General features: G+C 39.7%; 43 protein-coding genes and 3 pseudogenes. 2 read left to right on the forward strand and 44 right to left on the reverse strand.

Features of this window, described 5'->3' with window-relative positions; translation table 11 throughout:
• Positions 1 to 123: IS3 family transposase (locus NON16_RS21505; protein ID WP_257348545.1), on the forward strand; the 123-nt coding region annotated here is incomplete at its 5' end.
• A gap of 36 nt (positions 124 to 159) precedes the next feature.
• Here NON16_RS21505 and NON16_RS21510 read toward each other — a convergent pair.
• On the reverse strand, positions 160 to 729 hold the full coding sequence (locus NON16_RS21510; protein ID WP_257351455.1) for a YhcN/YlaJ family sporulation lipoprotein: 570 nt from the start codon (positions 727 to 729) through the stop codon (positions 160 to 162).
• Between the two features lie 115 nt (positions 730 to 844).
• Between NON16_RS21510 and NON16_RS21515 the strand changes: the two genes are divergently transcribed.
• A complete protein-coding gene (locus tag NON16_RS21515; protein ID WP_257351456.1) occupies positions 845 to 1,822 on the forward strand; it encodes a tyrosine-type recombinase/integrase in 978 nt (325 codons plus the stop codon).
• 225 nt (positions 1,823 to 2,047) lie between these two features.
• Here NON16_RS21515 and hfq read toward each other — a convergent pair whose 3' ends face one another.
• The 43 genes and pseudogenes from hfq to NON16_RS21730 all read right to left on the reverse strand — a co-directional run bounded on the left by hfq (position 2,048) and on the right by NON16_RS21730 (position 49,642).
• Positions 2,048 to 2,284, reverse strand: a complete 237-nt coding sequence (hfq, locus tag NON16_RS21520; RefSeq protein ID WP_257351457.1) for an RNA chaperone Hfq — start codon at positions 2,282 to 2,284, stop codon at positions 2,048 to 2,050.
• A 33-nt stretch (positions 2,285 to 2,317) separates the two neighbouring features.
• Positions 2,318 to 3,274, reverse strand: coding sequence for a tRNA (adenosine(37)-N6)-dimethylallyltransferase MiaA (gene miaA, locus NON16_RS21525; RefSeq protein WP_308216645.1), 957 nt, complete (start codon positions 3,272 to 3,274; stop codon positions 2,318 to 2,320).
• Entirely contained in the window at positions 3,274 to 5,145 is a 1,872-nt protein-coding gene (gene mutL, locus NON16_RS21530; protein ID WP_257351459.1) for a DNA mismatch repair endonuclease MutL, read from the reverse strand. The genes miaA and mutL overlap by 1 nt, the downstream gene beginning before the upstream one ends.
• The gene (mutS, locus tag NON16_RS21535) at positions 5,124 to 7,757 is read right to left on the reverse strand and encodes a DNA mismatch repair protein MutS (RefSeq protein WP_257351460.1); all 2,634 of its coding nucleotides are present in this window, start codon (positions 7,755 to 7,757) and stop codon (positions 5,124 to 5,126) included. Before mutS ends, mutL begins: the two co-directional genes overlap by 22 nt.
• Positions 7,758 to 7,955: 198 nt before the next feature.
• On the reverse strand, positions 7,956 to 8,522 hold the full coding sequence (locus tag NON16_RS21540; RefSeq protein ID WP_257351461.1) for an outer spore coat protein CotE: 567 nt from the start codon (positions 8,520 to 8,522) through the stop codon (positions 7,956 to 7,958).
• Positions 8,523 to 8,720: 198 nt separating this feature from the next.
• Positions 8,721 to 9,137 (reverse strand): YlbF/YmcA family competence regulator, encoded by a 417-nt coding sequence (locus tag NON16_RS21545; protein ID WP_372508860.1) that lies wholly within the window; start codon positions 9,135 to 9,137, stop codon positions 8,721 to 8,723.
• Entirely contained in the window at positions 9,137 to 10,657 is a 1,521-nt protein-coding gene (miaB, locus tag NON16_RS21550) for a tRNA (N6-isopentenyl adenosine(37)-C2)-methylthiotransferase MiaB (RefSeq protein ID WP_257351462.1), read from the reverse strand. Before miaB ends, NON16_RS21545 begins: the two co-directional genes overlap by 1 nt.
• Positions 10,658 to 10,952: 295 nt before the next feature.
• Positions 10,953 to 12,128 carry a glycine C-acetyltransferase gene (locus NON16_RS21555; RefSeq protein ID WP_257351463.1) on the reverse strand — a complete coding sequence of 392 codons (1,176 nt, stop codon included), beginning with the start codon at positions 12,126 to 12,128 and terminating at the stop codon, positions 10,953 to 10,955.
• A gap of 110 nt (positions 12,129 to 12,238) precedes the next feature.
• Positions 12,239 to 13,279, reverse strand: a complete 1,041-nt coding sequence (gene tdh / locus NON16_RS21560) for an L-threonine 3-dehydrogenase (protein ID WP_257351464.1) — start codon at positions 13,277 to 13,279, stop codon at positions 12,239 to 12,241.
• A gap of 585 nt (positions 13,280 to 13,864) precedes the next feature.
• Positions 13,865 to 14,731: a 2-oxoacid:ferredoxin oxidoreductase subunit beta gene (locus tag NON16_RS21565; protein WP_257351465.1), complete on the reverse strand. Its 867-nt coding sequence runs from the start codon at positions 14,729 to 14,731 to the stop codon at positions 13,865 to 13,867.
• A gap of 1 nt (position 14,732) precedes the next feature.
• Entirely contained in the window at positions 14,733 to 16,469 is a 1,737-nt protein-coding gene (locus tag NON16_RS21570; protein ID WP_257351466.1) for a 2-oxoacid:acceptor oxidoreductase subunit alpha, read from the reverse strand.
• A gap of 194 nt (positions 16,470 to 16,663) precedes the next feature.
• Positions 16,664 to 17,587 (reverse strand): dipeptidase, encoded by a 924-nt coding sequence (locus NON16_RS21575; protein ID WP_257351467.1) that lies wholly within the window; start codon positions 17,585 to 17,587, stop codon positions 16,664 to 16,666.
• 249 nt (positions 17,588 to 17,836) lie between these two features.
• The gene (gene spoVS, locus NON16_RS21580) at positions 17,837 to 18,097 is read right to left on the reverse strand and encodes a stage V sporulation protein SpoVS (RefSeq protein WP_257351468.1); all 261 of its coding nucleotides are present in this window, start codon (positions 18,095 to 18,097) and stop codon (positions 17,837 to 17,839) included.
• 100 nt (positions 18,098 to 18,197) lie between these two features.
• On the reverse strand, positions 18,198 to 18,992 hold the full coding sequence (locus NON16_RS21585; RefSeq protein ID WP_257351469.1) for a TIGR00282 family metallophosphoesterase: 795 nt from the start codon (positions 18,990 to 18,992) through the stop codon (positions 18,198 to 18,200).
• Positions 18,993 to 19,054: 62 nt separating this feature from the next.
• A complete protein-coding gene (gene rny, locus NON16_RS21590) occupies positions 19,055 to 20,623 on the reverse strand; it encodes a ribonuclease Y (RefSeq protein WP_257351470.1) in 1,569 nt (522 codons plus the stop codon).
• Positions 20,624 to 20,931: 308 nt separating this feature from the next.
• Positions 20,932 to 21,357, reverse strand: a pseudogene (locus NON16_RS21595) (recombinase RecA family protein); the annotation flags it as partial.
• 252 nt (positions 21,358 to 21,609) lie between these two features.
• Positions 21,610 to 22,698 carry an endonuclease domain-containing protein gene (locus NON16_RS21600; protein WP_257351471.1) on the reverse strand — a complete coding sequence of 363 codons (1,089 nt, stop codon included), beginning with the start codon at positions 22,696 to 22,698 and terminating at the stop codon, positions 21,610 to 21,612.
• A gap of 53 nt (positions 22,699 to 22,751) precedes the next feature.
• Positions 22,752 to 23,165, reverse strand: a pseudogene (locus tag NON16_RS21605) (recombinase RecA family protein); the annotation flags it as partial.
• Between the two features lie 435 nt (positions 23,166 to 23,600).
• Positions 23,601 to 23,804 (reverse strand): annotated as a pseudogene (locus tag NON16_RS21610) (recombinase RecA); the annotation flags it as partial.
• Between the two features lie 76 nt (positions 23,805 to 23,880).
• The gene (locus NON16_RS21615; protein WP_257351472.1) at positions 23,881 to 25,125 is read right to left on the reverse strand and encodes a competence/damage-inducible protein A; all 1,245 of its coding nucleotides are present in this window, start codon (positions 25,123 to 25,125) and stop codon (positions 23,881 to 23,883) included.
• 116 nt (positions 25,126 to 25,241) lie between these two features.
• The gene (pgsA, locus tag NON16_RS21620) at positions 25,242 to 25,820 is read right to left on the reverse strand and encodes a CDP-diacylglycerol--glycerol-3-phosphate 3-phosphatidyltransferase (RefSeq protein WP_257351473.1); all 579 of its coding nucleotides are present in this window, start codon (positions 25,818 to 25,820) and stop codon (positions 25,242 to 25,244) included.
• 184 nt (positions 25,821 to 26,004) lie between these two features.
• On the reverse strand, positions 26,005 to 26,919 hold the full coding sequence (locus NON16_RS21625; RefSeq protein WP_257351474.1) for a helix-turn-helix domain-containing protein: 915 nt from the start codon (positions 26,917 to 26,919) through the stop codon (positions 26,005 to 26,007).
• Between the two features lie 14 nt (positions 26,920 to 26,933).
• The gene (locus NON16_RS21630) at positions 26,934 to 27,710 is read right to left on the reverse strand and encodes a DUF3388 domain-containing protein (RefSeq protein WP_257351475.1); all 777 of its coding nucleotides are present in this window, start codon (positions 27,708 to 27,710) and stop codon (positions 26,934 to 26,936) included.
• Between the two features lie 241 nt (positions 27,711 to 27,951).
• A complete protein-coding gene (locus tag NON16_RS21635) occupies positions 27,952 to 28,206 on the reverse strand; it encodes a DUF3243 domain-containing protein (RefSeq protein WP_257351476.1) in 255 nt (84 codons plus the stop codon).
• Between the two features lie 78 nt (positions 28,207 to 28,284).
• Positions 28,285 to 29,007: an elongation factor P 5-aminopentanone reductase gene (ymfI, locus tag NON16_RS21640; protein ID WP_257351477.1), complete on the reverse strand. Its 723-nt coding sequence runs from the start codon at positions 29,005 to 29,007 to the stop codon at positions 28,285 to 28,287.
• Positions 29,008 to 29,035: 28 nt separating this feature from the next.
• Positions 29,036 to 30,325 carry an EF-P 5-aminopentanol modification-associated protein YfmH gene (gene yfmH, locus NON16_RS21645; RefSeq protein WP_257351478.1) on the reverse strand — a complete coding sequence of 430 codons (1,290 nt, stop codon included), beginning with the start codon at positions 30,323 to 30,325 and terminating at the stop codon, positions 29,036 to 29,038.
• A complete protein-coding gene (gene yfmF, locus NON16_RS21650) occupies positions 30,318 to 31,607 on the reverse strand; it encodes an EF-P 5-aminopentanol modification-associated protein YfmF (protein ID WP_257351479.1) in 1,290 nt (429 codons plus the stop codon). Before yfmF ends, yfmH begins: the two co-directional genes overlap by 8 nt.
• A 139-nt stretch (positions 31,608 to 31,746) precedes the next feature.
• Positions 31,747 to 32,709: an ABC transporter permease gene (locus tag NON16_RS21655; RefSeq protein ID WP_257351480.1), complete on the reverse strand. Its 963-nt coding sequence runs from the start codon at positions 32,707 to 32,709 to the stop codon at positions 31,747 to 31,749.
• On the reverse strand, positions 32,710 to 33,714 hold the full coding sequence (locus NON16_RS21660) for an ABC transporter permease (protein WP_257351496.1): 1,005 nt from the start codon (positions 33,712 to 33,714) through the stop codon (positions 32,710 to 32,712). It lies immediately after the preceding gene.
• A gap of 51 nt (positions 33,715 to 33,765) precedes the next feature.
• Positions 33,766 to 35,292, reverse strand: a complete 1,527-nt coding sequence (locus NON16_RS21665; protein WP_257351481.1) for an ABC transporter ATP-binding protein — start codon at positions 35,290 to 35,292, stop codon at positions 33,766 to 33,768.
• Positions 35,293 to 35,940: 648 nt separating this feature from the next.
• The gene (locus NON16_RS21670) at positions 35,941 to 37,044 is read right to left on the reverse strand and encodes a BMP family lipoprotein (RefSeq protein ID WP_257351482.1); all 1,104 of its coding nucleotides are present in this window, start codon (positions 37,042 to 37,044) and stop codon (positions 35,941 to 35,943) included.
• 115 nt (positions 37,045 to 37,159) lie between these two features.
• Complete coding sequence (locus tag NON16_RS21675) at positions 37,160 to 37,885, reverse strand: GntR family transcriptional regulator (protein ID WP_257351483.1); 726 nt, start codon at positions 37,883 to 37,885, stop codon at positions 37,160 to 37,162.
• A gap of 167 nt (positions 37,886 to 38,052) precedes the next feature.
• A complete protein-coding gene (locus tag NON16_RS21680) occupies positions 38,053 to 40,407 on the reverse strand; it encodes an FtsK/SpoIIIE family DNA translocase (protein ID WP_257351484.1) in 2,355 nt (784 codons plus the stop codon).
• Positions 40,408 to 40,678: 271 nt separating this feature from the next.
• The gene (locus NON16_RS21685; protein WP_257351485.1) at positions 40,679 to 40,903 is read right to left on the reverse strand and encodes a YlzJ-like family protein; all 225 of its coding nucleotides are present in this window, start codon (positions 40,901 to 40,903) and stop codon (positions 40,679 to 40,681) included.
• On the reverse strand, positions 40,900 to 41,682 hold the full coding sequence (locus tag NON16_RS21690; protein ID WP_257351486.1) for a ClpP family protease: 783 nt from the start codon (positions 41,680 to 41,682) through the stop codon (positions 40,900 to 40,902). Before NON16_RS21690 ends, NON16_RS21685 begins: the two co-directional genes overlap by 4 nt.
• Before the next feature lie 95 nt (positions 41,683 to 41,777).
• Positions 41,778 to 42,647 carry a 4-hydroxy-tetrahydrodipicolinate synthase gene (dapA, locus tag NON16_RS21695; protein WP_257351487.1) on the reverse strand — a complete coding sequence of 290 codons (870 nt, stop codon included), beginning with the start codon at positions 42,645 to 42,647 and terminating at the stop codon, positions 41,778 to 41,780.
• 45 nt (positions 42,648 to 42,692) lie between these two features.
• Positions 42,693 to 43,913 (reverse strand): aspartate kinase, encoded by a 1,221-nt coding sequence (gene dapG / locus NON16_RS21700; RefSeq protein ID WP_257351488.1) that lies wholly within the window; start codon positions 43,911 to 43,913, stop codon positions 42,693 to 42,695.
• A gap of 18 nt (positions 43,914 to 43,931) precedes the next feature.
• Positions 43,932 to 44,981 carry an aspartate-semialdehyde dehydrogenase gene (asd, locus tag NON16_RS21705; protein ID WP_257351489.1) on the reverse strand — a complete coding sequence of 350 codons (1,050 nt, stop codon included), beginning with the start codon at positions 44,979 to 44,981 and terminating at the stop codon, positions 43,932 to 43,934.
• A 220-nt stretch (positions 44,982 to 45,201) separates the two neighbouring features.
• Positions 45,202 to 45,786 (reverse strand): dipicolinate synthase subunit B, encoded by a 585-nt coding sequence (gene dpaB, locus NON16_RS21710; protein WP_257351490.1) that lies wholly within the window; start codon positions 45,784 to 45,786, stop codon positions 45,202 to 45,204.
• On the reverse strand, positions 45,783 to 46,682 hold the full coding sequence (gene dpaA / locus NON16_RS21715) for a dipicolinic acid synthetase subunit A (RefSeq protein ID WP_257351491.1): 900 nt from the start codon (positions 46,680 to 46,682) through the stop codon (positions 45,783 to 45,785). The genes dpaB and dpaA overlap by 4 nt, the downstream gene beginning before the upstream one ends.
• 98 nt (positions 46,683 to 46,780) lie before the next feature.
• A complete protein-coding gene (locus tag NON16_RS21720) occupies positions 46,781 to 47,041 on the reverse strand; it encodes a YlmC/YmxH family sporulation protein (protein ID WP_257351492.1) in 261 nt (86 codons plus the stop codon).
• 270 nt (positions 47,042 to 47,311) lie between these two features.
• The gene (locus NON16_RS21725) at positions 47,312 to 48,553 is read right to left on the reverse strand and encodes a M16 family metallopeptidase (RefSeq protein WP_257351493.1); all 1,242 of its coding nucleotides are present in this window, start codon (positions 48,551 to 48,553) and stop codon (positions 47,312 to 47,314) included.
• 111 nt (positions 48,554 to 48,664) lie between these two features.
• Complete coding sequence (locus NON16_RS21730) at positions 48,665 to 49,642, reverse strand: polysaccharide deacetylase family protein (RefSeq protein ID WP_257351494.1); 978 nt, start codon at positions 49,640 to 49,642, stop codon at positions 48,665 to 48,667.
• Between the last annotated feature and the right edge of the window lie 327 nt (positions 49,643 to 49,969).

The raw sequence follows: 49,969 nt of genomic DNA on the forward strand, positions 1-49,969 counted from the left end.
ACTGTAGAGGAATTACGTAAGAAAGTAGACGATTACATGGATTACTACAATTCCTCCAGGTATCAATGGGGATTAGAAAAGATGACCCCGGAACAATTCCGAGGTCACCTCTTAGCTGCTTAGGACTTTTATTAAACTGTCTTTTTTTAAGGGTACAGTTCATTTTTTATTTGGCTCTGACGTTTCATTTATTCGATCTTGTTTAAGTTCATCTTCAGATGGAATTGAATGTTCACTAGGATAGTTTTCATTTGGTTTAATATTACTAATCATTCGTCCGAGGCCATTGTAAATTTCAGACTTAAGACTTCCTTCATTTATCTCTTTTCCCCACTGTTGTAGTTTCTTTAGATGCTTCGGGTCTGTTGTGACAACAGCATTCGCTCCATGAGTATGACTGTTCACTTTTTGATAAATTATATCAACCACTTCATCCTTGTTCATGTCCTTTTGAATCTTCGCGCCCACGACGGTGTACATACCAGATACAATAACCCTTGCATATTCTACACCTTCCACTTGCTCTGTTAATTGAACAAGTTCTTTTGCTCTCTCGGTATCTCCCGATGTTTTATGGACAATTGGTGTTTCATGCGTACCATTTTTATTTGTTTTCAAATTTTGCTCCGTTGGGTTTGTATAATTCTCCTGACCAGGGTCTGCCTGATCCCAATTACAGGCGGAAATCAAACTTAATACAAGCAAGTTTATCGCAATTTTCTTGAACATTAAGCCCACCTCATCACTATTTTCTTATATCGTTTGATGAATGGTGTTTTGTTATTCATTAAGAAATAAAAAACAGCATGGATATGCTATAATCATAGTACAAGGTGGTGTTCAAATGGAAACAAAGGACAAACCACGGTTAGCATTCGATTTTATTTATTTTTTAGAAAAGAAGGGAAAACGTCCATCAACAATTAAACGGTATCGTTATGATCTTGAAGACTTTCTCGCATGGATACGTGTAAATGAACTTTCATATGAGGATGATACTGTATTTCGCTATACATTTATCCAATCCTATTTTGATTTCCTTTCATATGAACGGAACTATTCCTTTCGCACTCTTAAACGTGTATACAGTGTACTAAACCAGTATCATGGCTACCTCAAAAATCATCGCGTTATTTCTGAAAATCCACTGGTCCAAATAACAATTGATGCCTTTAATAAGGATTCCTTTTCAGAAGACATGTTTATAACTGAGAATGAGCAAAACCAATTGATTGAAACTATTCAGTCTGAAAAGGATTTAACGGAAAACCAGCTAAAAGCTCACTCCTACCTAACAAATAGAAATGTGGCAATCATACACCTCATGCTAAAATATGGACTTACTCTACAAGATATTGTTTCGATTAATATGAGGAATGTTTCATTTATACAAAAAAAAATCATAGTTCGAAGCTCAGATGGAGACTTAAACCGAAGCATCACATTGACTGAAGATGTCCTTAGTGAACTGTTGTCCTATTATAGTTTAATTCCACAAGCAGTCCGTCCAACCCAAGATGATACAGACCCATTTTTTGTTGCTTTTGATTTTCAACGATTAACGTATCGCTGGAGTTATGAGGAAGATCAGCCAAAGCGTTTAACGAATATTGCTATACAGAAAATGATTAGGCAAGAGGTTAGTAGAGCTGGATTGCGTAAAGGTATCTCATCTCAACATTTCAGAAGAACGGCGGTCCTTAACGCTGTTCAATCAGGAAAGGATTCTGAAACGATTCAGTATCAATTCGGAATGAAAACACCTTTGACTCTAAATCGGTATTATGATTACGTTCACCAACTATCTTTAGAAACAACTTAGAAAATAGAAACAGCAAAAGGCTGACTAAAATTTCTTTACCCCTCTCTTTAATTGAGGAGGATAAGATTTTAAAGTCAGCCTTGTTTTTGTTCAAAGGTAAGAAAGTTTAACTTTTTTGACCTTTAGGGATACCCAGGGGGGGCATGTTCTTTACTTAATTCTTTTTTACGAACCGTCATCAATCTTACTTCAAACATCATAAAGAGTATTCAATGAATACTCAAATTATCCATTTGGGTTCTCAGAATTAAACTCTACTGCTCGTTGCGGTGTAAATGTTGAAATGGCGTGCTTGTAAATCAATTGTTGTTTTCCATCTGATTCTAATACAACGGTGAAATTATCAAACCCTTTTACAAGACCCTTAAGTTGGAATCCGTTCAAAAGGTATACCGTTACGAATACATTTTCCTTGCGAAGAGTGTTCAAAAATTGATCTTGGATATTAATGGATTGCTTCATGTGTATAGGCCTCCTAAATAAACGTTCATAAAATTAATTCGATTTAAGATCGAGCTTTCCTGCTACAAATCGTAAAATTGATGGAATTTTTTCATCTAGCTTACCATTTGTCATGTCAAACCACTCGACATCCATCTGATGCTTGAACCAAGTTAACTGTCTTTTAGCGTACCTTCTAGAGTTTCTCTTCAGTTGCTCGATTGCAGTTTCACTTGAATACTCGCCATCGAAATACCGGTAAATTTCTTTATATCCGATCGCTTGTATTGATTGAGTATCCCGAACGTTGGACTCATACAGCTTCTTAACTTCATCAAAGAGTCCTTCTTGAACCATCATTTCCACTCTAAGATTAATTCGCTCATAAAGGCGTTCGCGATCCATTGTTAATCCAATCACAGCTAGATTATACGGAGATTCCTCCGCGTAACGATCTGAAACGGTACTCCCGGTCGCCCGAAATACCTCCAGAGCGCGAAACACTCTGCGGACATTATTCGGATGAATTTGACGAGCACGTTCAGGATCAATTTCTTGAAGTCGGCTGTGCAGTGCATCCACTCCGTAATTATTCACAAATTCTTCGAGCTCTTGGCGATAGCTAGGATCACTTATCGCATCATTAAAGTTATAGTTGTGTGTAACAGACCGTACATATAATCCTGTTCCACCAACCATGACAGGCAATTTATTTCGGTTGTGAAGGTCATCGATCACTTGCTGTGCATCCTTTTGGTAGTCCGCTACAGAATAATCCTCTTCTGGTGAACAAATATCCAATAAATGATGCGGAACACCTTCCATTTCCTCAGGTTTAACCTTAGCAGTACCAATGTCCATCCTTTGATAAATTTGCATAGAATCACTGTTAATTACTTCTCCATGAAACGCCTTTGCTACTTCAATGCTTGTTTTTGTTTTCCCTACTGCCGTTGGGCCAACAATCACAACAAGAGCTGGCTTAGTCATCTTATTCCTCCAACTGTCCATTACATTACTCGTTTAAACATCTTCTCCATATCATACGTAGTAAATTGGACGATTATGGGTCTTCCATGCGGACAAGTGAATGGATCGCTTGCTTTTCTTAACGTTTCAATCAAATGAACCATTTCATCATGACGCAAATGACGGTTTGCCTTAATAGATCCTTTACATGACATCATAATTGCCGCTTCTTCTCTTAAATGCTTCAGATCTGTTTTCTGATCATCCAAAACTTGATCAATGATCTCCCGAATTGTTTCTCGCTCTTCCCCCTGCGGAAACCATTGTGGGTGTGAACGAACAATGTAGGCATTGGTTCCAAAGGATTCTAAAAAGATCCCAACAGCAGCTAATTCTTCGATGTGTAATCGGATAACGCCTGATTCACTATGAGTAAACTCAAACGTCAACGGTACAAGTAATTCCTGTACTTCATGTTCAACCTGAGCAACCTTAGTCCGATAATATTCATATTTAATCCGCTCTTGAGCTGCATGTTGATCGATGATGTACATTCCTTGATCATTTTGTGCAACTATATACGTTCCATGGACCTGACCAACAGGATACATCTGCGGAACCCTTTTGGGAAGTGCATCACGCTGAAGACTATTTTCGGATTTGGATGATTGCTGTTCTTCGGTAAAAGTTGTATTTGGTTCTGACCTTTTTGTTTTCTCATCAATCTGATCAAATTTCGGTTCTTCTAAACTAGATTTAGAATCAGTAAATTTATCAAAAAGTTGTGCCCTTTCTCTTACAAGATCATTCTGCCTGTGATCATCTTGTTCATTTTGTTGTGAGGAATGTTCTAAATCAAGTGTATGTTGTTCTGATCTTTGGTTTGTTTTCTTTCCATTAGAAGGATCGGTTCCATTCGGAATCAATTCAGTTGCCCGTAATGCCTCATAAACCCCTACCTCTATTGCCTTTGCTAATTCCTTTTCCTTACTAAACCTTGCTTCAAGCTTTGCAGGGTGTACATTTACATCCACCAGAATTGGATCCAGTTGAATGGAAAGCACGACAATAGGATGTCTTCCTATTGGTAATAATGTATGATATGCCTGTTCAATAGCCTTAAAAGCGGTATAATTTTTAATAAATCGACCATTTATAAATAGTGATACGTATTGCCTTGAAGATCGAGTAATTTCAGGTTTTACAGCATAGCCTGATATCGTATAATCAAGAGTTTTATTTTTGACAGGTAGCATTTTTTTCGCTACAGATATACCGTAAATGGCAGCAATTACTTGCTGAACATCCCCGTTCCCAGGTGTCTTTAATACACTTTTCCCATTATGCTTTAAATGAAATGCCACGTTGGGATGTCCCATTGCCAACCTATTGATAACATCAGTAATATTCCCTAGCTCAGTATGGACAGTTTTTAGATGCTTTAACCGTGCAGGCGTGTTATGGAACAGTTGAGTAACGGTAATATCCGTCCCCTTACGGCTATCTGATTTTGATTTCGCTATTACTTTCCCATATTGAATTTCAAGGGAATTCCCGGCACCTAATCCTGTACTTGTCTTAATCTCGACCTTCGCAACCGAACCGATACTCGGAAGGGCTTCACCGCGAAAACCGAGCGTTCGTATGTGGAATAGATCATTCTCCTGCTGAATTTTGCTGGTGGCATGGCGTTGAAAGGCAATCTTCAGATCATCCGCTTCAATACCTTCCCCGTTATCGGTGATTCGGATCCTTGATAAACCACCCTCATCCACTTCAATATCAATGCGTGAACTTTTTGCATCCAATGAATTTTCTACGAGTTCTTTCACAACAGAAGCAGGTCTTTCCACGACTTCTCCGGCAGCAATTTTATTGGATAAAAGATCGTCTAGCTGTTTGATCTTACCCATTTCGATTCCTCCCGCTCATTTTTTTTGAGAGCTGTTTGCAATTCATGGATTGCATTCATTGCTTGTAAAGGCGTCATCGCCATCAACTCAAGCTCTTTGAGTTGTGAGATTACTGGATGCTCCTTTTCCTTTTGTTGACGTGGCTTTTTTTGAGAGTCAGATGGATCAAAAAAGGATAGTTGATTCGTTGTTTCGTTTACAGTTTGGCTATTTTCTAAATCACTTGTACCATTCGTTTGTTTTGTTTCATAAACTCCAAGAAGTTCATTCGCTCTTTTGATTAAATCTTCCGGGAGCTTCGCTAGTTCCGCAACATGAATACCATAGCTCTTATCCGCTTTTCCGTCTTCAACCCGATGGAGGAAAACAACTTTTCCATTTTCCTCCATGGCTTTTACGTGTACATTTTTTAAGCGATCTAAACTGTTTTCCAATACCGTTAATTCATGGTAATGGGTCGAAAATAACGTCTTAGCACCGATCTGTTCATGTATATACTCTACGATGGACTGCGCAAGTGACATCCCATCATATGTGGAAGTCCCTCGTCCAATCTCATCAAGCAAAAGTAAACTCCTTTCAGTAGCATGTGATAACGCATATTCTGCTTCCATCATTTCAACCATAAATGTACTTTGTCCACCTGCAAGGTCATCAGCAGCTCCTATTCTAGTGAAAATTTGATCGAATATCGGAAGAATCGCTTGATCTGCGGGAACATAACAACCCACCTGCAGCAATACGGAGGAGAGAGCTACTTGCCGCATATAGGTACTTTTACCGGCCATATTAGGTCCTGTTATAAGTAAGACTTCCCGCTCAGTATCCATGTATACATCATTGGAAACATAATCTTGACGATCCATCATCTTCTCTACTACAGGATGACGACCAGAGGAAATTTGCAGTGTCCCGTCGTCAGATACCAGAGGTTTACAGAATTGTCCTTCCTCACTAACAACGGCAAAGCTCTGAAGGACATCAATCTCGCTTAACTGCTTTGCAAGCAGTTGCAGTTTAGGGATGTATGCTTTAACCTTCTCACGGATCGTTAGGAATAATTCATATTCCAGCTCAATCGATTTTTCCTCTGCCTCAAGTATAATTGCTTCCTTTTCCTTCAACTCAGGTGTGATAAATCGTTCTGCATTGGCTAATGTTTGTTTTCGTTCATACCTTTGTTCATCGATTAAATGCAAATTACTTCTTGTACATTCAATGTAATAGCCAAAAATACGGTTATATCCGATTTTTAATGAACGAATACCTGTTCTTTCTTTTTCCTTCTGTTCTAAAGAAGCAATCCAAGACTTTCCGTTCACACTTGCATCTCGATAGGCATCAAGTCCTTCATGATAACCATCTTTAATAATCGTTCCTTCTTTAATGGTTAACGGTGCATCTTCGTGGATCGCTTGTTCAAGTAAATCTGAGAGCTCTGAGCACGGGTCCATCTTATTAGACCGCTCTAGCAAACCGGAATGATCCATATCAAGAAGGACATCCTTAACGTTTGGAACCTTTTGTAAGGATTGTTTAAGCTGATACAAATCACGTGCATTCACGTTTCCATAGGACACCTTTCCTGCTAAACGCTCTAAATCATAGACTTCAAGCAAATGTTCACGAATCTCTTCACGCTTGAAAAATTGTTGCATGAACGATTCAACGATTACAAGTCTTTCCTCAATTGCGCTTTTTTCAACTAACGGTCGTTCTATCCACTGTTTTAATAAACGCCCTCCCATAGCGGTAACAGTCTTGTCCAATAGCCATAGCAGCGAGCCTTTCTTTTGCTTTTGCCGTAAAGTCTCAACCAATTCAAGATTCCGCTTCGAATTCGGATCAATCTTCATATGTCCTGATCGATCTACATACTGAAACTTCTGTAGATGATCAAGCGACCGCTTTTGTGTTTTCACTAAATACGTAATAAGGCGTTCTGCACTTTCTTTACTTTCCGGTGAATGAAGATGTTCACAAATTGTATGTAAGGGGGCAGGTACTTCAATCTTGTCTTCAATCGATACGGTCAAATGAAACTGATCCTTTAACAAAGTCTGCGATCCTGTATCCAAGTGACCGGGAACAATCACCTCTTTGGCCCCAACTGATTGGATTTGAAGACAAACGCCTTTCCAATCTTCCTCTAAAAACGTGACAGAACATTCTCCTGTCGATAAGTCACACGTCGCAAACCCATATCCACCCTCAAAAGGGGATACAGAAGCAATAAAATTGTTTGCTTTCTCATCAAGCATACTGCCTTCCATTACTGTACCAGGTGTAATAATCTGTACAACGTCACGCTTGACGACTCCCTTAGCCGTTTTCGGATCTTCCACCTGTTCACAAATGGCAACTTTATATCCTTTTTCAATCAGTTGTGAAATATAATTTTTCGATGAATGGTGGGGGACACCACACATCGGAATTCGGTTTCCTTTGCCACCATCTCTACTTGTTAATGTAATTTCTAACTCCTTTGACGCTTTTGAGGCATCATCAAAAAAGAGCTCATAAAAGTCTCCTAAACGAAAAAATAAAAAGGCATCCTGATAATCTGCCTTAATCGTTAAATATTGCTGGATCATTGGAGTGTATTCAGCCATGTTACCCCTCCATCATATGTAATCTACACCCCATTATAGCATATTTCCAATGAACGCCTTTACTAAAAAATTCATGAGATCTTTGGAGTTTTAGTGAGAGTATAACATGTTAAGAAAGTAAAAAGGATTGACTCAAAATTCAGGTGTCAGGCACCTCCGGCAAGCGGAGAGCCGAACCCTAATGAGTCAACCCCTTCGTTACTCTTCCAAATCTCCAAGTAGGAAATTGGGATCTAAATCTTCAAACTCTTCGTCATCTACTTCATCTTCCCAATCTTCTTCTTCAATCTCATCCTCTACACCTTCTGGGTTTACATAAACCCAAACTTTCGTTTCCCCTATTACCTCAGCAACAAATTCCCGTTCAACCTGCACAAGGACTTTGTTTCCGTTCGGTGAGATTGTCGCTTCTAATGTATTTGGTTCCTGCAATGCTCTTGCATTCACTTCTTGATGACTTCCAATCGAATTTGCATCCTTTTTGGATAGGTTACAGCAATCTGTGTATTTGACTGTTTCTGTTACGACTTCTGTCTTCGTATTGTTATTGTAGGAATACCAAACATTAATATCATAGCTACCTTCTACGTCTACGGAATCCTTGTTCTCTAAAGCATTATACTTGTGATTGATAATCCAGCAACCTAAAATGCTGGAAGGTTTATGAGCAGGAGTAATTGTATGCGTTGCTTGTGAGAACTTTCGGCCCTTGCCGCAAACTGCTTTAGTTATAATCTCTCTGTAACTGAAATCGTTTTTGGCCATGAAACTAAATCCCTCCTCTTCCAATCTTCAATTCATCCTATGCAGGGCGAATGACTAGTGTGCTAAAAATATTTTATAAACTCGTTCACAAATGTCCCGTTAATTAAGTGTATGAGTTTCAAATAAAAATATTGAATGTTTTTTGTGCGAATACACAAAAAAAGAGTGACGCATTTGCATCACTCACTCTAAGAACTATTAAATACGATTATGTTTCACAGCAGATCCGGTTAAGCCTTTTAGCTGATCTCCACTAGTCGATTCAATAATTTCGTCGGTTACTTTGTTTGAAATTGTGCTCGTTACGAGCTGCAATAAGTCGTTCACATCTGTTTGTGATTGTTTGAACTCCTGAACAATTGGAATTGAATCTACTTCAGCATGAAAGGTTTCAAGCTTTTCTTCAACTTTCTTAAGGGCTTCATGCTTTTGATAATGTTGTAAATTAACAGCTTCCTGCTGATAAATTTTGATCTTGCTTATTAACTTTTGAACTTTATCATTTTCATTAATCTTTGCTTCTGCTCTTTTGAAGAAATCAACTTCTTCAGTTGAAGCGATCATCTTAGCAAGTTCTTCTGCCTTTTCGATTACTTCTTTTCTAGTATTTGCCATTATCGACTCACCTCAGCGGTTTCGACGAGTTCGCCACCCATGCTCCACGTTTTTGGATCCGTGATTTGAACGTTGACGAGTTCACCGATTAATGATTTTGCTCCATGGAAATGAACAACTTTATTTGTACGAGTATGTCCGGTAAGAACATCCGGATTTTTCCTGCTTTCTCCTTCAACGAGAACCTCTACAATTTCACCTTTAAGTTCAAGATTCTTCTTTAGGAAGATCTCATTCATCACATCATTTAAACGATGTAACCGTTCTTTCTTAACTTCCATCGGTACGTTATCCTCCATCTTTGCAGCTGGTGTACCGTCACGCGGAGAATAAATGAATGTAAAGGCCATGTCATACTCCACTTCTTTAACGAGTGAAAGTGTTTCTTCAAACTGTTCTTCTGTTTCGTTCGGGAATCCTACAATTATATCTGTTGTAAACACTGCATTCGGTATTTGTTTCTTAATCTTGTCAACAAGCTCTAGGTAATGTTCCCTTGTGTATTTACGGGCCATCAACTTTAACACATCTGAACTACCATGTTGTACAGGTAAATGAATGTGCTCGACTAAATTTCCACCTTTAGCGAGTACTTCGATTAAGTGATCATCAAAATCGCGGGGGTGACTGGTTGTAAAACGGACACGCGGAATATCAATTTTACGGATTTCATCCATTAGATTACCCAGGCCATATTCCATTCCATCAAGATCTTTACCGTAAGCATTTACGTTTTGACCGAGCAACGTAATTTCTTTATATCCATTTCTTGCTAAATGTCGTACTTCTTCAATGATATCCTCAGGATGGCGACTCCGTTCTTTACCTCTTGTATAAGGAACGATACAATACGTACAGAATTTATCACATCCGTACATGATGTTGACCCAGCCCTTAATATTCCCCTTTCGAACACGTGGGAGATTTTCAACAATATCCCCTTCCTTGGACCATACCTCGATGACCATCTCTTTACCGAAAATCGCATTTTTAATGAGGTGTGGCAGTCGATGGATATTATGAGTTCCAAAGATTAAATCAATGTGCTGGTGCTTTTGTAAGATTTTATTAACGACAGACTCTTCCTGAGACATACATCCACATACACCCAAAATTAATCCTGGCTTTTCAAGTTTGAGTGGTTTGAGATGCCCTATTTCGCCAAACACTTTGTTTTCAGCATTTTCACGAATGGCACACGTGTTCAATAGGATAATGTCTGCTTCTTCAGTCTCGTTTGTAGATTCAAATCCCATATCAACAAGTAATCCAGCCATTACTTCTGTATCATGCTCATTCATCTGACAGCCGTATGTGCGAATCATAAATTTCTTGCCTTTTCCTAATCCATTTAAATCATCTGGAATCGAAAAGTCTTTATGGAATTGAACCTTCTCTTTACCACGGCGCTTAGCGTCCTTTAAAGAAGGCGGTTGATAGGTTGTTTGAAAATATTTAGAGTAATCTTTTTCCTTAGTTTTCTGTTTCGGAGTTTCGATTACAGGTAATTCTTTCTTCATCGTGTTCACTCCTTACTGCCCATTTACATCTATACAATCAACGATGTCTTTCAATGGATTATAACTCTAATAGTATAACAAATTCATACAGGGTTGACCACAATGAGCAATATGTTAAAACCATGAACATAGATAAGGAGAAGGCTGTTAACCTTCTCCAAAGTTTTAATTACTTAATGTACGTGTTCAAAAAGGAGGAGAAAAAGAGCCAAGAAGTTCGATTAAACCCACCACGTGCTGTGGTAACATCGAACTGACTAACATCCTGTTAGCCTCCGGACTTTTTGAACAACCTCTAAATGATGTTTAATTCTTTTCCAGCTTTTCCGAATGCATCTAAAGCCTCTTGTAGATCCTCTTTCGTGTGTTGAGCTGTTACGATCGTACGAACACGTGCCGACCCTTTAGCAACAGTTGGGAAAGCGATTCCTTGTGCAAAAACACCGTATTCGAACAGTTTATCTGACAACTTATGTGCGAGTGCTCCATCGCCCACAACAACCGGGGTTATCGGCGTTTCACTTTTTCCTGTGTCAAATCCAAGCTTCGTAAGTCCATCTTTAAAGAATTTAGCATTATCCCAAAGCTTCTCAATTAATTCTGGTTCTTCTAGAAGAACATCGATGGCTGCGGAACATGCTGCAGTAACAGCTGGCGGGTGGGATGTGCTGAATAGGAATGGACGACCTTTATGTACAAGATAGTCTCTCAGCGTTTGTGTACTTGCTACGTATCCTCCTAACACACCAATCGCTTTACTTAACGTACCAACCTGTATATGAACCCGGCCATTCAAATCAAAATGGTCGATCGAACCACGGCCGTTTCTTCCTAATACACCGCTGGAATGTGCATCATCTACCATCAAAATAGCATCATACTTTTCACAAAGTTCAACGATTTCAGGCAATGGTGCAATATTACCATCCATTGAGAAAACGCCGTCTGTTACAACAAGACGTACTCGATATTCCGAAGATTCCTTTAAAGCGCGTTCCAGATCTGCTACATCCACGTGTTTATATATTTTTCGAGATGCTTTCGTTAATCGGATTCCATCAATAATGGAAGCGTGGTTAAGCTCGTCTGAGATAACAACATCCTCTTTCGTTAAAATAGAAGATAAGACGCCTTGGTTGGTCGTAAAACCGGATTGAAACACGAGAGATGCCTCTGTATGTTTGAATTCCGCTAATTTCTTCTCATATTCTTCATGCATGGATAATGTCCCAGCAATCGTCCGGACTGAACCGGTTCCTACCCCGTACTGTTCAACTGCTTCAAGTGCAGCCTTTTTCATACGTGGGTGGTCCGTTAATCCAAGGTAATTATTTGAAGACAACTGAATGACTTCTTTACCTCTAATGACTACTCTAGACCCTTGTTTAGACTCTAGTGGCACTAATTGTCTAAACACACCTTCTTCTTTCATCTCATCTAATTCATTCTGAAGATATTCGAAACCCTTCATTACATATTCCTCCTATCATATTTGCACTTTATGTAAAGGGACAATTACTCCCCTTATTCCTTCCATAGTAGCTTCAAAAGTAGCTTCAAAAAGCTGGCGAATTAAAAACGTTATGGTCTAAGTACTACCTTACCACACTTACCTTCAAGCATTAGTTCAAAACCTTTTTCAAATTCCTCAAGCGGAAATTCGTGTGTGATCATCTTCTTTACATCTACTTGTTCTGATTTCAAGAGACCGGAAACTTGTCTCCAGGTTTCATACATTTTCCGACCGGTAATCCCTTGAACTGTAATTCCTTTAAAGACGATATCATTTGTAATATCAACCTCTACAGGTTTAACAGGTAGGCTTAATATCGACATTCTACCACCGTTGGTCAACATTTTAAATCCTTGATCGATCGCGATTGGGTGTCCAGACATTTCACAAACAACTTCTACACCATTACCATCGGTTAAATTCATAGCGACTTCAATAGGGCCTTGTTCACGTGAATTCACAACCGTAGTAGCGCCCATTTCCTTTGCTAATTCAAGACGATACTCATTTAAATCGTATGCAATAACCTGTGAGGCTCCAGCAGCCTTTGCAACGCCAACTGCCATTAATCCGATTGGACCACAGCCAATGATCGCCACACTTTTCCCTGTAACGTCACCGGCGAGTACAGTATGAACCGCATTTCCCATCGGCTCTTGAACAGATGCGACAGATGTTGCTACTTCCGGGTCATTTTTCCATAAGTTCTGTGATGGTAGTGCCACGTATTCTGCAAAGCAACCATTGGTATCAACACCAATGATTTTTGTGTTTCTGCATATGTGAGCATTACCGGTTAGGCATTGCGGGCATTCCCCACAAACGATGTGCGTTTCAGCAGAGACCTGATCACCGACTTTTACATTGGTAACATTCTTTCCGATTTCAACCACTTCACCAGCAAACTCATGCCCGAATACATAAGGAGGATTTACTCGGCTTGCAGACCAGTCATCCCATGCATATATGTGTACATCTGTGCCACAGATTGATGTCGCTTTCACATTAATCAATACTTCATGATCGTTTATTTTAGGAATATCCACCATCTGCAGTTCTGCACCTTTACCACGATGGTGTTTTACAATCGCTTTCATTTTTCCTTCCAAGATGAACACTCCTTTTAACAAAACTATTAATACCATTAAGAATTGTATCATGTCAGGCTTCTTCAGTAAAGTAGTGTCCTTTTAGAGAAGACATTTGCGCATTTGATGCAGAATTCCAGTCGATTACAATCTTTCTTTATCATTGTTCAGCAACACCATCTAAACTATACCCATTATATTCATAAGAAAAGCGCAAGCGACCCTAATCTATACAACAAAATTTCATACTTTCTCACCTATAATCACCTAAGAAAGAACGGATCGGCCATTATTTATGGAGATCCGTTCGTTTTCTTGTACATTAGATTAGGAGTTGAAATTTTTTCATTAAGGTGAATTTAGGACCATTTTACTACGCGTGGTCGATATATCAGATTCCGTGGTTGATATATTTCATCCGTGATCGATATAACAGATTCCGTGGTTGATTTAATGTTTGGAGTGAAGGTTAAAGCTTATTACATCCCCCTTAATGTGTAAAAAAAACCACAGTATCAGCTACTGTGGTTGTCCAAAATACTATACTTTCTTACTTTAAAGAAAGAGATGACCCAAGTTGAGTCATCCCTGTGTAACTTACCCCCATTACATAAATTCTGAGATAAGTTCTTCGAATTGTTTATTGTCAAGACTAAGATCAGCTTTTGAAAGTGCTGTTTCACTATATCCGTGTGCAAGATCTTGGTAAGATTTCTTTTCTTTATTCTGGTAGATTAACCCCTTCACAAGGCCATTGTTTTCCATCAATGTTTGCATCGCTATCATACGATTATGCGCATCGTAACCCTCAATATCTGAGAGGCTAACTAAATGTTCTTTAAACCAATCGTACGTGTTGACTTTGTTATAAGTCACACAAGGGCTAAATACGTTAATTAAAGAAAAACCTTCATGCTGAAGCCCCTGTTCAATCAAGGAAGTCAATTCTTTAAGGTCGCTTGAAAAGCTTTGAGCTACAAAAGTTGCACCCGCTGTCAATGCTGTTTCCATAATAGAAATAGAAGATTCTACAGATCCTTCAGGTGTACTCTTCGTTTTGAAACCTAATTCAGAACGTGGAGATGTTTGGCCTTTCGTTAGTCCATAAATCTGATTATCCATTACGATGTAAGTGATATCAATGTTTCTGCGAATTGCATGGATCGTATGTCCCATCCCAATTGCAAATCCGTCACCGTCACCACCAGATGCGATGACTTTTAAATCACGGTTTGCCATTTTCACACCTTGAGCAATCGGCAGTGAACGACCGTGAATTCCATGCAAACCGTATGAATTGATATAACCTGAAATACGACCGGAGCACCCAATCCCAGAAACAACCGCAAGATCTTCCGGCTCAAGTTCAATATTTGCAGCTGCACGCTGTATAGCAGCCTGAACTGAAAAGTCCCCACAACCTGGACACCAATTTGGTTTTACTGAGTTTCGAAAGTCTTTAAATGTTGCCATCTTATAACAACTCCTTGCATTTTGTGTAAATTTCTGTAGGCAAGAATGGGTTGCCGTTGTATTTCAATAAGTTTTTGATCTTATCCAGGTTACCAAGATTCATTTTCATGATATTTGCAAGTTGTCCTGTTGAGTTATTTTCAACAACAATCACTGTTTTCGCCGCATCAACCAGTTCTTCCATTTCCTTAGTCGGGAACGGATGAATTAAACGGATTTGAGCATGATTTACTTTAATTCCGTCCGCTTCAAGACGTGGTATCATTTCTTCAATCGCCCCGCGGGTTGAGTTAAATCCGACAACGAGAACATCTGCTTCAGCATGTCTTACATTCTTGTAAACTGGTGTCTTAAAGTTCAAGTTGTTTAATTTGCGATGACGCTTATCCATTTGTGTCTGACGGTTACCGGCTACCTCTGAAGGTTTACCTGTTTCATCATGCTCGACACCTGTCACATGATGAATACCGTTTTTCATACCTGGGAAAACGCGTGGTGATACACCATCTTCAGTATCTTCATAGCGTTTGAAGTATTCCTTTGCTTCAAGTTCAGGAAGGTCTCCAGTCGGTACCTTTCCGCGACGTATTTCAGTCTTACTATAGTCAAGCGGTGATACGGACTGCTTTCCAAGAGATAGTTGAAGATCCGAAAGCACAATTACAGGACACTGAAATTCCTCAGCAATATTTAATGCTTCTGCTGCGTCATAAAACGCCTCTTCAGCAGTACTTGGTGCGATAACTACCTTTGGAATCTCACCGTGAGTTCCATAGATCATCGCCATTAAATCAGACTGTTCTTGTTTTGTTGGAAGCCCTGTTGATGGACCACCACGTTGTGTATCTACTATTACAAGTGGAGTTTCAGTAATACCAGATAGACCGATTGCTTCCATCATTAACGAAAGACCAGGTCCTGCAGAAGCTGTAATTGTACGCACACCTGCATAGTTAGCACCAATTGCCATTGTTGCAGCTGCAATTTCATCTTCAGTCTGAATCACTGTTCCACCATGTTTAGGTAAATGTTTAATCATGTATTCCATAATTTCAGATGCAGGGGTAATTGGGTACGCAGACATAAAACGTACTCCACCTACGAGGAAGCCGAGGGAAATCGCATCGTTACCGATCATAAACATTCGCTTCTGTCCATCAGCCTTTTCAAGCTGTAAACGCTCGATCGGTCCGCCTGCTTGTTCATTGAAGTATTCAGCACCACGTTTGAGTGCATCCATATTTTTTTCTACGACTTTTTCGCCTTTTCGCCCATATACACCTTGGACGACTTCACGATAATCTTCAGTCGGTTGCCCGAGAATGGCGCTTGTTGCACCAATTGCAACCATGTTTTTCATTAAAGAAGTGCCGAGCTCATTCGCAATTTCTGAGAATGGAACCGCATACAACTTCGCTTTACAATCTTCTGGAGCTGTCGGGTTAAACTTGGAGTCTGCGATAATTATTCCTTGATCATGCAGCTCGTGATAATTGACATCAATCGTTTCTTGATCAAATGCAACAAGTATATCTAAATCATCTGAAACCGCACCAATTTCCTTCGTGGATACGCGAATCTTATTATTCGTGTGACCACCTTTAATACGTGAAGAAAAGTGACGGTACGTGTATAAATAATAACCGAATCGGTTTTGAGCAAGTGAAAAAACCTCACCAGTACTGTCGATTCCTTCACCTTGTTGTCCGCCAACTTTCCATGAAAGTTGATCTACCATTTAGAACTCCACCCCTTCTAATGTTCCAATCCATATTCAATAGTTGTAGTAGCATCTTTCGACCAAACCTTTATGTAAATCCTTTCATTTGGAAGAAAAATGATTTATAACGTCTACAATAATAGACCTATCACTTTAAAAATGCAAGTATTCTTCTTAAAATTCTTACATCAATTCGACAATTTTTCAATATTCTAAAATGGAACCCTTTGATTAAAATTCTCATAGCAAAATCCCCGTACAAGTTCTTCAGGGAAGTGCTTCAATAATTCATTGATGAGGCGTTCATATCCGAAATAAGAATCTAACCCTTTGACCGTTTTTGAGATGCCATCAAAGTCTGACCCAAATCCAATATTATGAACACCTCCAAGTGCAGCAATATAATCAATATGCCTGAGAACCGAGGAGATTGTTACTGAATGTTGTTCACTCAAGAAATAAGGTACAAACGTTATTCCAATAGCAGCATCCTTTTGAATTAGTGCGCGCAACTGATTGTCATTCAAATTTCTTGGATGCTCACAAAGTGCTTTTACATTCGAATGTGAGGCAATCACAAAATCTGTTCTCTCCAAGACGTCCCAGAATCCACATTCCGTTAAATGAGAAACATCTGTCCAAATTCTTTCCTCATGTAAATACCGGACTGCCTCCCTACCTAAATTGGACAAACCAGCACTACGTTCCTCTAATACACCATCTGCAAGATCGTTCGCATAGTTCCAAGTCAAACCAACTGACCTTATCCCGAGGTTGACTAGTGTTTGTAATCGAACGAGGTCGTTCGCAATGGGGCCACACCCTTCTAACGTTAATATCGCCCCAATTTCATGATCCTTAAGATCATCTATCTCTTCTCGACTTGTCACCTTTTTTATATCGGGGTATGGCTTAATTATTTTAGAATGGAAAAGCTCAATCATTTCTAATGCAGCTTGGAACCGAGCGTCACCAATTAAATCATCGGGAACAAATACTGCAAAGCACTGCACCTTTGCCCCTACCTGTTTCAGTGCTGGATAGGATACCTGCAGGTGATTCGTATTGTTAAAAGTCAATGATGAACCTCTCCATAGTTTCAATAAGACATCGCAATGTGCATCAAATATTTTCATTTTTTCCTCCTTAATCACATTTACAATATGTATGTAACTCAAGGCATGAAGAGCATGACTCTGAAAAACGGCATAAAAAAAAGAGACTGACCTCCAAAAGCCAGGCTCTCCGGGTAATAAGAGAAAACTCAACAGGGGTCATATTCCTCTGGAATTAAACCAAATTAAGAATTAGAGGCTTTCCTGTATCGTTTTTTGGAGGTGTCACTTTAGGACTAGCTCTAGAACTAAGTCAGCCTCTCATTATTCTTATCTTGGTTCTACAATCAGCTTGATTGCAGTTCGTTCTTCTCCCTCAATCAAAATATCTGTAAATGCAGGGATACAAATGAGGTCAACTCCACTAGGTGCTACAAATCCTCGTGCTATTGCTACAGCTTTAACAGCCTGATTCAACGCACCCGCGCCGATTGCCTGTATTTCGGCATTTCCTCGTTCTCGGAGGACTCCAGCTAGGGCACCAGCTACAGAATTAGGATTGGACTTTGCTGAAACCTTTAATATTTCCATGATTTGTACCTCCTTAATCTATCCTACCACTCTTACTATATTCACGAATGAGGCTTGTATTCCTTCTAATTTTCTAATAATTCTAAAAACAAAATCGAAGCTAGTCGAAGAAAGGTCGATCCTCGTTTATTTGTATTCGGCTAATTTTAGTAGCATGGCCAGTATTGCGTTCCAGATCAATAACGACCCCACTTAACTGTTCCCTTCCTTTTTCTACTTCAAACCTCACTGGAAGGCTAGTGAGAAATTTTTTCAGAACAGCTTCTTTACTCATACCTAGGATTCCGTCATAAGGTCCGGTCATTCCTACATCTGAAAGGAAAGCCGTTCCATCCGGTAAAATCCGTTCATCTGCTGTTTGTACATGTGTATGAGTTCCAATGACTGCAGATACTCTTCCGTCCAAATACCAACCCATCGCTTGTTTTTCACTTGTCGCTTCAGCATGAAAATCTACAAATATGTATGGGGTACGCTTCTTAAGTTGTGTAATAATTTCATCTGCCTTTCTAAATGGGCAGTCTAGCGGGGGCATAAAGGTACGGCCCTGCATATTCACAATACCGAATTCCACGTCATTCACTTTTATCAGTGTATACCCTTGCCCCGGCGTATTCTCAGGAAAGTTTGCCGGCCGAACCATCTGTGGTACATCATCAATAAAATCAAAAATCTCCTTGTTATCCCACGTGTGGTTCCCCATTGTGATAGCTTGTGCACCCCATTGCTTTAGATTACGGGTGATCTTCTCATTAATTCCTTTTCCATGAGAAGCATTCTCTCCATTTACGATAGTGAGTGTTGGCTGATACTTTGAACGTAGCTTTGGAAGATAGGTTTCTACCATTTTTCTTCCAGGTGCACCCACCACATCACCAATAAATAAAATTCTCATTTATAATTCTCCTTTTATGTTATATATTCGTGTGAAAAAAAATAAAGTGGCGTATAGCCACTTTATTTCGCATACTCGACAGCTCTCGTTTCACGGATAACCGTGACCTTAATATGACCTGGGTAATCAAGCTGATCTTCAATTTTCTTCGTAATATCCCTTGCCAATCGATGTGATTCGATGTCATCAACCATATCCGGACGTACCATGATTCTAATTTCTCGTCCTGCTTGGATCGCAAATGATTTTTCAACACCATCAAAGGATTCCGAAATTTCTTCAAGCTTTTCAAGCCTTTTAATATATGTTTCAAGTGTTTCTCTTCTTGCACCTGGTCTTGCAGCGGATAACGCATCTGCGGCAGCAACCAGAACTGCAACAATGGAAGTTGGTTCTGTATCTCCATGGTGTGAAGCAATACTATTAATAACAACAGGGTGTTCTTTATACTTCTCAGCTAATTCCACACCAATTTCAACATGACTACCTTCCACCTCATGGTCGATTGCTTTACCGATATCATGTAGCAACCCTGCTCTGCGTGCAACATTCACATCTTCACCAAGTTCAGCTGCCATCAGCCCTGCTAAGTAAGCAACTTCCATCGAGTGTTTCAATACATTCTGACCGTAGCTCGTTCGATACTTCAAACGTCCGAGTACTTTGATAAGGTCTGGATGCAATCCATGAACTCCGATTTCAAAGGTCGTTTGTTCCCCGACCTCACGGATATACTCATCAACTTCTCTTCTAGACTTATCAACCATTTCCTCGATCCGGGCAGGATGTATACGCCCATCAGATACGAGCTTATCGAGAGCGATTCTTGCAATCTCTCTACGAATTGGATCAAAACCAGAAAGAATTACAGCCTCAGGAGTATCATCAATGATAAGATCAATCCCCGTTAACGTTTCAAGTGTACGAATATTACGACCTTCTCGACCGATAATACGACCTTTCATTTCATCATTCGGCAGATTGACAACAGAAACTGTTGTTTCCGCCACGTGGTCAGCAGCACAACGCTGGATGGCAAGAGATAATATCTCTTTAGCTTTCTTATCTGCTTCTTCCTTGGCGCGATTTTCACGTTCCTTCACCATACTGGCAAGCTCATGATCAATCTCTTGTTGTGCTTGCTGCATGATTATCTGCTTCGCTTCTTCGCGGGAAATGCCAGATACTCGTTCAAGCTCCTTTTGCTGTTGCTGTAGTACCAGCTCCACTTTGCTTTCCATCTCTTCAATTTGTTGTTGTTTTTTGGTGAGAGAATCCTCCCTCTTTTCTAATGATTCCTCTTTTTTGTCCAAGGTTTCACTTTTGCGGTCAAGGACCTCTTCTTTTTGAACCAATCGATGTTCTTGTTTTTGAAGCTCAGTTCTGCGTTCACGAATTTCTCGTTCAGCTTCTACTCTTTGTTTATGGTTCTCGTCCTTAGCCTCGAGTAGTGCTTCTTTCTTGCTAGCTTCAGCTTCTCGCTTTCCGTCTTCAATAATTTGCTTTGCTGCATGCTCCGCACTGGAAATTTTCGCTTCAGCAATCGATTTACGAACAAGATATCCAACAACTGCACCGACTACTGCAGAGACAAGCAAAATGGAGATGATGACTAGTATATTAATATCCATACCTTTCACCTCCTCTTGCTATCTACTTGTTGGTTGTAATTTTGAATAGTTTGTCATACAGCTAGCTATTCACATACAGCTCATTTCATTTCATTGTTCAATCTAATAATTGTTAAAGTAATCAAACAATATACATTAATTGTATAGATGTCTATTTTCAATGTCAAGAGCTTACAGAGCGACTGTGCAAGTGAGTGCCTTCGTTTATAGAATAAAAATAAAGACAAGCCTTTAAAAAACTTACAGGCTTGTCTTTATACATATAAAGATTCCACTCGGTACCCAAGATAGAAGCAGAGCCTGACTCTTTAGACGAGTGAGTCTTTCTCCTCTTCTTCAGCTGCAGCAGTTTCCACATTTAGCTGATAGTAGGACCTGAGCTGTTGATAGATTTCAGATTCGATCGCACCATTTTCCTTTAAGTACTGCTTGGCGTTTTCACGTCCTTGACCTAAACGTTCTCCGTTGAAGGAATACCATGCACCACTCTTTTGAACGATATCAATTTCTGATCCGATATCAAGAATCTCACCTTGTCGTGAAATTCCTTCACCGTACATAATGTCGACTTCGGCTACTTTAAACGGAGGTGCGACTTTGTTCTTCACGACTTTGATTCGCGTTTTATTACCAACCATCTCATTACCTTGCTTTAACGTCTCGGCACGACGTACTTCTAGACGTACTGAAGAATAGAACTTAAGTGCTCTTCCTCCAGGCGTTGTTTCTGGGTTCAGACTTGTTATCGTAAGGTTTTTTACCCTTACTTCTGTATGTTTCCATACAGCTCAGCATACCTTTTCACCCTCACCATATGTGCTAGGGTGGAGCGGCCTCGTGGATGGATTATATTCTCAAAAAGAGATTCACCATCTATGCGTTGCCCCTGACCAATGTATTATCACAGGCCTTCGGTTCGGGTTACCTTATCCAATGAGACTTAGGCTTTCCCGCTTCATTCCGCTCTCATATTCCATTAGATTTCTCTATTGGACGGCAAACTGCTTTATGTTATTCACAACTTGGTTATATTTCTGATTTAAATCTAGCTCCCAAATATAAAGTATCTTGTAACCCAATTCGTTAAAACATCCACGTTTCATTTTATCTTGTTTAATTTTGTTACGTTGAATTTCATCCTTAGGTCCATCATAAATACAAGGATTGCAATGCCAATAATCACCCTGTACTTCAATGATTTTGTTATTAAATAATACAAAATCCGCAATAAATCCTCGAATGTTTACTTGCATCTTATATTCAATGTAGTAACGTTTAAGAATTTCCTCAACCTCACGTTCAATGTAAGTAGAAACATCCCTGTTAAGCTTAAGTTCATTAGCTTTAGTATGAATCGATTTAAACGTTCGATTTAAATGTTGTGACATTTGAATCATCAATCCATGTTTATAATGAATCTCTAAATAAGAAATTTCAGAGTTGGACCAAACAGGTTTTTTAGTGTATTTCTTCAATCCCTCGTAAAACATCTTTTTTTGAATAGATTGTTTTGTTCTATTTAAAGAATCTGCGAGTTGTTGTTGATTAAACTTCATAAAATGTTCTTGTAAAAAAGAAATTTCCTCTTCGTTCCACACTTTACTAGAATGGGCATGATAGATAGTACTGTTTGTTTTTTCTCTTAACCCATAATATTCCGCCATTCTATACAAGGTCCCTAGGTTTATCTCAAGCTTTGAACAAATTTCATTTGGGGGTACCTTCTTGTAGTTATCCTTAAGAAATTGAATTTTTTCCAATGTCCATTTTCGTTTAATACTATTAATTTTCTCTTTTGACTTTTTCAAGTTTAGCATCCTGGCTTTTCTTTCAATAGATCCAACAGTCCTACCTAATTTATCAGCCAACTCTGGGTTAGACATTAAATTATAGTTAACTGTAAGAAGAGTGAGGTCCTCAGTAGTCCATCTCTTTGTTTTTCTAATACCTAATCTACTTGCCTTTTGTTCAATTGAACGTGGAGTCTTTCTTAAAATCATTGCAATCTGGGATAATTGCAAAGTTTTATAGTGTTTTTCGAGAAACTTTATCTCAGAATTTGACCAAGCAGCCATCATATCACTTCCTATATTTAGGCTGAATGTAAACTATTTCAAGCAGCTAATTTACCGAACATAACGCCGACTTTCTCACGAATCTGGTTGATGAAGATCGCAATCGTTTTCGATTTACTTATTGCACCAGATAATTTTCTTAATGCTTGGGACATTAGTCGAGCTTGAAGACCGACATGTGAATCTCCCATTTCTCCTTCGATTTCCGCTTTTGGTACGAGTGCCGCAACGGAGTCGATGATGAGAATATCAACAGCACCACTTCGAACGAGTGCCTCTGCAATTTCAAGTGCTTGCTCACCCGTGTCTGGTTGAGATAGTAATAGTTCATTAATATCAACGCCTAGCTTCTCAGCATATACCGGATCGAGTGCGTGCTCGGCATCGATGAAAGCTGCTTGTCCGCCGTTTCGCTGTACTTCAGCAATGGCATGTAGAGCTACCGTTGTTTTACCAGAGGATTCGGGCAGGAATGTTATACACAAGGCTTTTTATCCTTGCTTCTGGAGGTCACCCTCATCATCATACACCCTGGTAAGCATATGACTACAGCTGGTCTATTCCAGCTCAGCTCAGCGTACATATTATCCCTCAGCACAATCTGTTAGGGAAGGGACACTCTTGGGCTTTGTCATAACTAGAGACAAAGTTGAGAAACACTGAGCCTTCTCAAGGTTTTATATTCTCACAAAGCTATTTTTTCAACTACTCGTCAAATATAATTTGTAAGTGTCAACCCCTACGCGTTACGGTACTTAAGGCTCTTTACTTCCTTAAGTTACCTCGGAATCGTCTCTTAAGAGATGTTCTCCGATTTTGCCCCTTTCAACTTATTCGTTTCCCAATAAGCGGGCGATTCGCTTAATCTTATAAAGTTATCATTGCCTTACTTTATTTTATTAAGCTGATAGTTCACCATATACCTCAATTACTCTTCCTCTCGGATAACCGCCTACACCTAGCGCAATATCGAGTGCAAGAGATCCGCTGGATGAAGTGGAGACACGGCTTTCCGTTTGCTCTCCTAATTTCATCACAGATCCTTTACCGAATTGCTTTTCGATCTGTCGTAATGCCATATCTAGTGCTGCCTTACGATCACTCATTTAATCACTCCTTTATTTTTAACCTAATCCCATCATACCTTTTTTCATCCTATTTGCCAATACTTTTTACGAACATTCATTCGCCTGTGGATTCTAGCAACTTTTTCAGGTAAAACAAACCATAATTAATCGTTCTTGTCCGTACTGCATTACGGTCTCCGGCTAAACGAAGTGGATAAACGAACGTCCCTTTTGGCGTTGCAATTCCTATAAATACAGTTCCAGATGGTTTGCCTTCCATTTCATTTGGTCCTGCAACTCCTGTAAATCCGATCCCATAATCACTATTGAATAATTCACGGACGTTCTCGGCCATCAACTTCGCACAAGCCTCACTAACAGCACCGTCTTGGTCGAGGACTTGCTTTGGTATTTTCAATTGCTGTTCTTTAATTTCGTTTTGGTAACAAATGATCCCCCCCTGCAAGACTTGTCCTGCCCCGGAGATCTTCGTTATTTCATGACCGAAAAAACCTCCTGTTAAACTTTCTGCACATGAAATGGTTTCATTTCTCACTTTTAATGTTTTCAGGACCTCATCTACGAGGGTCGTTTCATCGTATCCATAGAAATAGTCACCTACTCTATCGAAAATCTCCTGTTCAACCTTTTCAATCATTTCAATTCCTTTTGCGGTCGATTCACATTTCGCAGTTAACCTTAAAGTTACTTCAAAATTACCGGCTAAAGGAGCGATCGTCGGGTTCGTTTGTTCATCAATCAGATCCATCAATTTTGTTTCAAGTGCAGACTCACCAATTCCATAAAACCTGAGAACACGGGAGTAAATTAATGAATTATCCTCTCGAAAGCCCTGTAAAAAAGGCAGCCCATAGTTCATAAACATAGGCTGAAGTTCCTTTGGTGGTCCAGGAAACAGCATGTATAACTTGTTTTCAAGCTCTAGTCCAATCCCAGGAGCCATACCATTTTTATTCGGTAAAACTTCTGCTCCATCAAACACTAGTGCTTGCCGACGGTTGTTCTCTGACATCACCTGCCCTGTTTTTTGGTAATAAGCCTCGATTTGTTGCATCGCATCCTTATTTTCTACAAGCGTAGTTCCAAGATGTTGCGCAATTGTTTCTTTCGTAAGATCATCTTTCGTCGGGCCTAGCCCGCCAGTAAAAATCAAAAGATCTGATCTCTGTTCAGCTGTTTCAATTACCGATAATAACCGTTCCTTGTTATCTCCAACTACAGAATGATAAAACACATTTATACCTTGCTCGGCAAGTCCCTTCGAAATAAATTGTGCATTTGTGTTTGCGATTTGTCCTAATAATAGTTCTGATCCTATTGCAATGATTTCTGCATTCAACTAAAGCACCTCTTTTATTGTGGAATTATAATAGACTGACTCGTGTTAAGGTAATATGCACCTCGTGTTAAAAGGATACTAAACCTGATTGAGTCAGTCTATATTTGAGCTTGTTCTTATTTTGACTTCAGCATAATATGTTTGTTTTTCATAAAATAATCCCATCCTGAAAAGACGGTGATGATAACCGCTGCCCATAATGCAATCGTAGCAAACGGTAAAGAAAGCCCTGTAAAAGGAACATTGTGCAAAAGAAGGGCTGCAATCGCAATGATCTGAATCCATGTCTTTAATTTTCCTAGGTTACTCGCAGCTATAACATCCCCGTCACCTGCTGCTATCAATCTGAGTCCTGTAACTGCAAATTCCCTACTAAGGATAAGAATAATCATCCACGCTGGAGCAAGGTCCAATTCTACTAAACCGACAAAGGCTGCCGTAACAAGAAGTTTATCAGCTAGCGGATCAAGAAACTTCCCCAGGTTGGTTACCATGTTTAGCTTTCTGGCGTAATATCCATCAATCCAGTCTGTGCAAGATGCCACGATAAAGATGATTGCAGCTACAAAATGATGAACTGGAATTTCACCGGAAAGGACTTCAATGATGCCCCACTCAAAAGGAACCAACAAAATAATCATAAAAATGGGAATTAAGAGTACTCGAGATAGTGTAATTTTATTTGGTAAGTTCATAAAAGCCTCCTGTATTGATCAGCTCAAGCATGTATATTTTACCACAATCTCTTGAAAAGAAAACGTATTTTTAGTGATACTGTAATTTCACTAGAAGTAATGAATAAGTAGGAATCTTCTCTTTAAATCCAATAGAAAAGGGGTGGCTTATGATGATAAGGCCACGCCCTGTATATGGAATACTTTACGATTGTGTTGATTCTTTAGCACTCTTGTCATTCTCAATAACAATGATTTGATGTGGCCGTTCAGAAGGTTCAACTGGGAATTTGAATGGTTTGCCATTGATTGTCATATGAACATTTTGTGAGGCACCAATATTAAATGTTGCTTTTGGTTGGTCCGTTAGGGTGTAAGTTAATGTTTCCCCTTTTTGAAAGGTTTTTGGACCAGGTGCTACATATTCACCATTATTATTTTTGACATCAATATAGACATTTCCTTTTGTTTGAATCTCAACCTTAAATTCCTCAGTATTTGAAAGTTTGTATGTCGCCACTTTACCTTCTAAGGAAATTTGTTCAAGCTTTTGCTCTGGCTTCTTTTCTTTTACCTCTGGTTCTGACTCCGTTTCTTTATCAGGGCTTTCTTTCTTCTCTCCGTCTGCTACTTTGTCAGAATTGGCTTGATCTTCAGGCTGTTCTTCACCAGCCGTACTTTCAAAGTTTTCAACCACATCCTTATTCGGTTCTTGGGCTGTGTCATCTGAATTATTTGTAATAAGCCAGTATAACCCTACTAGTACAGCACCAAGGAGAAGAATCGTAAGAACAAAAGGAAAGACCTTTAATAACTTGTTTTCCTTAGGAACATTTGAGTTTGTCCTTGATGCTCGCGGAACAAAGTCAGTTTGTTGTTCATTTGATGCAGGTAGATCTTGCGAGTATTGTTCAAATAACTCTTCAGGGTCAAGCCCTACTGCTTCTGCATAATTCTTGGTAAACGCTCTCGCATAAAAAGCCCCGGGAAGAACAGAATAATCCCCTTCCTCAAGTGCTTGCAGGTACCGTTTCTGAATCTTAGTGATCTCTTGTAGTTCTTCCATTGTATAATTGTTCTCTAAACGTGCTTCCTTTAAACGCTGTCCTAGTTCTGTCACACTACCACCTGCCACTATTCAAAATCAAATGTTGTTGGGTTCGTATTATCAATTAGATCATATGTAATTTCTTCATTCGAATCACTTCGAAGTTCGATAATATAATCAAAATCGTCTAATTCATACTCAGACTCTCTTACAAAAATATCTGGATGTTCTACAATTTTTGTTGCAGGAAGTCTTACAATCTCACGTATCAGTTGCCAATGTCTTTCAGATGAACGTTTCATGGAAACAATCCCATCGATCAAAAACACATGATCTTTGCTATATTCATCATCAGCCAGTTGACTCCGAATTGTTTGGCGTAGAAGGGTAGATGAAACGAAAACCCACCGTTTATTAGCACATACACTTGCAGCAACTATGGATTCTGTCTTGCCAACCCGCGGCATACCACGGATCCCAATCAACTTATGGCCTTCTACCTTAAGCAATTCAGCCATAAAATCAACAAGAAGGCCAAGTTCATCCCTTACAAAACGAAATGTTTTCTTATCATCAGCATCCCTTTGGATATAACGACCATGACGAACTGCAAGACGATCTCGAAGCTTTGGTTTTCTCATCTTCGTTATCGTAATATTATCCATCGTTTCAAGAATGGTTTTTAAACGTTCGACCTGTTCGGGATTATGGACAAGTAAAAGCATACCTCTGCGTTCGTTATCGACACCGTTAATGGTTATTATATTAATTCCAAGCATACCAAGTAAGGATGATATATCTCCTAATAACCCCGGACGGTTTTTATGAATTTCATATTCTAAGTACCATTCCTGTTTATCCATACTCATCTCCTTCTTGTTCCTTATCCCTAAATTCCGTACCCTTTTCTCTAATAATAAATGATTTTATAGGTTAAGAAAAGGATTAAATACACTGTATATCCAAAAAAGGCCATGATAGCTATAAAGAAAAGCGGAAGTGCCCTGTTGAGGTGTGATAAAGAAGACTGGTAAACGTGGAACAAAGAAAAAGGGGCCAGCCCTTGATGAGCCAGCCCTTTCCCTACTTATAACGGTTTAGTTGTTACTCCTTATTATTCTTAACGAGCTTCACCATCATGCTTGCGATTGTATGGCGCTCCTCTTCAGAAGCGACACTCCAAAGATCGGCAAGAACTCTTTCTTCAGCATTTTTCGGTTCAACCTGTTCAGAAAGGTATCCGCCAATTTCGGTTGCAATTTCCGTTACAGCATTTTCATTCATTCCTTTTTCTTGTGCCTGACGTAAACGCCCGCCAAGAAATCCTTTCCATTGATCCCAGTTGTCAAGAACAGACATCGTTTTGTCCCTCCTAGAAATATAAAATCGTTCAAACTTTAATATGTCTATAAGAAGGAAATTTTATTCATCGAACTTTTAACAATGCCATGCCCCATTTACTGAGAGAATTTGACCTGTTATATAAGTTGACCTATTTGAAATTAAAAAGCATACAGCATCTGCAACTTCATCTGGTTGACCAAATCGCCCAAGAGGTATATCTTCCTGAAGTGTTTCTAGTTCCTGCTGTGACAGATGGTGGTTCATCTTCGTATCAATGATTCCTGGAGCCACTGCATTTACTCGAATCCCGCTCGGTGCAAGTTCTTTCGATAAAGCCTTTACCATTGTGTTGACTCCACCTTTCACCATCGAGTAAAGCACCTCACATGATGCTCCGGTTTCGCCCCAAATTGACGAAATCATAACGATCGAGCCAGCCTTCCTCGAGACCATCTGTGGCAGTATATTTTGAATAAGCTGAAACGGACTTTTCATGTGTAACTGTGTCATGGCATCGAGTTCACTCGGCGAAACATCAGTGATCAAGCCTGTTAAAGAACTTCCGCAGTTATATACCAGTACATCAATCGAGTTTGAAAGCTTATTTACGAGTTGTTGCACTCCATCAGGTAATGCAAGGTCTCCATATATAAGGTGACAATCCGTCATCTTTTCTAGTTCGAATTTCAGCCGTTCACAGCTTTCTTTATTTTGAAAATAGTGCAAATAGAGCCCGTATCCTTCTAAAGCAAGTTTTCTTGCGATTGCTTTCCCTATATCTCCACTCGCACCGGTTATTAATGCATATCCCCTCATTATTTCCTCCGAAAAGCATTGAATTTTATTATCCTTTTTTCGGTCGTAATTGACAACTTGTGAAAGCCTTTTGGTCAAAGTGTTCGTTTAGTGTACGTTCCAATACATCTTTAGTAACCTTCTCATAAGCTTCGACTACTTTAAAGAGATTCATTTCTCCAAACTCATAACGTGTAAACTGATTTGCGATAAATTCCGGTGAATTCATTGAGCGTAAAAAACCACCCATCTTTTTCTTCTTTAATCGATCAATTGAATCATTATCTATCCCTTTTGATTTTACAGTCTCGATAATATTAACAAGCCTTTCCGTTAGAAGATCAGGGTCACTTGTATCTCCTCCAATTAACGAAAAGCCGAATTCACCCTCTTCTGTGTAGTCAAAAGAAAAGGTTTGGTCGATTAACCCTTCACTATATAACTCTTCATAGTAGTTTGAACTTTGTCCGAACATATAATCGAGAAGGAGGTTGATTGAAAGTTCTTGGATTAGACGTTCTTCCCCATAACGATCAGGCTTCGCCTCCTTGAAACCTACCATACACTTTGGTGTCTGCACAGTCATCTTAATGACTGATTTCTTTTTAGCGACTTCTACAGGTTCGTTTTCAAAGAAACGCTTTATTTCCTCAGGAGGGGCAAACTCTTTTTGAGCTTGATTTTCTTTAACAAGCTTAATTATTTCATGAGGGCCGACATTTCCAACAATGAACAACAGCATATTACTCGGATGGTAGAACGTCTCATAGCACGTATACAGTAAGTCTTTTGTGATCTTTGCAATTGACGGCACGGTGCCTGCGATGTCAATTTTCACTGGATTGTGATGGAACATATTTTGGATGACTCCAAAATAAACCCGCCAGTCCGGATTGTCATCATACATCTCGATTTCCTGACCAATAATACCCTTTTCCTTTTCCACAGTTGTTTCCGTAAAGTAAGGCTCTTGCACGAAATCAATAAGCGTACGAAGATTTTTCTTCACATTGGATGTACTTGAAAACAAGTAGGCTGTCCGGGTAAATGAAGTAAACGCATTTGCAGAAGCTCCTTGTTTACTGAAGTCCTGAAAGACATCCCCATCTTCCTTTTCAAAAAGCTTATGTTCAAGAAAGTGAGCGATCCCGTCTGGTACTTGGAGCTGATCATTTTCACCTAGAGGAACAAAATGATTGTCGATAGAGCCATATTTCGTTGTAAACGTTGCATATGTTTTGTTAAACCCCTTTTTTGGTAAAACATAAACCTTCAAGCCGTTTTCAAACTCTTCAGAGTAAAGTGTTTCTTTCAACTGGTCATATTGAATTTCATTCATCGTTTTGACCCTCCCCCTTTAAGAAGTAAACTGTATCGAGGGTAACAGTAGAAGCAGCCTCAATGACATCTTGTAAAGAAACATTGCTAATTCCCTCTAGCCATTCATCAATAGATCGTTCAACTCCAGAAACTTTGGAGTGATATAACAATTCAATCCAACTGTTCGGATTGTCAACAGATTCAAGAATTTGATTCCGAAGCATTTCTTTTGTTTGCGTTAGTTCATCATTTGTTATCGAACCGTTTTTCATATTCTCCATTTGCTCACGGATGATCGACACGGCTTTATCGTAATTTTTAAATTCAATACCTGACATGACGAAAATCGCACCAATATGGCTCTCCATTCTAGAAACCGCATAATATGCGAGGCTTTCTTTTTCCCGGACATTAATAAACAGTTTAGAATGTGAGAAACCGCCAAAAATACCATTAAACACTTGGATCGCGTAATAGTTCTCATCCTCAAATGTAATTGAAGTACGGTACCCGATATGAAGTTTACCTTGTTTAACATCTTGTTCCTCAAATATGACGTTTTCTTTATCCTTTACATCATAACGAATAGAGTCAGATTCTTGTCCACTAACTCTTTCAGACAACTGAAAATTGGACTTAACCGTGTTTTGCACCTCATCACCATTGACATCACCTACAACATATATATCAATTTCATCATTTGCGAGCACATCTTTATAATAGGTAAACAATGCTTCAGAGGTAATTGAATCGACTTCATCCTCTTTACCATAAGCATGGTGTGCATACACATCATTTTCAAACATTTCCTCGATTAAACGCTTATTTGCATAGCGCATTTTATCATCGTATATCGATTGAATTCTTTGCTTAAGAACTCTTTTTTCCTTTTGAACAATTTTCTCATCAAATTTTTCGTCTTTTACGAACGGATGCTGAACAACTTCAGAAAGAAATGAAAGTGCTTGTTTTAACAGAGGCTCTTGCTCTAATAAAAATTTTTCATTTGAAACGTCCATTCGTATTGAAATAATCTGATAGTTACCTTTTTTGGCAACAGAGGATGAAAAACCAGCTCCATACATATCTTCTAAAAAACGATGAATATGTAATGAGGAAGGGTATGATTTCGTGCCGCTTTTCAAAACTTGTGCCAACAGTGCACGTTTTGTTACATTTTCGGGTTCAATTTTACGTTTAATATTTATAGCAATTGTTGTTGTCTTATACTTTTCTGTTTCGACTAAATGTAAATTAAACCCTTCGCATTTGGTTGTGCGAGGTGTTGTTGTCATTGTCATAAAATAAACCTCTCCTTCATTTTTTTAATTAGTGTACCCAAACTAATGCGGAAACATAAACCAATATAGTATACGATAAAAGAACTTGGGTAATTACGAATAAAAAAGAACTTCCCTATTAAGAGAAGTTCTCTAACCATTACCGTTTTCCTTTTTCGTATGGTTTTCCAATCGCTTTTGGTGCATCCGCACGTCCTACAAAACCTGCTAGTGCTAGGATTGTTAATACGTATGGTGAAATTAACAAGAATACATCCGGAATTTCTTTTAAAAGCGGAATCTGTTGTCCTGTTATGCTCAAAGATTGTGCTAACCCGAAGAACAAGGCAGCACCAAGAGCACCGATTGGATGCCATTTACCGAAGATCATTGCCGCTAAAGCCATGAACCCCTGGCCTGCAATCGTTGCATGTGTAAAGTTTCCGCTAATTGAAGTTGCATATACTGCCCCTCCAAGACCAGCGAAAGCTCCACTCAGCATTACAGCCACATATCTCATTTTTGTAACGCTGATCCCCATCGTATCTGCTGCCATTGGGTGTTCCCCTACTGACCGTAGACGAAGTCCAAACGATGTTTTATAAATGACGAACCAGACAACAAAAGCAAGTGCAATAGCAAGATAAGAGGTAATGTAAGCTTTTGTGAATAGGAGGGGACCAATAATCGGGATTTCACTGAGAAAAGGAACATCTCCTCTAAAGATCCTGTGAGTAATATATGGTGTTTGTCCTGCTTCAAAGATCTTTTTGACAAGGAAAATCGTAAGACCTGCTGCTAGAAAGTTTAAGGCAACCCCACTTACTACTTGATCGGCTCTAAATGTGATACTCGCAACTGCATGCAGCAAAGAAAATAACGCACCGAGAATAATCGCAATGACGAAGGAAAACCATGGTGAAGCAGCTCCAAATCCCCACGTTTCTCCAAAGTACGTAAATACGGCACCAACAAAGGCGCCCATCATCATAAGACCTTCTAACCCAATGTTGACAACACCTGATCGTTCACTGAAAACACCACCGAGTGCGGTTAAGATTAACGGGGCGGCAGCAAAGATGGCAGTTGGTATGATGATTGATAAGATTTGCATGAGATCCATCTAGATTTTCCCCCTTTTGTTAATCCGATTACGCAACCAGTGTACGAGATAACTGGACGCAACAAAGAATATAATTAATGCAATGACAATCGTTATAAGTTCAGGTGGTACTTTCGCAACGGCTTGCATATTTAGTGCACCAATTTTAAGTCCACCGAATAGGAGTGCTGCAAGGACAATACCTATCGCACCATTTCCACCTAAAAGAGCAACAGCGATGCCATCAAACCCAACGCCCGTAAAAGCCGCATTAATAGTCATGTATTGGTAGGTTCCAAGCCCTTGCATTGCACCTGCAACTCCTGCAAATCCACCCGAAATACACATGGATAAAATGATGTTTTTCGATACATTGATCCCCGCGTAATTGGAAGCATGTTCATTAAATCCAACTGCTCTCAATTCATAACCAGCCGTTGTTTTCCATAAGATATACCACATTAGTGCCGCGGCTAAGAGCGCAACAATAAAGCCATAGTGCATTCTTGAAAAGTTGGTTATTTCTTGTAAAAAGGGTGAAGCTAGTGAGGCACTTGGTTGAATACTTTCTGTGCGCTCACCTGGTGCAAGAAGATAAGCACGAATGATTGAGTTGGTAACATGTAGTGCAACATAGTTCAACATAATTGTCGTAATTACTTCGTGTACCCTGAACCTTGCTTTTAGCAATCCAGGAACGAAACCCCATATCGCTCCAGCAACAGCTCCTGCTAGGATTGCGAGTGGTACATGAATAAAAGCAGGCAAACCTTCTACCGCAATTCCAACATATACAGATGCGAGCCAACCAACGAGAAGCTGACCCTCGACACCAATGTTAAACAGCCCAGTACGAAAAGCAAAGGCAACTGCGATCCCAGAAAGGATTAATGGTGTCATTTGACGGACTGTTTCCCCTATGAAGTAAGAGTCACTAAAAATACCATTGAATAGTGCTGTATAGGCAAGAACAGGGTCATAACCACTTGACAGCATGATGATTCCACCTATGAGGAGACCTAGCATAACTGCAATAATAGGTACAATAAGCTTGAATAATACTTTTTGCAGTTTCACTTACATCTCCCCCGTTCTTTGTTGCTTGGAACCAGCCATCAATAACCCTAATTCTTGTTCAGAAATTTCCTTCGGATCGACAATATCGACAATTTTCCCTTCGTATATAACCGCAATTCGATCACTTACGTTCATTACTTCTTCAAGTTCAAAAGAAACGAGTAAGACAGCCTTATTCGCATCCCGCTCTTCGATTAATTTTGTATGAATAAATTCAATCGCTCCAACATCAAGTCCTCGTGTCGGTTGGGCAGCTATCAACAAGTCCGGGCTTCGGTCAACTTCACGGGCGATTATCGCTTTTTGTTGATTCCCTCCAGATAGTGCTCTAGCTTCTGTATGGACACTAGGTGTACGAACATCAAATTGATCGATTAGTTCCTTTGCTTTATTGAAAATTTTGTTCGACTTTAATTGTTTAAACTTTGAAAACGGCTGTTGGTAGTAGGTTTGTAAGACCATATTTTCACCGATTGAGAAATCAAGAACAAGCCCATGTTTGTGTCGATCTTGAGGGATATGCCCAACACCTGACTCGGTCACTTTCCTTGGTTTATGGTTTGTAATGTTTTTTCCATTCAATTGAATCGTTCCGTCTGACACTTTACGTAAACCTGTAATCGCTTCAATTAATTCCGTTTGTCCGTTTCCATCGACACCTGCGATTCCAATAATCTCACCTGCGCGAACCGTTAAATTTAATTCATTTACAGCGGAGATACCCCTGGAGTCCTTAACCGTAAGATTATCAATTTCCAATACGGATTGTTGTGGTTGTGCTAACCCTTTCTCAGTTGTAAAGGACACTTCTCGACCAACCATCATTGAAGCCAACTCATCACGGTTCGTATCCGCAACTTTCACGGTACCAATACCTTCCCCACGACGTATCACCGTACAACGATGGCATACTTCCATAATTTCCTTTAGCTTATGGGTAATCAAAATAATCGACTTACCCTCGGCAATCAATCGATTTAGTATTTGAATAAGTTCTTTAATTTCTTGTGGAGTCAGAACAGCAGTAGGTTCATCAAAAATTAATATGTCCGCACCACGATAAAGGGTTTTTAGAATTTCCACACGTTGCTGCATACCCACTGTAATATCTTGAATTTTGGCATACGGATCCACACGCAATCCATATTGAGAGGATATTTCTTCGACCCTTTTTGCTGCTTTCTTAATATCAACCTGTCCCTTACGAATCGGTTCTTGTCCCAGAATGATGTTTTCAGTAACTGTAAAATTTTCAACAAGCATAAAATGTTGATGGACCATCCCGATCCCAAGCTTATTTGCAATATTTGGGTCCGTAATCTCTGCCTTTTCACCACGGACGTAAATCTCCCCTTTTTCAGGCTGATATAAACCGAACAATACATTCATTAAAGTAGATTTCCCTGCACCGTTTTCCCCAAGCAATGCATGGATTTCTCCTTTTTCAACTTGAAGTGTTACGTTATCATTCGCAACAATCCCTGGAAACTCTTTACGAATGTTCCGCATTTCTATGACGTAATCCAATGATCAACCCTCCCATACGTGGTTGCTATTATTTACACGTTAGGAAAGTATAAAAATACTTTCCATCATCTTCTATCGCGGCTAAACTATTAAACTACATCTTTAAGTGCGTGTTCAAAAAGTAGACGAATCAGATTTCTTATAGGAAGTTCGACTAAATACGTTACGTCCTGTAACAACGTCGAACTGACTCACATCGTGTGAGCCCAAGGCACGACAGTTTTGAGGACCGGAACGACGAGCAGTACCTGCATAAAAGGCTACGAGTTGTACCGAGGAAGCTTACTCCAAAGGTGAACTAGTAGACGCAGGTAAATATAGAACTTCGACTAAGTACTTCACGTCCTGTGAAAACGTCGAAGTCAGCATAAGGATAGCTACGCTGAATAATCATCGCAGACACGAAAATAATTCTATTTTTGTGTTGACGTCCCTGTGCAAGTCCGGAAAAACCGAGTAACGTAGAAATTCGCCGTTTATCAACGAGCGGTACTTGCACGAAGACTGCGAGTTGCACCGAGGAAGCTTTCTTCGTTAGTCTAATCTGGTAGACGCAGGTGCAGGGGCTCTTGGATACTTTTTGAACAACCTCTTTAAACGAACAAAGGCTAGTAGTCTATACCAGCCTCTGTATTGTCGTTATAAAAATTACATTTCGCTTTTGAATGTTTCAAACTCTTTATCTGTCTTTGGTACTTTAACATCGCCATTTACAATCTTTTCTTTGTACTCTTCCACCATCTTAAGAGCTTCTTCAGAAACGTTATCCTTGGTTGGAGCGATTCCGACACCGTCTTCATCAAGTCCAAATTCTACAACTTCTCCACCAGGGAAGTTTCCTTCCATTGTTTGCTTTGAAACTTCATATACAGCGGTATCTACACGCTTAACCATTGATGTTAGGGTTACACTTTTGTTATTTGCTTTATCATAAATTCCTTCAGCAAATTGGTCTCGGTCAACACCAATTACCCAAACATCCTTACCGTTTTTCTTTTGGTTGATTGCTTCGGTAAATACTCCTGTACCTGTTCCGCCCGCAGCATGATAGATGATGTCTGCGCCTTTACCGTAAAATGTTGAAGCAATTGTTGCTCCTTTAGCGGCATCGTTAAAGTCTCCCGCATACTGTACCATAATTTCCGCATCGGGATTCGCTGTAAGAACGCCGGCTTTAAATCCGCTTTCGAACTTTTTAATTAACTCACTTTCCACGCCACCGATGAAGCCAACTTTATTTGTCTTTGATTGTAATCCTGCTACAAGTCCTACAAGGAATGACCCTTGGTGTTCTTTAAAAGTGATGCTTGCTACGTTCTCAAGTGGTTTTCCATCTTCTCCTACTGCAACACTATCAACTAATGCTAATTGAGCATCCTTCTGTTGATTAGCAACCTCTTGGATATCCTGTTGCATAAGGAAGCCGATTCCAAAAACAAGATCATAGCCTTGACGAATTAAATTATTTAAGTTAGGACGGTAATCACTTTGTGCATTGGATTGGAGGTATGTGTAGCCTTCTTTTTCTTTCAAGTCATGATCTTTACCAAACTTTGTAAGACCTTCCCATGCAGATTGGTTAAACGATTTATCGTCAACTCCACCTGTATCGGTTACCATTGCTACTTTAAATGAATCGTCTTTCTTTTCTCCTGCATCTCCAGATCCTTCTTCTTCACCACCACCGCAAGCAGAAAGCAATGTACCCGCTGCTAAAACCATGGACATTAATAAGCCATAACGCTTTTTCATATTTGTAAAACCCCCTTAGTGTATTTGAAACGTTTAAAGAATCCCTTTCCCTACAACTCCGACTCCCTTTAAGGCCCACACCCCCTTTAAAATAAGTTAAAACCCAGGTAAATGATCACACCCGACGTCTGACAACATGAAAGTCAAATTTATCAGATCGAAAGTAATTGACCGAGTAAAGTACTGGTCTATCATTTTGGTCATAGTGCATTTGTTTAAGGACTAGTAATGATGACTCTGGAGGACATTCCAGTATTTCCGATATTCTGTCATGGTAACCAAGTGGTTCGATGTGTGTAACCGCATACAAAACACTTCGATTTGATTCTCGTTCTAACAAATTAAACAATGATTCTTCTTCTTGGGGTTGCTTTTCCGGGAGAAGATTCGATGGGATTTGGTCCAGACAGTAGACAACAGGGACACCTGCAGCTGTCCGGACACGTTCAACCACTAACAATGATTCATTCTCCATTAATTTTAACCGTTTTGATTCCTCTTCCGTAGCTTGTCTTGTATCAGATGATAAAAAGACAGTTCCGGGTGTTTTACCTGCGCGCTCGATCATGTCTGTAACACTAAATAACTCCTCGATACCAGATGAGAATAACGCACGAGCACGGACAAATGTTCCAACACCATGTCGTCGAACCACGATGTTTTCATCCTCAAGTATCCGTAACGCTTCCCTTAAGGTTGCTCGGCTTATCCCTAGTTGTTTGGAAAGCTCGAACTCACTCGGTAGCCTTTCACCTTCCTGATAAACTCCATTTTCAATATCGCGCTTAATGTGCTCAATAACCTGTAAATACAATAGTCGATGATCTGTTTTTATAGACACCCATACCTCCACCTCTAGTAAGCGAATTATCACTGATGATCTTGTAAATATAACAATATTCGACAATACTATATCATTTTTACATCAATAAATAAACACTATTTTTACAGAAAAAATAAAAATATTACGAAACATTACGTTTTTATTTCATATTAGGTTAAAGTTTGTCAGCTTGAAGATGCATCATTCTCCTGTGCCGTAATAAGAACCTCGCGTGGTTTACTACCTTCATACGGACCTACAATGCCTCTTGCTTCCATCGCATCAATCAACCGTGCAGCACGAGTATAACCAATTCGGAAACGACGCTGCAGCATGGAAACAGAAGCGGTTTGCATTTCTACGATTAGGTTAACTGCATCATCAAATAAATCATCTTCTACTTTTTCGACTGCTTGTACAGGTTCATCAGTTGGAATCATTTCTTCTTGATACTTAGCTTTCTGCTGGGAAATGACAAAATCCACAATCTTTTGGACTTCTTCATCTGATAAAAACGCGCCCTGGACACGTGTCGGTTTGTTAGCACCGATCGGGAAGAAAAGCATGTCACCCTTCCCTAAAAGCTTCTCCGCCCCACCCATATCAAGAATCGTTCGTGAATCAGTCGATGACGAAACACTAAATGCTATTCTTGACGGAATGTTTGCTTTAATGACACCCGTTATAACATCTACAGAAGGCCGTTGTGTAGCAATAATAAGATGGATCCCCGCAGCACGAGCCATTTGGGCAAGCCTTGTGATCGCATCTTCCACATCTCCTGATGCCACCATCATTAAGTCGGCTAGTTCATCGACGATAACAACAATATAAGGGAGTAGCGGTTGCTTGGCTTCCGATTCTTCATTCTGACGTTTAATCATATTGTTATAGCCTTCTACATTTCTTGTTCCACTATGAGAGAAAAGTTCATATCTTCGTTCCATTTCACTTACAACGCGCTTTAATGCTTGTGCTGCCTTCTTTGGTTCGGTCACAACGGGTGCTAATAAGTGGGGAATTCCATTGTACACGTTCAACTCCACCATCTTCGGGTCAATCATCATCATTTTCACCTCATGTGGTTTTGCCTTCATCAGAATGCTGGTGATGATCCCATTAATACATACACTTTTCCCGCTGCCTGTTGCACCGGCTACTAACAAGTGGGGCATTTTACTTAAATCAGCAAGTATTTGTTCTCCAGAAATATCTCTGCCCAATCCAATACTAAGCTTTGCTTCCAAATCGTTTCGCTTTGAATCGATTACTTCACGTAAGGAAACCATAGCAACTTCTTGATTTGGAACTTCGATTCCGATTGCGGACCTTCCCGGAATCGGCGCCTCAATCCGAAGCTCTTTTGCTGCAAGAGCAAGCGCCAAATCATCCGTTAAATTAACGATTTTACTTACTTTCACACCAATCGCCGGTTGAACTTCATATTTCGTGACAGCGGGTCCCAAGTGAACCTTCACAACCTTAGCTTTTACCCCAAAGCTTTCAAACGTTCGTTCAAGCTTCCTTGTATTTTCTGAAACATGTTGACGTTCACGGTGTTGCCCAGTTTTAACCGGGCGATTTAGTAATTCATAAGAAGGTAGTTCATACGATTCGTTCTCCACCTCTGCAACAGAAAACTCTGGTGTCTTAGCTGTGGTTACATCCGATGAATCAGCCATCTTCTTAGCCGTGTTTTGTTGAACAGAAGCAACAGATTTCTTTTCTTGTTTTGCATCGGTTATTCCTTCAAACTCAAAGGACTCTTGAAATGCATTTTCGGTAAAATCTTCAATAATCGGTTCTGAGTATTCAACACTTTCATCATGCTCTTCTTTGGATTCCTCAACTGGAGTTCGTTTACCTCTAGACTTTCGCTCCTTCTTTCTCTCCTCCTGCTTTTTATCTTTTCGTCCTTGAAATTGTTCCAGCCAATCCTGGTATGTATTAATAATCAATGATTTTATTGGTAAAATAAATTTACCAAGAATGTCTTTCATCGATAAGCCTGTTATGAGTAGGACAGCGATAATCCAGAGGAAAAAGATGATGACTTGTGTTCCTTGAGCTGCAAAAAGAAAATAGGTAAATGCAAATCCGATAGCACCTAGCATGCCTCCACCAAGATCATCATACGCAGCATTCCCCCCTTGCTGCAATACGAAAAGTTCCCACGTATTCTGGATCACTGAAGGACTCTCCCAGTCTCCATTTCGTGACAAAAGTTCAAACAACTTAACATGACTTTGTATTAAAAGTCCAAATATGAACAGGTAAGCCCCTGTTAGACGACGTGTAAGAAAAACAGGCCAATGACGTTTCCATATCATATAAATTGATAAAAAGAAAACACCTATTAATAAGATCCCATACCACTCTCCGCCAAAAAATCGGAATAGGTCTGCAAATGCTACCCCTACTTTCCCGAATTCGGCTGAAGCAATCAATGTTAAAGCAAGCAATAACAAGCCGAAGATCTCAAAGGAAAGTTGAGATTTCCAGCTCGACTGTTTTTTGTTCTTTTTTTTTCGTTTCGCCATGGTTTCACCTCTCATGGGTTTTTGTTTCTAGATGTTAGGTAACGGTGAGCCTGCGAAAGCTAGTACACAGCATTCGCGCAGGCCATTGCTTTAGTTGCACTTATACTATAGAAAGTATTATTTATACTTTCTTAACGTGAAAAAAGAGATGACTCAAGTCAGTAAGACCACTCCAAACATGAACAACCTTCATGTAGAGTGACCCTGATGAGTCATCCTCCTGCTGTTAAGTGTCATTATATCATACGACTATGAAGTCAACTAGTATCGTTTACTCCCAATCGTATGTCATTTTCAAGATTGTTCCTGGTTGTAAATTCGTTTGCATGTAATGGTTTGGATCTGTACTCATCATCCGTACAACTTTGCAGCTTTGATCCTCAAGTCGTTCAACCATTACTGGAATACCATTCATTTCAATTACAGAGTGCTTTTCATATTCTGACGGGTTGGTCTGAAAGATTGCTTCCGAAGGCATCATCGTATATAAAATCATTGAACAAAATCCTGTTCTTTTTCTGTTGAATTTGATTCAATTAATTCATTTAATTTTTTCATAGCCATTCCAAGCCCGCCGACTTCATTAATAAGTCCATATGCAACTGCATCATCACCAATCACATTTGTACCGATATCCCGTGTAAGATTTCCTTGAGAAAACATAAGTTCTTTAAATTTCTCTTCTTCAATGTTCGAATGCCTCAATACAAAACTAACCACTCGTTCTTGCATCTTGTCCAAATATTCAAAGGTTTGTGGTACACCAATGACTAGCCCTGTCAATCGAACGGGATGAATCGTCATCGTGGCGGTTTCAGCAATATAAGAATAGTCACCGGCAACAGCAATTGGAACACCAATTGAATGGCCACCGCCTAGAACGAGGCAGACTTTGGGTTTTGATAGGGATGCGATCATTTCAGAGATAGCAAGCCCTGCTTCCACATCTCCCCCTACCGTATTTAAAATAACAAGTACTCCCTCAATCTTAGGGTTTTGTTCAATTGCTACTAACTGTGGCAACAAATGCTCATATTTTGTTGTTTTATTATTAGGAGGTAATTGCACATGCCCTTCAATTTGACCAATTATCGTTAAGCAATGGATATTGGATTGCTCCATTTGGGGAATATTCGTCTGTCCCATTTGTTGGATTTTGTTAACTAGGCTTGAAGGGTTGTCTTTATCTGGTTGTTCCTCCTTTTGCGGTTTGTTCGGTTGTTCAGGATCCGATGGTGTGACCTGATTATTGTTTCGATTCGGTTGCTGATACATGATAGACTCCTTTCGCAACAATCTATACTTTCACTTTAGTATTGTCTTATTACGAATCATTCTATCCATCATTCAGCTTAAATACTGGTTATATATTAGGATAACTTTAAAACGTTAGATAACCGAACACGTTCCTGTTCATTTAAGGGAACAAGTGGTAAACGAACTCCACCTACATCGATTCCGCGTATCTGGAGTGCTGTCTTTACAGGCGTGGGACTTGGCGCTGAGAATAGCTCTCGCATTACAGGCAACAGCTTTCCATGCTTCCTCGCAGCATCCTTGGTTCGGCCATCCTTAAAGTCTGATACCATTTCCTGCATTTCGTTACCGATTACATGTGAAGCTACCGAAACAATACCATCTCCTCCTACTGAAAGAACCGGTAGCGTTAATCCGTCGTCTCCACTATACAGATGAAAATCATCCGATGTCTTTGTAATGATTTCTGTTATTTGATCCAAGTCTCCACTTGCCTCTTTAACACAGACGATATTCGGAACCTGTGAAAGACGTACGATTGTATCGACTGATATATTCACAACGGAACGGCCCGGAATATTGTAGAGCATTACAGGGAGTTTCATTGAGTCTGCAATCGTTTTGAAATGTAAATATAACCCTTCTTGATTTGGGTTGTTATAATAAGGTGAAACGAGCATGATTCCGTCTACTCCAACCTCTTGTGCTTTTTGGGACAGCTCAATTGAGGCATGTGTATTGTTACTTCCCGTTCCTGCTATAACCGGAATTCTTTGATTGGTAACTTTCACTACATGTCGAAAAAGAGCAATCTTTTCTTCTTTTGTCAATGTAGGAGATTCACCAGTAGTACCGGCAACTACAAGTGCATCTGAACCATTCTTAATTAAGTAATCAACCAATTTTGTTGTCTTTGAAAAATCAATGTTACCTTTGTGGTCAAATGGTGTGACCATTGCGGTTAAAACATTACCAAATTTCAAGGTTCTCTCCTCCCATTCCTTTTACTTTTCGGGTTTTTTTCATTCTTATTCACCCTGATCTAAAGCAAATACAGTATGAAGTGCGTTTACTGCTTTCACCATATCATCCTCTTGTACAAGGACCCAGATGGTCGTGTGGGAGTCAGCAGATTGAAGGATGTTAATGCTTTCCTTTGCTAGTGCATCAACGATTTTAGCAGTTACACCGGGAGTACCCGCGATTCCCGCTCCAACAGCCGACACTTTAGCGCAGTGACGGTGCAGTTCAGGCTCATATCCCATCTTTTTAAGTATCGATACCGCGATATCAGTAAGTTCTGCCTTAATTGTATACACAACGCCCTTAGGACTAATATTGATAAAATCGACACTTATTTGTTGTTCGGCCATTGCCTTAAAAATATTGCTCTGGAAATCATAGTCCCCGTCTTTTGCATGTACTTTAATCTGGGTAATGTTTGCAACATGAGCAATGCCTGTTATTAATCTTTCCTCAATGTCCCTTCCCGCCTCTTCGCTGATTGAAGAAGTAACGAGTGTTCCTTCACCATCACTATAAGTAGATCGAATACGGAGTGGAACCTTTGCCTGCATAGCGATTTCTACCGCTCTTGGATGGATGACCTTTGCACCTTGGTAGGCCATATTACAAATTTCATTATAAGACACAATATTCAAAGGGCGAGCGTCACGTACTATTCTCGGATCAGCAGTCATTACACCCTCAACATCTGTAAAAATATCAATCATGTTCGCATTAAGAGCTGCGCCAAGTGCTGCAGCGGAAGTGTCACTACCACCGCGACCAAGTGTTGTCACATCTCCGGAATCCGATTGCCCTTGGAAACCTGCAACAACTACTACATCCACCTGCTCAAATGCCGTATAAATCCGGTCACAATTCATATCGATAATCTTAGCATGATTATGCTCTTTATTCGTTCGAAATCCTGCTTGAGCACCAGTAAGTGAAATAGATTGAAGTTCATTACTGTTTAATAGTTCTGTAAACACAACGGACGATATGATTTCCCCACAAGACATTAATAAATCTAATTCTCGGTTGGAAACCTTTGCACCAGTTCCGCCAATCAATTGTAATAATGTATCTGTCGCATATGGATCGCCTTTCCGGCCCATAGCAGATACAACGACTACGACCTTATTGCCTTCTTTTACAGCATTCGAAACGTGCTGTATAGCTCTACTACGACTACTATCATCTTTTAAAGATGTCCCGCCAAATTTCTGTACTACAATGTTCATGGATGCACCTTCTTAATGTTATTTCAACAAGTCTAGCTTCACTAGACTTTCAGCAATTTGGACTGAGTTCCATGCGGCCCCTTTAAGCAGGTTATCAGAAACTACCCACATGTGAAAGCCATGAGAACGGTCTAAGTCCTTTCGTATACGACCGACGAATACATCCCGCTTCCCTACAGAATCTGCTGGCATTGGGTATACTTGATTTGTAGGGTCATCCTGCAGCACAATCCCTGGTGCACTTTGTAAGAGCTCTTTGATTTCTGTCGCTTCCACTTGGTCCTGATCAATCTCAATGTATACGGATTCAGAGTGACCTGTTTCTATGGGAAGCCTTACACATGTTGCGGAAACCTCAAGTGTATCCATATGCATGATTTTTTTCGTTTCATTAATCATTTTCATTTCTTCAAAGGTATAACCGTTTTCTTGAAATTTATCAATTTGTGGAATCGCATTGAAAGCGATCTGGTAATGCTTCTGTTCACTTGAAACTGGTAATACCTCAGGTGAAAAATCATCGTTGTCGATAATTGCACGAGTTTGGTTTTTCAATTCATTGATTGCACTTGCTCCTGCTCCAGAAACTGCTTGGTACGTAGAAACAATAACTTTATTTAACCCATATTTTTTCCGGACGGGCTCTAGCGCAACGACCATCTGTATCGTCGAACAGTTTGGATTAGCAATAATTCCATTATGTTGATGAAGGTCCTCTTCATTTACTTCAGGGACGACGAGTGGCGTGTTGGGATCCATACGATAGGCACTCGTATTGTCAACTACGATGGCTCCTCTCTTTACAGCTTCAGGTGCAAGCTGTTTCGAAATCGAACCGCCTGCTGAGAATAATGCAAGTTGTACACCTTCAAAGGACTCGGGCTTCGCTTCTTCAATGGTAATTTCTGAACCGTTATACAACACTTTATTTCCTGCAGACCTTGCGCTTGCAAGTAATTTTAGTGAGGCAACTGGGAAGTTCCTATCTTCTAATGTTTGAATGATTTGCTGACCAACTGCGCCTGAGGCACCGACGACAGCAATATGATAACCTTGCTTCGTTTTCATTTAAAAATGTCCCTCCTCAAAGAATATGCGGAATTAATCTCTTACCCATTTGAAACGGGGTGACCCATGAGGTATCAGACATCTCCGGATGAAATAGGATGCTCCTATAAGATTCCATATGGAGGAAGTCTGACTCCTGAAACTTGAGTCAACCCCTTAATCATAAAGTAATATTGTCATTTATTTTACCATAATATTGAGCGTAGAGGTATGTTTACAATCAATATATTCGTAAAACGGGTTGGATTTGTCGACCATCTAATGCTGTTTCAACGGTTTCTTTTAATAAATCCATCTGTGCAACTAACGAATTTGGTTTATTGTGAGGATCATCTTGCCCATATGGGATGAAGTATATGTTCTTCGAGCCCATTAGGCGCATAATATTCCCACCATTTAATCCTAATCCATCATTTGTTGAAATACCTAATACTACTGGATTTAAGTTTCTCATCGTTGCTTTTGCAGCCATTAGGACCGGTGAATCGGTCATTGCATTTGCAAACTTACTAATCGAATTCCCGGTGAGCGGAGCAATTACCATGCAATCCAATGGTGTTTTTGGACCAAATGGTTCTGCTTTAACGATTGAATCGACTACTTCAGTTCCAGTGAGTTCTTCAATTCGTTTAATCCAGTCTTCCCCTGCACCAAATCTCGTTGTTGTATTTTTTACAGTAAACGTTACAAACGGGGTCACCTTTGCTCCTGAGTCCATCAGACTTTGGATCTGCGGGGCAACTGCATCATACGTACAATGTGAACCAGTCAACCCAAAACCAATGTGCTTACCTTTAATATTCATTTTCCCTGCCCCTTCCCTTTATAGTCCGCAATTAAGAGTTGAGTTAACACTTTAGCAATGATTTTACCTGCCGTTTTTGGCGCTACAATTCCAGGCAAACCTGGTGCTAACAAAGCTTTAATCCCTCTCTTTTCCGCAAAACGAAAATCCGTTCCTCCCGGTTTGGAAGCAAGGTCGATAATCAAGGTATGAGATGGCATTTTAGCAATAACCTCTGCGGTCACAATTTGTGCAGGAATCGTATTTATGCAAACATCGATCTGATCCACTTGTTGTTCCAAGTCGTCTAGGTAAAATGGCTGGAACCCCATTTCTGTAATTCGAGCAAGATGTTCTGATTTCCGAGCGCCAACTGAGACGTGACCTCCTAGACTAGCGAAAGTCCGGGCCACTGACATCCCAACCCTACCGAAACCAAGGACCATAATATTGGATTGATGAATGGTTGTATCTGTGTGTTGAATGACCATCATAATCGTACCTTCAACTGTTGGAATTGAATTGTATATTGCTACATCGTCCCGTTCAAATAACTTTATATGTGAACGGTTTAGGGCTTTCGTACATTTCGTCAAATAATCATTTGTAATCCCAGAGTAAACGGTACAAGATGTATTTGTTTGTTTAAGTAATTCTTCAGTGAGGGATATTTTTTTGTTTGAAAAGATGGTCTCAATTTCACCGTTAGGCCCGCTACCACTAACGGGAAGTATGATCGCGTGTAGTTCACTGAGAGGCAATTCATCAAGATCTACTTTTTTAGCACCTGTAAACCCATGGTCTAATTGATCAAATCCAACTAAAAACAAGGTTGCATTCAGTTCAGTTAATTTTCGAATGACTTCAAGCTGACGTGCGTCTCCACCAATGACGGCTGCTTTAATTCCTGTTAACATCCTTCCTCCCCTTCCTCATTCCTGGTTTTGATTGGAGGAATAGTATTCTTTAAGTGCTGATTCTTCAACATCATATGAAAGAGACACCCTCATGGTGATTACTTGTAGCCGGATTGAACTTCTGCCTGTGTCGGGTCTACTAATATCGTTTCCTCTCCGACCCGATAAATCTTTTTCCATTGAAACCGTATGATTGTCTTATGCTTTCTCCAGCCCTGCCAATGTGAAACCGGAATTTCAAGTGTGTGTATGTAACCTGAATGTTCGTCAATCGAAAATTCAGCATGTGAAAGGACTCCTAACTTTTCACCTTTCGTATAATCAATAATTTCTTTTCCTAAAATCTCGCTAAGTCTCATCCTATTACTCCTCCGCTCTAGTTTCTTTTAGGGGTTGTTCAAAAAGTCCGGTAAAAATAGCTGTCAAATTTCTTCGTTCCTCGGTCTCTTCGGTCCTCACGTATTAGTAGCATACGTTCCGGTCCTCAAGACTTTTCGCACCTCGAACTTCTCGGCTCTTTTTATCCTCCTCTTTGAACACGCACTTTTATATATGTATATGTGCAAAACCTGAAAATCTGCGAAAAAAAAGAGTTGACCATTAATGGCCAACTCTTTTTATGCGGTTTCTTATCGTTGTAAATTTGTTGGGAATTCACCTGTCGGACTAATTAATGAGCTGGAGAAATTCTCTGTAAAAATAGATTGGACTAATTTGTCTACATTTGCCTTTGATACAGCATCAATTCGTTCTGTCATTTCATCTAAGGATCGATGATGCTTCAATAGTAATTCATGTCTACCATTCCGACTCATACGGCTATTCGTACTCTCAAGACTTAACATTAAATTCCCTTTAATCTGTTCCTTACTATTGGAAACTTCCTTTTCCGTTACTCCACTATGTTTGAGAGAACCGATAATTGTATTAATTGTATGATAAACTTCATCAATTTGTCCTGGAGCTGTTCCTGCATATATGTTAAATACACCTGTATCAAGATGGGCAGAGTGATAAGAAAACACAGAATATGCAAGTCCACGCTGTTCACGAACTTCCTGAAATAATCGGCTACTCATACTACCGCCAAAGATGTTATTTAAAACAATCAGATCAAAAATACTACGATCACCAACGGCTAATCCTTCAAAACCAAGACATAAATGCGCCTGTTCTGTTTCCTTTTTACGAGCTTTTTTCTCGGTACAAAACTGGGGTTTGATCATTTCTGGTTTCGTATATTTTGTTGTATAATTGCCAAAGAAGTCTTCTACCTTATGGATCAGGGAATCAGTAATATTCCCAGCTATGGAGATTACGATATTATCTGGAGTATAATATTCTTCCATATATCCTCGCATGCGATCTCCAGTAAATGAGTTCAATGTATCTTCTGTTCCAAGAATGGGATATGCGAGTGGATGATCATTATATGTTGCTTGACTTAACAAATCATGAACAATATCATCTGGAGTATCCTCATACATCTTAATTTCTTCTAATACAACATTCTTTTCCTTCATTAATTCTTCTTCTACAAACGTTGAATTAAAGAACATATCTGCAAGCGTTTCCAAGGCATAATCTGCATGATTATCCAGCACTTTTGAATAATAGCATGTGTATTCTTTTGATGTAAATGCGTTTACTTGACCACCGATACTATCAAATGACTCAGCAATTTCTCTAGCACTTCTTGTCTTCGTACCCTTAAAAAACATATGTTCTAGAAAATGTGAAATACCGTTATTATTTCTATCTTCAAATCGAGAACCTGTTCCTATCCATATTCCAATCGCAACGGACCGAACAGTCGGAATATTTTCAGTTACAATGCGTACGCCATTTTTGCAAGTATGTTTAGTTATCAATCTTACTCCTCCTAATTCACCAGGAAAGTTTATGCTATGTATATAATGGTTCTTTCGTCGCTATGACCACTATACCATCTATGCATTATTTCGACAATTATTTGTCGAAATCTACCTCATGCCCGCATCGATTATTCGTTTTTCACTCATTAATTGAGATACGGTTCCAATTTGGTAACCCTTATCCTTTATGCCTTTGATCATCTGCTCAAGTCCTTTCTCGGTGGATGACGTTGGGTGCATAAGGATCATCGCACCAGGATGTACATCATTTATAATACGATTCGCCATTTGTGAGGGATCAGGTTTTTTCCAATCAACTGTATCAAGAGACCAGAGGATTGTCTTCATCTTCATTGCAGCTGCAATATTGACCACATCGTTTCGATAGCTTCCACTTGGAGGAGCAAACCAGTCAGGAGTTACATCAAGTGTACTTTTTATAACTTCGTTCGTCTTACTTAATTCTTCCCTAACACGATTGTTGGTTAACGTCTTCATGTCTGGATGGGTATAGGCATGATTTCCAATTTCATGTCCTTCCTCCATTATTACAGTGGCCATCTCTTGGTTTTTCTTTACCCAGGAACCATCGAGAAAAAAGGTCACATGAACATTTTCATTTTTGAGCGTTTCAAGCATTCCAGGTATAAATTCAGTTCCCCATGCAACATTAATCAAAAAAGCCACCATTGGTTTATTAGGGTTCCCTCGATAGATCGGAGCTGGCGGAAGTTCTTCAAGTGAAACCTCGGGGAATGTTTGTTTATAAACCACTTTCGACTTGTCAAATTTACCTTCCTTTTTCATACGTTTAAGAGATGCCTCTTTATTTACTATGAGGCCATTGTATCCGGGTATCGCTTTCCAAACTGGATCAATGCGAGCATTAACCGGCTTTTGGTTGTGATTGGCAGCATATTCATTTACTTTTTCCGTGAGGGTTTTGGATTCGTCTGTATTAGCAACAACCGGCCGGGAGTGTTCCTTTAAGGATTGTATGTACTGAACAGATAGGGGGTTTTGTATACTCGAGTATGTAAGTAACAGTAATATGATAAAAAGAAATGGATGTAGATACCGCCTCAATCCAACTCGCCCCTTTCACCTTACTAGATAATAATGCTTTCTAAAAGCATATTCATCTCAGGGACAAGTTAGACATTTTTTTGGAAAGGCGTAAGGCGTTTGTGGAAGAATCGAAGCGACCTCGAACACCTGGGCGCTGAAGCTAGACATTATAGAAAAGCGGAAGCGCCCTGTTTAGGTGTGACTAGCGCTGGAGGTTCTGAAACATAACACGCTTTTTGTGTTTGTGGAAGAATCGAAGCGACCTCGAGCACCTGGGCGCTGAAGCTAGACATTATAGAAAAGCGGAAGCGCCCTGTTCAGGTGTGACTAGCGCTGGAGGTTCTG

Source organism: Pseudalkalibacillus decolorationis (assembly GCF_024609785.1).
Taxonomy (GTDB): domain Bacteria; phylum Bacillota; class Bacilli; order Bacillales; family Fictibacillaceae; genus Pseudalkalibacillus; species Pseudalkalibacillus decolorationis.

What these genes read in the sequence shown, in the direction of transcription:
- NON16_RS21510 (WP_257351455.1), bottom strand. Translation starts at nt 729, where the DNA reads ATGTTCAAGAAAATTGCGATAAACTTGCTTGTATTAAGTTTGATTTCC.
- NON16_RS21515 (WP_257351456.1), top strand. Translation starts at nt 845, where the DNA reads ATGGAAACAAAGGACAAACCACGGTTAGCATTCGATTTTATTTATTTT.
- hfq (WP_257351457.1), bottom strand. Translation starts at nt 2,284, where the DNA reads ATGAAGCAATCCATTAATATCCAAGATCAATTTTTGAACACTCTTCGC.
- miaA (WP_308216645.1), bottom strand. Translation starts at nt 3,274, where the DNA reads ATGGACAGTTGGAGGAATAAGATGACTAAGCCAGCTCTTGTTGTGATT.
- mutL (WP_257351459.1), bottom strand. Translation starts at nt 5,145, where the DNA reads ATGGGTAAGATCAAACAGCTAGACGATCTTTTATCCAATAAAATTGCT.
- mutS (WP_257351460.1), bottom strand. Translation starts at nt 7,757, where the DNA reads ATGGCTGAATACACTCCAATGATCCAGCAATATTTAACGATTAAGGCA.
- NON16_RS21540 (WP_257351461.1), bottom strand. Translation starts at nt 8,522, where the DNA reads ATGGCCAAAAACGATTTCAGTTACAGAGAGATTATAACTAAAGCAGTT.
- NON16_RS21545 (WP_372508860.1), bottom strand. Translation starts at nt 9,137, where the DNA reads ATGGCAAATACTAGAAAAGAAGTAATCGAAAAGGCAGAAGAACTTGCT.
- miaB (WP_257351462.1), bottom strand. Translation starts at nt 10,657, where the DNA reads ATGAAGAAAGAATTACCTGTAATCGAAACTCCGAAACAGAAAACTAAG.
- NON16_RS21555 (WP_257351463.1), bottom strand. Translation starts at nt 12,128, where the DNA reads ATGAAGGGTTTCGAATATCTTCAGAATGAATTAGATGAGATGAAAGAA.
- NON16_RS21565 (WP_257351465.1), bottom strand. Translation starts at nt 14,731, where the DNA reads ATGGCAACATTTAAAGACTTTCGAAACTCAGTAAAACCAAATTGGTGT.
- NON16_RS21570 (WP_257351466.1), bottom strand. Translation starts at nt 16,469, where the DNA reads ATGGTAGATCAACTTTCATGGAAAGTTGGCGGACAACAAGGTGAAGGA.
- NON16_RS21575 (WP_257351467.1), bottom strand. Translation starts at nt 17,587, where the DNA reads ATGAAAATATTTGATGCACATTGCGATGTCTTATTGAAACTATGGAGA.
- spoVS (WP_257351468.1), bottom strand. Translation starts at nt 18,097, where the DNA reads ATGGAAATATTAAAGGTTTCAGCAAAGTCCAATCCTAATTCTGTAGCT.
- NON16_RS21585 (WP_257351469.1), bottom strand. Translation starts at nt 18,992, where the DNA reads ATGAGAATTTTATTTATTGGTGATGTGGTGGGTGCACCTGGAAGAAAA.
- rny (WP_257351470.1), bottom strand. Translation starts at nt 20,623, where the DNA reads ATGGATATTAATATACTAGTCATCATCTCCATTTTGCTTGTCTCTGCA.
- NON16_RS21600 (WP_257351471.1), bottom strand. Translation starts at nt 22,698, where the DNA reads ATGGCTGCTTGGTCAAATTCTGAGATAAAGTTTCTCGAAAAACACTAT.
- pgsA (WP_257351473.1), bottom strand. Translation starts at nt 25,820, where the DNA reads ATGAACTTACCAAATAAAATTACACTATCTCGAGTACTCTTAATTCCC.
- NON16_RS21630 (WP_257351475.1), bottom strand. Translation starts at nt 27,710, where the DNA reads ATGGATAAACAGGAATGGTACTTAGAATATGAAATTCATAAAAACCGT.
- NON16_RS21635 (WP_257351476.1), bottom strand. Translation starts at nt 28,206, where the DNA reads ATGTCTGTTCTTGACAACTGGGATCAATGGAAAGGATTTCTTGGCGGG.
- ymfI (WP_257351477.1), bottom strand. Translation starts at nt 29,007, where the DNA reads ATGAGGGGATATGCATTAATAACCGGTGCGAGTGGAGATATAGGGAAA.
- yfmH (WP_257351478.1), bottom strand. Translation starts at nt 30,325, where the DNA reads ATGAATGAAATTCAATATGACCAGTTGAAAGAAACACTTTACTCTGAA.
- yfmF (WP_257351479.1), bottom strand. Translation starts at nt 31,607, where the DNA reads ATGACAATGACAACAACACCTCGCACAACCAAATGCGAAGGGTTTAAT.
- NON16_RS21655 (WP_257351480.1), bottom strand. Translation starts at nt 32,709, where the DNA reads ATGGATCTCATGCAAATCTTATCAATCATCATACCAACTGCCATCTTT.
- NON16_RS21660 (WP_257351496.1), bottom strand. Translation starts at nt 33,714, where the DNA reads ATGCTAGGTCTCCTCATAGGTGGAATCATCATGCTGTCAAGTGGTTAT.
- NON16_RS21670 (WP_257351482.1), bottom strand. Translation starts at nt 37,044, where the DNA reads ATGAAAAAGCGTTATGGCTTATTAATGTCCATGGTTTTAGCAGCGGGT.
- NON16_RS21680 (WP_257351484.1), bottom strand. Translation starts at nt 40,407, where the DNA reads ATGGCGAAACGAAAAAAAAAGAACAAAAAACAGTCGAGCTGGAAATCT.
- NON16_RS21685 (WP_257351485.1), bottom strand. Translation starts at nt 40,903, where the DNA reads ATGATTTTATATACGATGATGCCTTCGGAAGCAATCTTTCAGACCAAC.
- NON16_RS21690 (WP_257351486.1), bottom strand. Translation starts at nt 41,682, where the DNA reads ATGTATCAGCAACCGAATCGAAACAATAATCAGGTCACACCATCGGAT.
- dapG (WP_257351488.1), bottom strand. Translation starts at nt 43,913, where the DNA reads ATGAACATTGTAGTACAGAAATTTGGCGGGACATCTTTAAAAGATGAT.
- asd (WP_257351489.1), bottom strand. Translation starts at nt 44,981, where the DNA reads ATGAAAACGAAGCAAGGTTATCATATTGCTGTCGTCGGTGCCTCAGGC.
- dpaB (WP_257351490.1), bottom strand. Translation starts at nt 45,786, where the DNA reads ATGAATATTAAAGGTAAGCACATTGGTTTTGGGTTGACTGGTTCACAT.
- dpaA (WP_257351491.1), bottom strand. Translation starts at nt 46,682, where the DNA reads ATGTTAACAGGAATTAAAGCAGCCGTCATTGGTGGAGACGCACGTCAG.
- NON16_RS21720 (WP_257351492.1), bottom strand. Translation starts at nt 47,041, where the DNA reads ATGAGACTTAGCGAGATTTTAGGAAAAGAAATTATTGATTATACGAAA.